The organism is Stenotrophomonas sp. CFBP 13724 (genome assembly GCF_014841975.1).
Lineage (GTDB): Bacteria > Pseudomonadota > Gammaproteobacteria > Xanthomonadales > Xanthomonadaceae > Stenotrophomonas > Stenotrophomonas lacuserhaii.
This window is the reverse complement of record NZ_JACYUW010000004.1, coordinates 115,344-173,014: the sequence shown is the minus strand read 5'-3', so window position 1 is coordinate 173,014 and position 57,671 is coordinate 115,344. Positions and strand designations below refer to the sequence as shown.

Below are 57,671 nucleotides of genomic sequence, written 5' to 3'. Positions count from 1 at the left end.
TCATGCACCAGCGCACGGGCAATCGCGGTCTTGGTGCGCTGGCCCTGCGAAAAGCCATCGGTCTGCCGGTCCAGGATGTCGCCCATGTCCAGCGCGCGCGACAGCGCTTCGGTGCGCTGGGCGATGGTGCCCGCGTCCAGTCCGTGCAGCTCGCCGAAGTAAGCGATGTTCTCGCGCGCGGTCAGCCGCTTGTAGACCCCGCGCGCGTCGGGCAGCACGCCCAGCCGGCGGCGCACGCCGGTGGCGTCGACGTTCGCGTCGATACCGTCCACGGTGACCCGGCCCTGGTCCGGGCTCATCAGCGTGTACAGCATGCGCAGGGTGGTGGTCTTGCCGGCGCCGTTCGGTCCAAGCAGCCCGGTGATGCGGCCATCCTCGGCACGGAAGCTGACGTCCTGCACCGCCTGGATGCGGCCGGTCTTGGTATTGAATGCCTTGTGCAGGCCCTCTGCGACGATCATGGTTCCCATCCGTTGAACGAGGTGAACGCCGGCACGTGGCTCAGCGAATCCAGGCAGCTGGCATCCACTGCCTTGGCGTCTGCGGTGTCGATGTACTGGCCCAGCACGCGCGACATGCAACCGGCGTTGATGCTGCCGTGGCCCTGCCCGCGGGCGACGATGTGGCGACCGTTGGGCAGGCCCTTCAGCACCTGCTCGGCGTAGCGCGGCGGGGTGACCGGATCCAGCTCGCCGGACAGCAGCAGCACCGGCAGATCGCTCTTGAACGGCGTGGCGGCGTCGGCGGCGGCCTTGTCATGTGGCCACACCGTGCAGGCGGAAAAGAACATCTGCGCCACGTTCGGACCCAGCAGGCGATCGCTCTGCGGAGCCGGCTGGAAGCGCGGTGCGTCCTCGCTGCAGATCACCGACCACTGCATGCCCCGGCTGATCTGCAGGTCCATCGCGCGCGAGGCGTTGCGGGTCAGCGCCGCGAGCGGACCGTAGCGCCCCTGTGCGGCTTCGTCGAGCACCACCGGCAGCAGCGAGGACAGTTCGGGAATATAGGAGAAGGCGAAGATCAGGCCGAGCACGCTGTCCGGCTTCAGAACGTCCTTACGGGCTTCGGCGGTGGCCGGGTCGCGGTAGTCGACCGTCACCGGCGCGGCGGCCAATGTGTCCAGCACGCTGCGCAGCTGGGTGCGGGTATTGACCGGAAAACGCTTGGCGCAGGCCGCGTCCTTGATGCACTGCGCGGACTGCAGGATGATCGCGTCCTCGAAGGTGTTGGCGAAGTCACCGCCGACCACCAGATCGTTTGGCACCACGCCGTCGATCACCATGCTGCGCACGTGCTGCGGATAGCGCGCGGCATAGCGCTGGGCCACGCGGGTTCCGTAGGAGCCGCCGACCAGGTTGAGCTGCCGGGCACCGAGTGCCTTGCGCACCGCGTCCAGGTCATCGATGGCCTGCGAGGTGGTGTAGAAACGCGGGTCCGCACGGCCTTCCAGCGACGTGGCGCACTGGGCGGCGTAGCCTTGGATGTACGCCTCGGTGGGATCGGCGTGCTCGTCCATAGGCAGTTCCTTGCCGTCCGCGCCGAGGCAGCTCAGCGGATTGGAGCCGCCGGTGCCGCGCTGGTCGATCAGGAAGATGTCGCGCTGCTTGCGCACCTGGCGCAGTGCGGTGCTGACCGGCAGCGCCACGTCGCTGGCTGCCTGGCCAGGACCACCGGCCAGGAAGAACACCGGATCCGGCAGGCCGGTGGCGGCCTTGTCCGCATCCAGCCAGGCGATGCGCAGGTCGATCTTCCGGCCCTCCGGCGCGGCGGGATTTTCCGGCACGCTGAAGGTGCCGCACAACGCTTCGACATTCGCTGCGGCGACCGCGCCGGTCAGCGTGCAGGGTGTGAACTCGATCTGCCCGTAGTGGCGCCCGCTGGCCGAACCTTCGGTTCCCGAGGGTGGCGCACTGCACGCAGCACACAGGACACTGGCCAACACCCCGGCCAGTTTCAGGTGGTTTCTGGACATCTTCCTTGCTTCCCCTTGCTGATGGTCATGCGACAAGGACGGGGCCCCGGCGCGGATGTGACCAAGTTACACCGAAGGGAGTCGGCGCCGCGATGGGCGGCGGCGGCGGAGGGATGTTCTGGCCGGCGTCGAGCAGGCTCGACACTACGGGGCCGGCCGGTGGGGGGGTCGTACAATGCCGTTCACGCCACACCGCAGGAACGCCGCCATCAGCCAGCCGATGTCCATCGACCGGATCAGCCTGACCACGCTGCGGTTGTTCGTGGCCGTGGCCGAGGAAGGCTCGCTGACCCGTGCGGCCGAACGCGAGGCGATCGCCACCTCTGCCGCCAGCCGTCGTCTGAATGACCTGGAGAGCGGACTGGATGTGGCGCTGTTCACCCGCAACTCGCGCGGCATGCAGCTGACCCTGGCCGGCGAGAGCCTGCTGCAGCATGCGCGGCGCATGCTGCTGGCAGCTTCCGCACTGTCATCGGAACTGCTGGAATACCGCCGCGGCATCCGCGGGCATATCCGCATGCTGGCCAACCTGTCGGCCATCGTGGCCTACCTGCCGGAGGAGCTGGAGCAGTTCTTCCTGACCCATCCAGACCTGCGCATCGAGCTGGAAGAACGCCCCACCGGCGGCGTGGTGCGCGGCATCCAGGAAGGCTGGGCGGAAATCGGCGTGTGTTCCGGCGATGGCGAACTGGGCGACCTGACCGCCGTGACCTTCCGCCGCGATCGGTTGGTGATGCTGATGCGGCCGGACCATCCGCTGGCCGGCAGCGGGCCGCTGGCGTTCGCCGATACGCTGCCCTTCGACCAGATCGCGCTGCATGCGGAGAGTTCGATCTTCACCCGTTCGCAGATGGCCGCGCGCGATGCCGGCCGGCCACTGCGACGGCGCATCCACGTGCCCGGTTTCGATGCCATCTGCCGCACCGTGCAGGCCGGGCTGGGCATCGGCGTGGTGCCCGAGCCGGTGTTCGCGCTGTTCGGCCGGGCCATGCACCTGCATGTGGAAGCGCTGACCGATGGCTGGGCCCAGCGCGAACTGAAACTGGTCTGGCGCGGTGACCGGCCGTTGTCCACCGCCGCCCAGCAGCTGGTCGAGCACCTTCGACCAAAGGCGTAGGCGTTCGCGTTTCGCGAACGGTTTTTCGTCAGAAAGGCATGGCGTCATCCGATGATTGCGACCTACCCTGCCGGTCTAGTCCTGGGAGGGTAGAAGATGGCCGGTCCATTGCACGGCATCCGCGTTGTTGAATTCGGAACACTGATCGCGGCGCCGTTTGCCGCGCGGCTGTTCGCCGAGTTCGGCGCCGAGGTGATCAAGATCGAGTCGCCCGAGGGCGGCGACCCGTTGCGCAAGTGGCGCAAACTGCATGGCGACACTTCACTGTGGTGGTCGCTGCAGGCGCGCAACAAGAAGTCGGTGGCATTGGACCTGAAGTCCGCCGAGGGCGCCGAGGCCGCGCGCCAACTGGCTGCCAGCGCCGATGTGGTGATCGAGAATTTCCGTCCCGGCGGCCTGGAAAAGCTCGGCCTGGGCTGGGACGTGCTGTCCGCGCTGAATCCGGACCTGATCATGGTGCGCATCTCCGGCTACGGCCAGGATGGCCCATACCGCGACCGCCCGGGCTTCGGAGCGATCGGCGAGGCGATGGGCGGAATCCGCTACACCACCGGTGATCCGAGCACGCCGCCGGCACGCGTGGGCATCAGCCTGGGCGACTCGCTGGCCTCGCTGCATGGGGTCATGGGCGCGCTGATGGCGCTGCTGCGGGTCAAGACCGGCCAGGGCGGCGGCCAGGTGGTGGACGTATCGCTGGTGGAAAGCGTGTTCAACCTGATGGAAAGCCTGGTGCCCGAGCACGCGATGTTCGGCACGGTGCGTGAACGCACCGGCGGTGCGCTGCCGGGGATCAGCCCATCCAACACCTATCCCACCGCCGATGGCAGCTTCGTGGTGATCGCCGGCAACAGCGATCCGATCTTCCGCCGCCTGATGCGCGCGATCGACCGCAACGACCTGGCCGACGATGCCGCGCTGGCGACCAATCCGGGCCGGGTGCTGCGCAATGCCGAGCTGGATGCGGCCATTACCCATTGGACCAGCGGGCTGCACATCGATGCAGTGCTGGCCGCGCTGGACGCGGCCGACGTGCCCGCCGGGCGCATCTACTCGGCTGCCGACATCGTCGCCGATCCGCACTACCGTGCACGCGGCATGCTGCTGGAAACCACCCTGCCCGATGGCCAGCCGATCACCCTGCCGGGCATCGTGCCGAAGCTGTCGGCCACACCGGGCCGGATGCACTGGACCGGCCCGGCACTCGGCGAACACACCGACCAGGTACTGGCCACCCTGGGCATGACCGCCGCCGCCATCGCAAGCGCCAGCGGCCGCACCGGAGAATCTGCATGAGCACTGTCCGTCCGTTGATCGTGCAGGAAGTCTGCCTGCGCGATGGCCTGCAGATCGAACCGGTGTTCGTGCCCACGGCCGACAAGATCCGCCTGGCCGATGCGTTCAGCGCACTCGGCTTTGCGCGCATCGAAGTCAGCAGTTTCGTCTCGCCCAAGGCAGTGCCGGCACTGGCCGATGCCGCCGAAGTATTCGCCGGCATGCAGCGCGTGCCCGGCACGGTGTACGTGGCATTGGTACCCAACCTGAAGGGCGCCGAGCGCGCGTTGGCCGCCGGTGCCGGTGAGCTCAACCTGGTGATGTCGGCCGGGCAGACCCACAACCTGGCCAACATGCGCATGACCACCGAGGAAAGCTTCGACGGCTTTGCGCGGATTGCCGCGCTGCCGCGTGGCGATGTGCTGCTCAACGGCAGCGTGGCGACCGCGTTCGGTTGCCCCTTCGAGGGCGAGCAACCGGTGGCCAAGGTGCTTGACCTGGTGCGCCGCTACCTGGACCTGGGCTGCACCGGGATCACCCTGGCTGACACCACCGGCATGGCCAATCCGCGCCAGGTTGCCGCGCTGGTGGAGCAGGCGTTGCCGCTGGTCGGCGCCGATGCGCTGACCCTGCATTTCCACAACACGCGCGGGCTGGGCCTGGCCAACGTGGTGGCTGCCTACGATGCCGGTGCACAGCGTTTCGATGCCGCGCTGGGGGGGCTCGGCGGGTGCCCGTTCGCGCCCGGTGCCTCGGGCAACATCTGCACCGAAGACCTGGTGGCGATGTGCGAGGAGATGGGCATCCCGACCGGGTTGGACCTGCCTGCGCTGATCGCCCTGTCGCGCGGGCTACCGGCGCTGGTCGGCCATGAGACCGCTGGCCAGGTGGCCAAGGCCGGCCGCGTGGCCGACCTGCATCCCGCACCGCCGGGGCTGCGCGCCGCGTAAGCCTTTCGTCCTTCATCGCGCAGGGCGACGCCCTGCGAAATCAACAACGCTTCATTCCTGGGAGGGAATCATGCACGAGTGGTTTGTGCTGGCGAACGCTCTGTTCGCCATTCTGTTGATCGTCCTGTTGATCATCTATTTCAAGGTCAACCCGATGATCGCGCTGATCGCCGGCCCGCTGTACCTGGGGCTGTCGTCCGGGCTCGGCTTCGGCCCCACCATCGAGGCCATCACCGATGGCTTCGGCGACCTGATGGGCAAGATCGGCCTGCTGATCGGTTTCGGCGTGATGATCGGCGCGTTCCTGCATCGCATGGGTGCCTTCCAGCAGGTCGTGCGCCTGCTGGTGCGCACCTTCAAGCCGACGCAGATGCCGTATGCGTTCGCCACCATCCTGACCTCCATCTTCCCGCCGATCTATACCGACGTGCTGCTGCTGATGTCCGCGCCGCTGGCCCGTGCCACGGCCAAGCGCATCGGCGGCGACGCACTGCCGAAGATGGCTGGCGCGGTGGGCGTGGGCATCTACCTGGCCCTGACCATGGTGGTGCCGGGCGTGGCCGCGCTGGCGCTGTCGGCGGTGCTGGACGTGGAGCTGGGCACGATGCTGCTGGTCGGCCTGGCGATCGCCGTCCCGACGGTGTTCCTGACCCTGTGGGGCTTCCACTTCCTGCTGCGTCGCGGCTTCTGGAATCCGGAAACCGACGAACTCCCCGACGACCAGGCCCCGGCGGTGGTCGCCGCCGAGGTCAGGGACGAGGACAACGCGGTGCCGCTGAAGCTGTCGCTGCTGCCGATCATTGTGCCGCTGCTGATGATCGCCACCGGCGCACTGGACCGCGCTTTGGACCTGGACATCCCGGCGCTGGCTGCGGTGGGCAACTCCACCTTCGCCCTGTTCTGCGGCCTGGTGCTGGCGTTCGTGATCGCCCGCTTCACCGTGCCCGCGCAGGACCGCACTGGCGCGGTGACCGATGCATTCAAGGAAAGCGGACAGATCCTGCTGCTGACCGGCGTGGCCGGTTCGCTGTCGGCGGTGGTCGCCACCACCGGCCTGGGTGACATCCTGTCCGGTTACTTCAGCGCCAACGCGGCCGCCCCGCTGCTGCTGGTGTGGGTGGTCGCGGCCATCCTGCACATCGCCATCGGTTCGGTGTCGGCCTCGGCGATCACCGCCGCCAGCATGCTGGCCCCGGCACTGCATTCGCTGGATGTGCCGCCGGTGCTGGTGGCCTTGGCCGCAGGGTCCGGTTCGCTGTTCCTGGTGCATGTCACCAGCAATACGTTCTGGCTGATGCAGACCACCTTCGGCATGACCCTGCGCGGCACGTTGAAGACGCTGAGCCTGCCGGTGTCGCTGGCCTCGGTGGTGTCGCTGCTGCTGATCCTGGTGGCCAGCGCGATCTTCTGATCGATCCTTTTTCCATCTGTGTACGGCGGAGGGGCCGGACCCATGAACATCACACGCAATGCAATGCTTTTCGCCTTCGGGCTGGCCAGTGCGCCTGCACTGGCCGCCGAAAGCGAAGGTTTCCTGGCCGGTGCCAGCGCAGACCTGACCGCGACCAACTTCTACTACAACCGTGATTTCCGCAGCGGCAGCGGCCAGGGCAAGCGCGAGGAATGGGCGCAGGGCTTCCTGCTGGATGCGCGCAGCGGCTACACGCCGGGCGTGGTCGGCTTCGGCATCGACGTGCTGGGCCTGGCGGATTTCAAGCTGGATGGACTGCAGTCGGAAGTGGGCACCGGCATCCTGCCCTACGACGAAGACGGCGCGCGTTCGGCGTTCGGCCGCATCGCGCTGACCGGCAAGGCCAAGGCCGGCCCGGCCGAGCTGCGCGTGGGCAGCCACATCGCATCCAACCTGCTGCTGAAATCCAACACCAGCCGCCTGCTGCCACAGACCTTCGAAGGCGCCTCGCTGGGCGCGGCGTGGGACAACGGCGTGGAGCTGGGCTATGCGCGCTACGATCGGTCCTGGTACCGCGATGGGACCGAGCGGGTGGACCTGACCCTCACCAACAAGGACCGTCGCTTCAGTGGCACACCGGATGCCGATGGCTTCGAACTGGTCACCGCGTCGTGGGCGCCGGATGATCGGTTCAAGCTGCACTACGAACACGGCGAACTGCACGACCTGTATCGCCAGCAGGTCGCCTCGGTGGCGTTCAAGCAGCCGCTGGCGCTGGGTAAATTGAGCACGGAAGTGCGCTATTACGTATCCGATGATGTGGGCCCTGCGCTGGCGGGGCGGGTCGACAACCGGGCGCTGAACGCGCTGGTGGCCTGGCAGCACGCCGGGCAGGAATTCGCGGTGATGTGGCAGGACATGAACGGTGATACCGCGATGCCGTTCGTTGGCGGCACCGACGGCAACGTCTTCAACTGGACCTTCATCAACGACTTCATGGAACGCGACGAGCGCAGCTGGCAGTTGCGTTACCAGCTGGACGGCAAGCAGATCAACCTGCCGGGCCTGAAGTTCTTGGTGCGCTACGTAAAGGGTGACAACGCCCGCCCGGCCACGTTCAGCGGCGAGGGCCGGCAGTGGCAGCGGGATGTTGAAATCGGCTACACCTTCCAGAGCGAGGCGTTGAAGCACTTGTCGGTTCGCTGGCGCAACGGCTTCTTCCGCTCCAACTACCAACGCGATGCCGAGGAGAACCGGGTGATGGTGGTGTATGACGTACCGCTGTGGGCGGGCCAGGGCTAGAAGCGCAAAGCCACAGCAACGGCACGGGCCTGCAGGGCTGTGTGTTGGCGGGGCGGGGTGGCTGTGCAGGACACGCCGTGAATCCATCCATGGAGGCTCGCTTTTCGCATCCATGCAAAAACACGGTCCTGCACAGCCACCCCGCCCCACCTTCGACAGGTCCATGTGGGCCATGGGACCTGCGGACATCGGTAGCGCCGACCCATGGTCGGCGAGCGCAGCGGGCCGCTGGCGGGAACATTCCGCCGACCATGGGTCGGCGCTACCAGGGCGCAGTGGCGTGTCGGGAGGAGGGAGCCCCTGAGTCAGGGGCGGCCGCGAAGCGGCGGGGTGTGGGTGCCAGTGAGATGGGGCCCGCGGTTTGCGCAGCAAAGCGTGGGAGCGACAGCGCGAATGCGATGGCGTGGACCCGCGCCATGGATGGCGCGAAACGAGGCCCGCATGGGCGCAGTTTTTGCCGTCCCCCGCACAGCCCCACCGCCCGGCCCACCCCCAGCTGCGGCTTCAAACAACAGCCACCCGCGAGGGGGTCCCACCCGTTCGACCAGCCTACTTGCTGGACACGTACTTCTCGCGCCGGATCTGCGGATTACCCAGACCCGCCAGCTTCAGCGCGTCCACGCAGGCATCCACCATGTCCGGGTTGCCGCATAGGTAAGCGATGTCCGTGGCGGCATCCGGCGCAAGATCAGCCAGGTGCTGCTGCACGTACCCATGGCGCACGTCCGGACCGGGATCCGCCGGCAGCTCGCGGGACAGGCACGGGATGTAGCGGAAGTTCGGCTGGGCCGCGGCAAACGCTTCGAAATCCTCGCTGTACAACAGCTCGGCCGGGCTCCGGGCGCCCTGCAGCAGCACCACCTGGAGCCCACGCTCGGCCATGGCGGTGGCCAGCAGGGGCAGCATCGAGCGATACGGGGTGACCCCGGTGCCGGTGGCGATCAGCAGGTAGCGGCCATTCTGGTCACCCGACTGCAGGCAGAACCGGCCATACGGCCCGCTGGCGCTCAGCTGGCCACCGATGTCCAGGCCTTCGAACAGCGCCGTGGCGGCACCGCCGGGGACGAAACTGACCGCGATATCCACCGCCTCGCCTGGCCCCAGCGCGTGGTCGTGGAGGGTCGCCAGCGAGTAGCTGCGCTTGGTTTGCGTGCCATCGGCGTACTGGAAATGGACCTGGATGAACTGGCCGGGCTGGAAATCCAGCGGCTGGCCGTCATCGCGGAGGAACTGGTAATGGCCTACGGTCGGCGCCAGCATGCGGCGGTCGACCAGCTTCATGGGAAATTGGACTGGCACGGCAGTGGGAACAGTGTGTAGCCGGGGCAAGCCCGTGGGGGGATCTATAATAGCCCTCCCTGCACTCCTCCATGCGCCACCCGCAGGCGCAAAGGCTTTCCGCTTGGCTTCCCTGAACAACAGTGCGCCCGCCCTGCGCGTGCGCGACCTGCGCAAGACCTACGACAACGGCACCGTTGCCCTGAAGGGCGTCTCGCTGGAAGTCGCCCCGGGCGATTTCTTCGCCCTGCTGGGCCCCAACGGCGCCGGCAAGTCGACCCTGATCGGCATCGTCAGCTCACTGGTGAACCTCAGTGAGGGCCAGGTGGAGGTGTTCGGCACCGACCTGGTGGGTGAACGCAGCGCCTCCATGCGGCTGATCGGCCTGGTGCCGCAGGAGATCAACTTCAACCTGTTCGAGAAACCCTTCGACATCCTGGTCAACTACGCCGGCTTCTACGGCGTGGACCGCGCCGAGGCGGAAAAGCGGGCCGAGGAAGAGCTCAAGCGCGCCCATCTGTGGGAGAAGGCGCAGGTGATGAGCCGCACCCTGTCCGGCGGCATGAAGCGCCGGCTGATGATCGCCCGGGCGATGATGACCCGGCCGCGCCTGCTGATCCTGGATGAACCGACCGCCGGCGTGGATATCGAGATCCGCCGCGACATGTGGCGGGTGCTGAAGGAGATCAACACCGCCGGCACCACCATCATCCTCACCACGCATTACCTGGAAGAGGCCGAGCACCTGTGCCGCAACCTGGCCATCATCAACCATGGCCAGATCGTCACCCAGGGGCCGATGCGCGAGCTGCTGGCCAAGCTTGACGTGGAGGGCTTCCTGTTCGACATCGACGGCAGCCTGCCGGCCGAGCTGCCACAGATCGAAGGCGCCACGCTGATCGCCATCGACGGGCACACGCTGGACGTGGACATGCCGCGCGCGATGGACCTCAACCGTGTATTCGCCGCACTCAACGCCTCGGGTATCCGCGTGCGTTCGATGCGGACCAAGAGCAACCGCCTGGAGGAGCTGTTCGTGCGCCTCACCGGCAACCCGGAGAACGTGGCATGAGCAGCACCCCGACCCCCGTCCTGACCGATGGCCAGCGCAACCGCATCGCACTGGCGACCGTGGTGCGCCGCGAAGTGGCGCGCATCCTGCGCATCTGGGGCCAGACCCTGGTGCCGCCGGCGATCACCATGACCCTGTACTTCCTGATCTTCGGCGGGCTGATCGGCTCGCGCGTGGGCGAGATGGGCGGCTACAGCTACATGCAGTTCATCGTGCCGGGCCTGGTGATGATGAGCGTGATCCAGAACAGCTACGGCAACATCAGCTCCTCGTTCTTCGGCGCCAAGTTCGGCCGCCACGTGGAAGAACTGCTGGTCAGCCCTATGCCGAACTGGGTGATCCTGTGGGGCTACGTGGCCGGCGCGGTGCTGCGCGGCCTGATGGTCGGCGTGATCGTGCTGATCATCGCCATGTTCTTCACCCCGGTGCGCATCCCGCACCCGCTGGTGACGCTGACCACCGTGCTGCTGGGCGCGACGATCTTCTCGCTGGCCGGCTTCATCAACGCGGTCTACGCGAAGAAGTTCGATGACGTGGCGATCGTGCCGACCTTCATCCTGACCCCGCTGACCTACCTGGGCGGCGTGTTCTATTCGGTGAAGCTGCTGCCGGGCTGGGCCGAAGCGGCAACCCACGCCAACCCGATCTTCTACATGGTCAACGCCTTCCGCTACGGTCTGCTCGGCACCAGCGACGTGCCGTTGTGGGTGGCTTACGCGCTGATGCTGGGCTTCGTGGTGGCGCTCACCTTCGTGGCACTGTGGCTGCTGCGCCGTGGCGTCGGTCTGCGCAGCTGAGGGAGGACGCCGGGCCTGCGTTCCGGCACCCCGCCTCACAATCAACTGCAACTGCGGCTGCGGCTGCGGGCCGGGCGGGGGGCAGGGAATTGCGGGGGACGCCGTAAACCCATCCGTGGGGGCTTGGTCGCCGCATCCATGCGGCTCACACCCCCGCAATCCCCTGCCCCCCACCCCCCGACACACCCCGGTGGCCACGAGATAGCAGAGCAAGAACGCCTTGGCTGGACTTGGCTTGGCTTGGCTTGGTCAAGGCTTGGCTTGAGCTTGGCGGGAACACGCGCGGACTGTCCGTGGGTCGTGCGGGTGGGGGGTGCGGGGCCTTGAGCGGCAGGAGCCGCGAAGAGCTACATGGACGTACTTGCGCGTGCCCCGCACCCCCACCCGCACGACCCAGCCCGATACCAGCACAACCAACCCGACACGCGCGAAACAGGCACAATCTCCACAGCGATTACTGACAACGTGGTGAGACGGCAATGCGCATCCTGATCCTCGGCGCCGGCGGTACCGGTGGCTACTTCGGCGGACGCCTGGCCCAGGCCGGGGTGGACGTGACCTTCCTGGTTCGCCCGGCACGCGCGGACCAGCTGCAGCGCGATGGGCTGGTCATCCGCAGTCCGCTCGGTGATGCCACCTTCCCGGTGCAGCATGTCACTGCGGATGCGCTGCCGGCGCTGGTCGCCGGGCACCCCTTCGACCTGGTGGTACTGAGCTGCAAGGCCTATGACCTGGACAGTTCGATCGAGGCCATCGCGCCGGCGGTCGGACCGCGCACCAGCGTACTGCCGATCCTCAACGGGCTGCACCACTACGCTGCGCTGGATGCACGCTTCGGCCGCGATGCGGTGATGGGCGGACTGTGCTTCATCAGCGCGGCCAAGGATGCCGATGGCGCGGTGCTGCACCTGGCCAAGCCGGCCAGACTGACCTTCGGCGAGCGCGATGACGTCGGCCTCAGCGCCCGTGTGCTGGCCTTCGCTGCCGCCTGCGTGCAGGGCGGCGTGGACCACCTCGCCAGCGAAGACATCCGCCAGGAACAGTGGATCAAGTACACCTTCCTGACCGCACTGGCGGCCGCTACCTGCCTGCGCCGTGCCGACATCGGCACGATCATGGGCAGCGAGGGCGGCGAGGACTTCCTGCGCGCGCTGTACGCCGAATGCGTGGCCGTCGCCGAGGCATCCGGCGAGCCGATACCGGCCAGCGCACAGGAAACCGCGCTGGCCGCATTGACCCAGCCGGGCTCCGCGCTGAAAGCCTCCATGCTGCGTGACCTGGAAGCGGGGCAGCAGGTCGAAGCGGACCACATCGTCGGTGACATGCTGGCGCGTGCGCGCGGCTTCGGCCAGGACGCTCCGCTGCTGTCACAGGCCTTCGATTCCCTGCAGGCTTACCAGGCGCAGCGCGCGGGCTGAACGAGGTGGCAGACCTTCCGAAGACCGTGTTGGTCCTCGGGCTTGGCTACAGTGGCCAGGCCGTGGCACGCTGCCTGCTCGCGCAGCGCGTGGAGGTGGCCGGCACCGTGCGTGATCCAGCCGCGCACCGTGGCGATGCCCTGCTCCGCCACAGCCTTGCCGCCGATCATCCGCTCGACCCGCCGCTGCTGGACATGCTGGCGCGTGCCGAAGCCGTGCTGTGCACGATCCCGCCGGATGCCGACGGCGATCCGGCGCTGCGCCTGCTGCGCGGCGCACTGGCCCGCAGCAGGTCACTGCGGTGGGTCGGGTATCTGTCCTCCACGGCGGTCTACGCGAGCCGTGATGGCGGCTGGATCGACGAGGCCTCGCTGGCCGACGGCAGCACGCCCTCGGCGCTGCAGCGGCTTGACGCCGAACGGCAGTGGCAGGCGCTTGCCAGCGAACGTGGCATTGACTCGGCCGTGTTCCGGCTGCCGGGTCTGTACGGGCGCGGTCGCAACGCGCTGGTCCAGTTGGCTGCCGGACGTGCACGCCACGTGGTGCGCCCCGGGCTGGTCTTCAACCGGCTGCATGTGGAGGATCTGGCCGGCGTGGTGATGGCGGCCCTGCAGCATCCACGGCCTGCCGCACGGTATCTGCCGGCCGATGACGAACCGGCCCCGCCGCAGGAGGTGCTGGCCTATGCCGCGCAGCTGGGCGGGTATGCGCTGCCCGCGCGGCAGCAGTGGGACGATCCGGCGGTCAGCCCGTCGCTGCGACGGTTCTACGAGGGCAACAAGCGCATCGACAGCCGCGGCACGCGCGCGATGCTGCAGTGGCAGCCGCGCTTTCCGAGCTACCGCGAGGGGCTGCAGGATGCGTGGGAGCAGGGGGATGGCAGGCGCTAGCGCCGCGCAGGAAGCGACGACCAACGGTCGTCACCCACCACGGCCAACCGTCGTTGGTCAGCCCGGCAGGCGGAAGAAGGCGCGCGCAGCCGCCGTGGTATTGGCCGCCGCGACGTCGGTCGCTTCACCGCGGTCGCGGGCCAGCTCTTCCACGATATGCGCCAGATGCATCGGCTCGTTGCGGCGGTCCTTGGGCATCGGCTTCAGCGAGCGCGGCAGCAGGTACGGCGCATCCGTTTCAATCATCAGGCGGTTGGCCGGGATGTGCTTGACCAGCTCGCGCAGGTGCGCGCCGCGGCGCTCGTCGCACAGCCATCCGGTGATGCCGATGTACCAGTCCTGGTCCAGGTAATCGAACATTTCCTGGCGTTCACCGGTAAAGCAATGCACCACCGCCGCGCCGATGCGGCCCTCGAAATTTTTCATCTGCGCCATGAAATCGGCATGCGCATCGCGCTGATGCAGGAACAGCGGCTTGCGCGCACCGTCGGCCGCAGTGACTTCAGAAGCGAGCTGCAGCTGCCGCTCGAACGCACGGTGCTGCGCCGGACGCGGGGAGAAGTCGCGGAAATAATCCAGCCCGCACTCGCCCACCGCCACCACTTCCGGCTGTGCATGCAGCGCGCGCATTTCCGCATCGCATTCGTCGGTGTATTCCGCCGCATGGTGCGGGTGCACGCCGGCGGTGGCATACAGGAAGCCGGGATGCTGGCGCGCCAGCTGCAGTGCCAACGGTGAATGTTCGCGGCTGGCGCCGGTGATCACCATCTGCGCCACGCCGGCCTCGCGCGCACGCGCCAGCACGGCATCGCGGTCGCGGTCGAAGGAGTCGTGGGTGAGGTTGGCGCCGATATCGATCAGTTGCATGGTCATCGCAGTGGGGAACGCCGGCTCATTGTACCTGCCGGCCCCATGGGCCCTTATCCTTGTGCGATGAGTACCCCGCACTTCCCGATTTCCGCGCTGCTGCCGCAGGTCCAGGACAGCCTCGACCTGCACCCGCGGCTGGTCCTGGAAGCCCCGCCTGGCGCCGGCAAGACCACCCAGGTGCCGCTGGCGCTGCTGCACGCGCGGTGGCTGGACGGGCATAAGATCATCGTGCTGGAACCGCGCCGGGTCGCCGCGCGCAGTGCCGCCCAGTTCATGGCACGGCAGCTGGGCGAGGAAGTCGGCCAAACCGTCGGCTACCGCATCCGCTTCGAAAACAAGGTGTCCGCGCGCACCCGCGTGGAAGTGGTCACCGAGGGCATCCTGACCCGCATGCTGCAGGACGATCCGATGCTCGAGGGCATCGGTGCGATCGTGTTCGATGAGTTCCACGAGCGGCATCTCAGCGGCGATCTCGGTCTGGCGCTGGCGCTGGACGTGCAGGCGCAGCTGCGCGACGACCTGCGCCTGGTGGTGATGTCGGCCACGCTGGACGGCGAGCGACTGGCGCGCTTCCTTGATGCGCCGCGCCTGTCCAGCGAGGGCCGCAGTTTCCCGGTGGAGATCTCGCACTTCCCCGCCCGCCGCGACGAAGCCCTCGAGCTGCAGGTGCGCCGCGCGGTGCAGCAGGCGCTGGCCACCCATCCCGGTGACGTGCTGGTGTTCCTGCCCGGACAACGCGAAATCCAGCGCGTGCTGGCCGGCCTGCAGGACACCGTGGACGCAGCCACCGAGGTGCTGCCGCTGCATGGCGAACTCCCCGTGGAACAGCAGGGCCGGGTGCTGCAGCCGGCGGCCGATGGACGCCGCCGCGTGGTGCTGGCCACCAACGTAGCCGAATCATCGGTCACCCTGCCCGGCGTGCGCGTGGTGATCGACAGCGGGCTGGCGCGTGAGCCGCAGTACGACCCCAACAGTGGCTTCACGCGGCTGGACGTGGTGAGCGTGGCCCAGGCATCGGCCGACCAGCGCGCCGGGCGTGCCGGCCGCGTGGCAGCAGGCTGGGCGTGGCGCCTGTGGCCGCAATCGCAGCGGCTCGAACCGCAACGCCGGGCGGAAATCGAACAGGTTGAACTGACCGGGCTGGCCCTGGAACTGGCGGCATGGGGCAGCAGTGACCTGCGCTTCGTTGACGCGCCACCGGCCGGGCCGCTGGCCGCCGCGCGCGAGCTGCTGCAGCGGTTGGGTGCGTTGTCGCCCTCCCATGCGATCACCGCACAGGGCCGCCGGATGCTGGCGATCGGCACCCATCCCCGGCTTGCGGCAATGCTGCTCGCCGCAGGCACCGGCGCCGAGCAGGCGCTGGCGGCCGATATCGCCGCTTTGCTGGAGGCGCGCGACCCACTGCGCCAGGGCGGCGACGCACTGGCACCCCGCTGGCGCGCACTGGCCGCATTCCGCAATGGCCGGGCACCGCATGAGGCNGCGCCGCCGTCGAGCATTGAAGCGCACCAGGTGGGTGACCTGCTGGCGCATGCGTTCCCGGACCGCATCGCCTTCTGCCATCCGAACGATCCGCTGCGCTATCTGCTGGCCAATGGCCGCAGCGCGCGCCTGCACGAGTTGAGCGACCTGCGCGGCGAGCCGTGGCTGGTGGCCAGCGAACTGCGCTTCGAAGCACGCGATGGGCTGTTGCTGCGCGCCTCGCCGGTGGATGAGCAGTACCTGCGCCGCGTATTCGCTCCGCGTTTCGTCAGCGAAGACATCGTGCGCTGGGACGACGAGCGCCGGGCGCTGGTGGCGCTGCGCGAAAGCCGCTTCGAGCGCATCGTCCTCGACAGCCGCTCGGCCGGACGCGTCGATCCAGCGCATGCGGCTGCGGCCCTGACCGAGGCGGTGGCCGAACTCGGCCTGCAGGCCCTGCCATGGACCGAGGGCCTGCGGCAATGGCAGGCGCGGGTGGAAGCGCTGCGCCGCTGGATGCCGGAGCTCGGCTTGCCGGATGTCAGCGACGCGGCCCTGCTGGCCACGCGCACCGCGTGGCTGCAGCCTGCCTTCACCGGCAGGACGCGGCTGGATGCGCTGGACGAAGCCAGCTTCGGCGAGGCACTGAAGACCCCGTTGGAATGGTCGCAGCGGCAGCTGCTGGACCGCCATGCACCCACCCGCATCAGCGTGCCATCCGGGCTGGAGCGCACGATCAGCTACGCACTGGACAGCGAAACCGGCGAGCCGCTTCCGCCGGTGCTGGCGGTGAAGCTGCAGGAACTGTTCGGGCTGGCGGACACGCCGCGCATTGCCGACAACCGTGTCGCACTTACCCTGCATCTGCTCTCGCCCGGCGGTCGCCCGCTGCAGGTCACCCAGGACCTGCGCAATTTCTGGGCGAATACGTATGCCGAGGTAAAAAAGGAAATGAAGGGCCGTTATCCCCGCCATCCCTGGCCAGATGATCCATGGACGGCCACCGCGACCCACCGCGCCAAGCCGCGCGGGACCTAGGCAGGGTCTCTTTGCCAAGCCTATCCTGAACGGCTGCGGTAGAGTCACGCCGCGCGCCTGCTTGCCTGACATGCCGTTTACAGCGACCGCGCGACACTGGACTTCGACCCGAGGCAAAGGACCCCACATGAGCAGACTGACCGTAATCACCGATCGTGCACTGGAACGCGCGCTGGACCTGGCCCATAGCGCCGGCGATGGAATCAAGCACGCTGGCGGCAACCTGGGCGGCAGCCTGCGCCACTTCGGCCCCACCGCCGCCGACTGGCTGAAAACCGGCGCCGCACTGGGCGCGGTCAAGACCGGCGGCCGGATCGCGACCAAGGCCGCGCGCCGCAACCCGGCGGTGACCATCGCCGCTGCTGCCGTTGGCGTGGGCCTGCTGGGCTATGCGCTGTATCGCAAGCAGCAGAAGAAGAAGCTTGCTGGTGGTCATGTCGTCAACGGACAGGCACAGCGCGTCGCGGCGCGCGATCGTCGTGCCAGCACGATCCAGGACGAACACAGCGATATCGGCAGCGACGCCTGAGTGGCGTAACGCGGGCTGATGTCCCGCAGCTGTCCTGGCCGGTTCGGCGGGCATTGAAGGGCGTGGCGGATGCCACGCCCTTCGTCGTTGGCACGCTGGAGATGTCGCGGTTGCCAATTGAGCTGGGCGCTGTGCGGCCTGCATGTTCGGCTGGCCATCCGCCGACGCGCAGGAGTCCCGATGTTTTCCGCCAGCAGCACCAACGCCATCCCATCCCATGCGCCGGCAGTTCACGGCCCACCGCCCAGCCCCCCAGGCCACGCCCCGCTTTCCCTCCGCCCGCATTCGGTGGGGAATCCGCCGGTGGCCGAATTCGATCTGCGCCTGCTAGCTTCGCCCAGCCCGCCAGCGCCTTTACGGCCATTGGGTCCTGCGCTGACTGCGGCCGATCTCGCCCTGGCGGCAGCAAAGGACCGCCGTTACGTCGGCATGGTGGCTGACATCTTCGCATCGCAGGTGGCGCAGGTAGATGCCACCTACGCCTTCGATGCACTGCGGCTGGAAATATTCGGCCGCTGGGTACTGTCCAATCAGACGGCGCTGGCAGTCTGCATCGGACCGGATGACAACGCCCTGCTTGCCGGGTGCCGGGTGCTTGCCTGGCTGCCGGGCGTGGGAGAAAGCGCACGCCAGTGTGCCCAGTCTTACGTTTTCATCCTGCACCACATGGCCGCCCAGCTGCCCGGCGACCCTGCCGGCCTGCACGTGGAATCCATCGCGCAGGCGCTCGCCGGCCGCACACCCGCACCCGCCCTTATTCCGCTTGCCGCCACTGCCCCGGCTGGAGCCCGCCCAGCTGATACGGGCCGATCGATGCGCGTACCAGCCGCAGCGTCGGCAGGCCTACGGCTGCCGTCATTCTCCTCACCTGGCGGTTTCGCCCTTCGCGCAATGTCACGGCCAGCCACGCATCGGGCACCGTCTTGCGGAAACGGACCGGCGGATCACGCACCCACAGGGCAGGCGGGTCGATCTGCTCGATTCCGGCAGGCAGGGTGGGCCCGTCGTTGAGCAGCACGCCACGGCGCAGCTGATCAAGCCTTTCCGGCGTCGGTTCGCCCTCCACCTGCACCCAGTAGGTTTTGTCCGCTTTGTGCCGTGGATCGGTCAGCCGGTGCGCCAGGCCACCGTCATCGGTGAGCAGCAGCAGCCCCTCGCTGTCATGGTCCAGCCGCCCCGCCGCATAGACCTGCGGCGGGAGGCCGAAACCGGACAGCGTGGGACGGGGCGGCACGCTGCGGTCGGTGAACTGGCACAGCACGTTGAACGGCTTGTTGAACAGGATCAAGGACATGGTTGAAAGCGGGTCCGGCCTCAGCGCGCCGCCTTGATGAAGCGCAGCGTCATCCGGTCACTCTCACCGATCGCCTTGTACTTCGCCGCATCGGCCGCGTCGTGGTTGTTGGACGGCGGCAGCGTCCACACGCCGTTGGGGTGATCCTTGGTATCGCGCGGGTTGGCGTTGATCTCGCTGCTGCCTTCCAGCGTGAAACCTGCCGCTTCGGCCATCGCGATGACCTGCTGCTGGCCGACATAGCCGGACCCGTCGTCGTCGCCGACATCGGCCTTGGCGCGATGTTCGACCACGCCCAGCACGCCGCCCGGCTTCAGCACGTCGTAAAAGCCCTTGAACATGCCCGGCGCCTGGCCGGACTTGCGCCAGTTGTGCACATTGCGGAAAGTCAGCACCACATCGGCCGAAGCGGGCTTGCCGAACACCGGCGCGGCCGGGTCGTAGGCCACTTCGGCGGCCTTGTCGAACTGTGCGGGCGAGGCGGCGAACTTCTTCTGCAGGCCATCGCGGCTGCGCTGCTGGTAATCGCGGCCACGCCCTTCCGGCACGGACGCCGGATCCACCACCGCGGCAATGTAGTGGCCCTGCTGGCGCACCAGCGGTGCCAGGATTTCCGAATACCAGCCATTGCCGGGAGTGATCTCGATGACCGTGCTGGTCGGGGTCAGCTTGAAGAACGAGAGCGTCTGTGCCGGATGACGGAAGCCGTCGCGGGTGACATTGGCCGGGTCGCGGTTTGCGGACTTGACCGCCGCCTCGATCGCCGGGCTGACCTGTACCTGCGACGCCGCGCTGGCGGCCACCGGCGAGCGGGCATACAGCGGCGATGCGGACAGCGCCGCTGCCACGGCGAGGCAACAGGCAGACACAGTGAGCAGGTTCTTCATGGCGGGCTCCCTTGGATGGTGGGCGCAGACTAGCAGCCCGCACCGCTTCGGTGTTCACAAAGCGTTAGCGCCGCGCGGCGCTCCGGAACACAGTTTTGCGGCCGGTGCCGCAGCAGCGTCATCTCCCTCCCCTTATGCTGCTGGCATGGCTATCCAAGGAGACTCCGCATGACGGCAACCCGCGAACTCGGCCGTTCGGGCCTGCAGGTGCATCCCATCGCCTTCGGTGGCAACGTGTTCGGCTGGAGTGCGGATGAAAAGGCAACATTCGCGCTGCTGGATGCCTTCGTCGATGCGGGCTTCAACCTGGTCGATACCGCCGACGCCTATTCGGCGTGGGTCCCGGGCAACCAGGGCGGTGAATCGGAGACCCTGATCGGCAGATGGTTCGCACGTAGCGGCAAACGCGACAAGGTGGTCCTGGCCACCAAGGTGGCGAAGTGGTCGGAACAGCCCGGCCTGTCGGCAGACAACATCACCGCAGCGGTGGAAGGCTCGTTGCGTCGCCTGCAGACCGACGTCATCGACCTCTACCAGGCGCATGAGGATGACGAATCCACGCCGCTGGAAACGACGCTGGGGGCCTTCGCGCGGCTGGTCGAACAGGGCAAGGTCCGCGCCATCGGGGCCTCCAATTACAGTGCCGAGCGGCTGGCTGACGCGCTGAAAATATCGGCCGACTACCGGCTGCCGCGGTATGAAACGCTGCAGCCGGAATACAACCTCTACGACCGTTCCGGTTATGAGGCCGGCCTGGAGGCCTTGGTGCAGCGAGAGCAGCTTGGCGTGATCAGCTATTACTCGCTGGCCAGTGGTTTCCTGAGCGGGAAGTACCGCCGCAGCGAGGACGCGGTTAGGAGCCCCGCACGGGGCCAGGCCGTGGTGGCGAAGTACCTCAACCCGCGCGGCCACCGCATCCTCGAGGCACTGGATGACATTGCCGGCAAGCATGCCGCGACCGCGTCCCAGGTTGCGCTGGCCTGGCTGGTCGCGCGTCCTTCGATCACCGCGCCGATCGTCAGCGCCACCAGCGTCGAGCAGCTGCGCGAGATTCTGGCAGCGGCGACGTTGGCGCTGTCGGCGCAGGACATTGCCGAGCTGGACGAAGCCAGCGCCTAGCCGCACTGCCTGCACCCGCACGACGGGCTGTCCTCAATGGGATTGCTGCACGAAGCCATTGCCGTACAACAGCCACGTCAGCTCTTCCGGCGTATAGGGCATCCCGGGCTGCATGCCATTGCTGCGTGCGAACAGCAGCGCAGCCGGGGGGTTGTCAGCTGCAAGCAGCCAACGGAAAGGAGCGGGGCCTTGTCGGCTCAGCAACAGCACGCCGGATGCGGCTTCGTGGTCAACGTACTGGATGCGGTCACCGTGGAGGCGGAAGGTGGACGGCACCGGATGCTCGATTACGTCGACGTCCTGTCCCAGCGGCAATCCTGCCGGCTGCTCGGCGGGCAGATCCACCGACTGCCCGGTCGCGCCATCGCTGCGGTACACCTGGAAGCCGCTGCCGGACCGGTGCGCCGCGGCATCGCGACGTACTTCGCTGAGTCCATGTGCCCGCAGCACAACGCCCACTTCCTTCAGCGTACAGGGCTGGCCCGGCTGCAATCCCAGCGCGCGCAGGAATTCACGGCCGACGCCGCGCTGGGCGTTGAGCCTGACAACGCCTGGATCAGCAGTGGAGGGCGTGAATACCAGCGTATGCAGCAGCCCCTCCGCATCCACTGCGATGATCATGGCGTCCACCACACTGAAGCAGTTCCGCAACAAGCGATGGCCAGCAGCCGGGCGGCCGAACGTTATCGGTTCGAAGAACTGCGACCTGCGCTGCAGACGTGTCTTGCCGCTGCAGGGGCTGGCGCTCGCCATCGCTTCCTTGCGGACGAACAGACTCAATGACGCCGGCAGCCCGACAGGGACCGCGTCGCCTCCCGCATCCATCGCCGTCAGCGCATCCGCATCCGGATGGAAGCGCAAGCCGGAGACCCGCTCGATGCCGATCACCAGGTTCGCCAGGCTGTCGTCCTGCAAGGTGAAACCGGAGCCGGGGTCGTGGATGAGCAACCCCTGGGGACCTTGCTCGATTTCAAGCAGTCCAGCGTGGACGGGGGGCATGGCTTGCGCGCAAGCGCGGACGACGTAGGCCAGGAACAACCTTCGGAGACCGTCCAGCTGGATATGCTCGAGAAGTCGGAAGGTGTCCGGTTCAAGCAGCTGCGCCACGCTAGGCCGATGTCGCTGCAAGGCGTGGTCGGGCACCACCGAGATACTGGCCACCACATGGATTTCGTCGTCGCCCAGGACGACCGGAGCCTGCGGCGCCTGCCTGTCCAATTGGCCGAGCCCGCTGTATTTCCTGATTTCGGCCTGGCGCAGCGGGTTCGCATAGCGCTCGCGGATCGGCAACCCGACGATCCAGTCGTCCTGGCGTGCTACGGGATCGGTAGCTGTGTCGAACTGGGACTCGAAGAGAGGACGCGCCCGGTAGTGGACGCAGAACCGCGGCGTGGGCACGTCGAATCGTGCCTTCTTCACCTGCCTGGCTGCCTCGCCGACATGATGGAAACGAACGCAGGACGGAAACACGCGTGCGGTGGGCATGGGCGATACATGCAGCACGGTGCCGCCGTGCGATGCGCGCCCCACCTTGGCCGTTCCTGGCGACGGCGACGGCGACGGCGGCGACGGCGGCCTGAGGGAGGCCTGGCCGCCGAAGAGCGGAGCAGTGGGTGGTTTTTCGGCCTTAGCCGGCATCACCGCGAACAACACCTCCTTGTTCGCATCGCCTGCAGCCGCGCCGCCCGCGCTGCTGCTTGCAGCAGCCGAGGCCGAGGCCGAAGCCGACCCCGCCGCCGCACCGGATTCGGCACCGCCACCGCTGCCACCCGCGGCGGCCCCTACACCGGCTACAACGCCCTTCGCCGGGCGGGCGCGCTGGACAGGTGAGGCAGGCTTGGCCAACGTGGGCCGGCGCGCCCCTTTCCCTGACACGGGCTTGGGCGGCGGCGGCTTCCCGGGTGGCCCGGCCTTGCCCTTGCCTGACTTGGCGAGGGCACCGGGAAGCAGCCAGCTACCGCTCATCGGCAGGCGCAGCTGCGCCTCGTCATCCCGACCCTTCCACGTCCCCAACCGGCTGCAATGGATTGGTCGCAGGACCGCAGGCTGCGGCACCGCCGCCAACGCGCGATCGCCGGTGGTTGTAGGGACAGCGGCGTGCTGCAGACCACCTGCGATGTTGAGCACGGCACGCAACTGGCGCAACCGATGCAGCAGCGCTCGACCGGCGGCCGAACCCACCGCTTCCACCGGCCGTTGCCGGGCCAGCTCGTACAGCACCGCGCAACATGCCACCCCGATGACCAGATCCTGGTACCCGCGGACGCTGCCAAGGCCGGATGGAACCACGCCCTGGAGCGCCTCGCCCACGGCGTGGCGCAGCGCGGCCGGCAGCACTGCACCAAGCGGCAGTCCCTGCAGGGCACACAGCAGGTTGCCACGCGCCGCATCGGACAGGGCGCAGAAACACTGCCATGTGGTCCACGGAAAGGAGAGCCCCGGCGATACCTGCTCAGCCACCGCCAGCAGCCGCGAGAAACCGATCGCACCCCCCCAGCCGATCATCTCGCAGCATGCGCCATCGATGAGCGCGCCGGCTTCACGGACGAGAGGCCGCCTGCGCCCCGCCCCAGGCTCGCAAGGCGACGGCAGCGGCCGGTTACGCACGAGCGGACGCAGGTTTCCGGGCAGCAACGGCGACACGAAGTCGACCAGGATGCGGGCCACGTTCAAGGAACCGGGCGTGCCGCACGCAGTGGACGTTGGGTCGGACGCCGGCACGGCCGCAGGAATCATGTCCTGTCGGCCCCGTTGCCACCAAAGGCGGCTGCGGCTGCGGAAAAGCGATGGAGAGGCGTCATCGTGGCAAGGGAGAGGCTGCTGCCTTGCACGCAATGGCAGCGGCGGGCGGGTGGGACGAGGCGTGGAAGAACCTGACTTTAGTGTGCGGAGGCGGTTCTACGCGCACTTTCGAATATCTTGCATGGCGAGCCCATACGCTGCGCATCGTTCCAATGTTGGCCAATAGTGGGAATCACACAGATTTCACGTCGTTGAATGGAACGATAACCGTGACGTGCTTCGCACTTAAGCATTGAAGGACGCACCCGATAAGGAAGTCTCCCCTTCCCGGAACCATGCGCTCATGCGGAACGCCTCGCCCGCTTCTCCCCCACCTGCTCGTGGCATCCAGTTCAAACTCATCGGCGCCACCTCGCTCGGCGTGCTGTTGCTGGTGGCCAGCGCCTTGGCCGGCCTGGCGTCGGCCTGGTTCGACCTGGGTGCGGCGATGCCGGCGTCCTATGCGGTCAGCCGCGATGCCGAACAGCTGCAACGGGAGTTCCGCCTGCAGGTGCAGGAGTGGAAGAACCTGCTGCTGCGGGGCGCCGATGATGCGCTGCGCGAAAAGCACGCAGCCGCCTTGACCGAAGAGGGACGCAAGGTAGCGGAACTGGCGGCCAGGGTCGGCCGTGCCGAGGATGGCCGGACGCGTGAGCTGGTCGCGGCGTTCATGGCTGACCAGGCCGCGCTGCAGCGTGACTACCAGGCTGCGCTGCAGGCCTACATCGCATCGGGTTACGACCCGACCGCCGGTGATGCCCCGGTGCGCGGCCGCGACCGGCCGCTGGCACAGGCGCTGGATGGCCTGGCCGCGCATACCGCGCAGGTCGCGGATGCGGCCATCGCGCGCCGCTCAAGCCACGCACGCGAACTGCTGGTGACCAGTGCCGTGGTGACGGTCATCACCGCCGTGCTGCTGTTGCTTGCGCTGTCATGGTGGCTGCGCCGCGCTGTCGTGCGGCCGGTCGTGGCGGTGGAAGCCGCTGCGCGCGCCGTGGCCGCCGGCGACCTGGAGTACCGCGTACAGGTGCAGGGGCGCGATGAGATCGGCCGCCTGGCCGCGACCATGCAGGACGTGCAGGGCACGCTGCGCGGTGTGCTGGCAGCGCAGGCAGAGATGGCCCGCACCCACGAAGCGGGTCAGATCAGCCATCGCATGGACGCCGCCGCATTCCCCGGCGCCTACGGCCGTATGGTGGCCGACTGCAATGCCTTGGTCGCAGCGCACATCCAGGTGAAGATGCGTGCCATCGCCGTCATGGGCCGTTACGCAGTCGGTGATCTTTCCGAAGACATGGACCGCCTGCCGGGCGAGAAGCGCGTCATCACCGATGCACTGGATGCCGCCAAGGCCAACCTTGGTGCGATCAACGCAGAGATCAAGCAGCTTGCAGCTGCTGCGGCTGCTGGTGATTTCAGTCGTCGCGGCGACGTGGCACGCTTCCGGTTCGACTTCGCTGACATGGTAGGGGGCCTCAACCTGTTGATGCAGGTCACCGACGGCAACCTGGCACAAGTGTCGAGCATGCTGCGCGCGATCGCCGATGGCGACCTGCGTGCGCGCATGGACGGTGAATTCCATGGCGTGTTCGCGCGTATCGCCGGCGACGCCAATACCACGGCGGCGCAACTGGCGACGATCGTCGCCGAGATCCAGCAGGTGGCTGGTGGCGTCCGCGAAGCCGCAATGGAGATCGCCAGCGGCAACAGTGACCTGTCCCAGCGCACCGAACAACAGGCCGCCAACCTGGAAGAAACCGCGGCGTCGATGGAAGAGCTGACCTCGACCGTACGCCAGAACGCCGAACATGCGCGCACCGCCGACGGGCTGGCGCACAGCGCCGCCGCCGTGGCGTCGCAGGGCGGCGAGGTGGTGGGCCAGGTCGTGGCGACGATGAGCGGCATCGAGGCCTCGTCGCGGCGCATCGCCGACATCATCACGGTGATCGACGGCATCGCCTTCCAGACCAACATCCTGGCCTTGAACGCGGCCGTGGAGGCCGCGCGCGCCGGCGACCAGGGCCGCGGCTTCGCCGTGGTGGCCAGCGAAGTGCGCACGCTCGCACAGCGTTCGGCGGCGGCTGCAAAAGAGATCAAGGGGCTGATCGATGAATCGGTGGAGAAGGTGGCCGATGGCTCCGCGCTGGTACGCCAGGCGGGCAGCACGATGGGCGAGATCGTTGCCTCGGTGCAGCGCGTGACCGACATCATGGCCGAGATATCCGCCGCTTCGCAGGAACAGAGCGCAGGCATCGAACAGGTCAACCAGACCGTAGTGCAGATGGACGGCGCGACCCAGCAGAATGCCGCGCTGGTGGAAGAAGCCTCTGCTGCCGCGCGCAGCATGGAACAGCAGGCCGCGCGCCTGGTCGAGTCGGTGGGCGTGTTCACCCTGGCCTGAAGGCCGGCCCGGTGGTGGGTGACGAGCGCTGCTTTTGGTGGGTGACGACCGGTGGTCGTCACGATCCGGCCTACACCACGAACGGCTCGCGCTGCATGCGGTCGGCCAACACATCCACGAACGACCGCACGCGCGCCGACACGGCCGTGTTGCGGTAGTACACCGCGTGGATCGGCTGGTAGACATCCAGCGTCTGCGCGACCAGCACCGGCACCAGCGCACCGCTGGCGCGGTCGGCGTGGGTCAGGAAATCCGACAGGCAGGTGATGCCCACCCCTTCCACTGCCAGCCGGCGCAGGGTTTCGCCGCTGGACGCCGCGATGTCCGGGTGTATCCGCAGCTGCCCGTCGTCGTCGCCGGGCAGCGGCCAGCGGTTAAGCGATTCGGGCTCATTGAAGCTCAGCAGCGTGTGCGCGGACAAGGCGGCCACGCCGTCCGGCGTACCGTGCTGGCGCAGGTAGTCCGGGCTGGCCACCAGCTGCAGGCGGCAGCGGCCCAGCAGGCGTGCATGCAGGGTGGAATCGGCCAGCGGACCGATGCGGATGGCCAGGTCGGTGCGCCGCTCCAGCAGGTCGATGTAGCGCTCGGAGCTGTTCACTTCCAGCGCCACCTCCGGGAACTGCTGGCGATAGCGCGCCACCAGCGGGGTGATCACATGCAGCACGAACGGCATCGCCGCATCCACGCGCAGGCGACCAGCCGGGCGTTGACGCCGCAGCGCCATCTGCTCTTCCGCCGTCTCCACCGCCTCCACGATCTGCCGCGCCTGGCGGACGAACGCCTCGCCTTCGGCGGTCAGGTGCAGGCGGCGGGTGGTGCGGGTCAGCAGCGTGGTACCGAGCTTTTCCTCGAGCCGGCCCAGGGCCCGGCTGACCCCTGAGGGGGTCTGGCCCAGCTGTTCGGCCGCCGCGCTGATGGTGCCGCTGTCGATGACGGCCAGCAGCGCCTGCATTTCGTCCAGGGTGATTTTCATGGCTGCATTATTGACCACCAGGCAAGAGTGATTGGCGTGAAAGCTGGTTTTTCAGCAAAGGTCAGCGGCGCAGACTGCGCTCCTTCCTTTCCTGCCGGACCCTGTCATGACCCGTGGCATTCCCCTCGCCCTGTTGGCGCTGACCCTCGGTGCCTTCGCCATCGGCACCACCGAGTTCGTCATCGTCGGGCTGCTTCCCACCATCGCCGCCGACCTGCAGGTCAGCCTACCCTCCGCTGGCCTGCTGGTCTCCCTGTACGCCCTTGGCGTGGCGGTGGGCGCACCGGTGCTGACCGCGCTGACCGGACGCGTGCCGCGCAAGACCCTGCTGGTGGCGCTGATGCTGGTGTTCACCATCGGCAACCTGGTCGCCTTCCTGGCCCCTGGCTACAACGCGCTGATCGTCGCACGGATCCTGACCGGCCTGGCCCATGGCGTGTTCTTCTCCATTGGTTCGATCATCGCCACCTCGGTGGTGCCGAAGGAAAAGGCCGCCAGCGCGATCGCCATCATGTTCACCGGCCTGACCGTCGCGCTGGTGACCGGCGTGCCGCTGGGCACCTTCATCGGCCAGCACCTGGGCTGGCGCGCAACCTTCCTGGCGGTGTCCGGGCTGGGCGTGGTGGCGCTGCTGGGCAGCCTGGCCTTCGTACCGCGCAACCTGGCGCAGAGCGCGCCGGCCACCTTCCGCCAGCAGCTCGGCGTGCTGGCGCAGCCGCGGCTGTTGATGGTGTATGCGATGACCGCGCTGGGCTACGGCGGCACCTTCCTGTCCTTCACCTACCTTGCGCCGATCCTGCAGGAGGTCACCGGTTTGTCCGCCAATGCGGTCAGCGGCGTGCTGCTGGTATATGGCATCTCGGTGGCGTTCGGCAACGTGTGGGGCGGCCGCCTGGCCGACCGGCTCGGGCCGATCCCCGCACTGAAGCGGATCTTCGCGCTGCTGGCGCTGGTGCTGCTGGTGCTGACCTTTACCGCCTACAACACCTGGCTGGTGCTGCTGACGGTGCTGGCGCTGGGCGCGGTGGCCTTCGGCAACGTACCCGGCCTGCAGGTCTATGTGGTCAAGCAGGCGCAGCGCCATGCGCCGCAGGCAACGGATGTGGCATCGGGACTGAACATCGCCGCGTTCAACATCGGCATCGCCCTCGGCGCCTCGCTGGGTGGGCTGGTGGTCGAACACATCGGCCTGATGCACACCCCATGGCTGGGCGCGCTGGTGGTGGTGGGTGCCTTCGCCCTTACCGCGCTGAGTGGCCGGCTGGACCGCCGCGATGGCATCGACGACCGCGCCGAAGGCATCAGCGTGGCGGCGCATTGATGCCTCCGCTGGCGCACGGGGTCGCCACGCCGCGTTGCCCGCATGCATACGTTCCCTGCCCTACCCTCTGTCCGTCCCCCACTGGAGTATCCCCATGACCGTTCCTGCTTTTGGCCTTGGTACGTTCCGCCTGAAAGACCAGGCGGTGATCGATTCGGTACGCAACGCGCTCGACGTCGGCTACCGCGCCATCGATACCGCGCAGATCTACGGCAACGAAGCCGAGGTCGGCCGGGCGATCGCCGAATCCGGCGTGCCACGCGATGACATCTACCTGACCACCAAGATCTGGATCAGCGAATTCAAGCACGATGCGCTGCTGGCCAGCCTGCACGCCAGCCTGGAGAAACTGCGCACCGACCGCGTCGAGCTGACCCTGATCCACTGGCCGTCGCCGGATGATGCGGTGCCGATGGAGGAGTACCTGTCGGCCCTGGCCGAGGCCAAGGCGCAGGGTCTTACGCGCGAGATCGGCATCTCCAACTTCACCATCGCCCAGACCCGCCGCGCGATCGGCATCCTGGGCGCGACTGAAATCGCCACCAACCAGGTGGAGATCCATCCGTACCTGCAGAACCGCCTGCTGGTGCCGTTCCTGCAGGAACAGGGCATCCACATCACCGCGTACATGAGCCTGGCCTACGGCGAGGTGATCAAGGATCCGGTGATCCAGGCGATCGCCGGCCGCCACCAAGCCACTCCGGCGCAGGTCGCGCTGGCCTGGGCACTGCAGCAGGGCTTGGCGGTCATTCCCTCTTCCACCCGGCGCGAGAACCTGGCCAGCAACCTGGAAGCGGCCCGCCTGCGCCTGACCGACGAAGACCTCGCCCAGATCGCCACGCTCGATCGCGGCCATCGACTGGCCAACCCGGACGGCATCGCCCCCGCCTGGGATTGACGGACCCGGGGTAGCGCCGAGCCATGCTCGGCGGAGTGCCGCTGCAGGATCAATCCCTCAACAACCATCCGCGCATCGCCGCACTGACCTCTGCCGGCTTTTCCATCGGTGACAGGTGCCCGCAGTCGGGCACCACCACCAGCATGGCGTGCGGCGCCAGCGCCTGCATCTCCTGGCTTATCGGCAGCGGCGTGATGCGATCGTTCTCACCGCAGACGATCAGCATCGGGTCGCGGTAGGCCGCAAGCACCGTATGGCCATCCTCGCGGTCCAGTCCACTTTGCCGCAGGAACACCTCGGCGCCGAGCCGTGCGGTCATCTCGCGAACGCGCTGTACCAGTTCGTGATCGTCCAACCGCGAGGCATCGATGTAGCTGCGCATCAGCGTGTCGCCGAAGCCATGGAACCGGCCGGGCAGTCGGACGCTGGCGATCTGCATGGCACGCTGTGCGGCACGCTGCGGCGAATCGGCGTGGATGGAGGTATCAATCAGGGCCAGCCGCAGCACACGCTGCGGTGCGCTGCGCAGGATCTGCTGGGCCACGAAGCCGCCCAGTGAAAACCCGGCCAGCGCGAAGCGCGGCGGCGCCTGCGCCAGCACGGCATCGGCCACCGCCTGCATCGTGTCGCCAGCGGTAAGGTCACCAACGGTCGGATCGGCGATATCGGCCAGGTCGGCCAGTTGGTCGCGCCACAACTCGGCATCGTTGAGCAGGCCGGGAAGCAGCAGCAGGGGAATGCGTTCTTTCATGCTGCCATTGTAAGAGGGCGACAGGTAGCGCCGAGCCATGCCCGGCGAGCGCAGCGGCAGGGCTCAAGCCTGACGGCCAGCGGCCGTCACTACCAAGCGCGGCGGGATCATTCCAGCAGCTGCGCGGCCACCTGCTGCACCGGCAGGCTCACCATCATCACCGTCGAATCATCCGGATCCAACCGGGTGCTGAAGCCCAGGCTCTGGCACATCGCGATCATCGTGCTGTTCTCGCGCAGTACCTGCCCTTCCACCACGTCCAGCCCCAGCCATTTCGCGTACTCGATCATGATCGTCATCAGCCGCCAGCCGATGCCGTGGCCCTTCAGGTCCGAACGGATCAGGATGCCGTACTCGCCGCGATGGTAGTCGGCGTCTGCATGCAGGCGGACGGCACCGAGCATGTCACCGCTGCGCGGATCGATCGCCACCAGCGCGATGGAGCGCGCGTAGTCCAGCTGGGTCAGGCGGGCAATGAACTCGTGGCTGAAATGCTTGACCGACTGGAAGAAGCGCAGGCGCAGGTCTTCATCGCTGACGCGGGCGAAGAACGCGCGGAACAGCGCGTCGTCTTCCGGCCGCACCGGCCGAACGAAGGCGTTGCTGCCATCGGACAGCTGCAACGTACGCTCCCACTCCTTCGGATATGGAAATACCGCGAAACGCGGGTGGCCACGGCCTTTGTGCAGGATGCGCGAGGGCGCGATGGCGACCCGCGCATCCAGCGCCAGGATGCCGTCCCGATCGGCCAACAGCGGATTGATGTCCAGCGTACGTACTTCGGGAATGTCGGCCGCCAGCTGCGCCAGCTTGACCAGCACCAGGGCGACGGCGCGCTCATCGGCGGCCGGGAAATCGCTGTACGGCTTGAGGATGCGCGAGACCCGGGTGCGGCCGATCAGCTCGTGCGCCAACCGCAGGTCCAGCGGTGGCAATGCCAGCGCCTTGTCGTTGATCACTTCCACTGCGGTGCCGCCACGGCCGAACACGATCACCGGGCCGAACGTCGCGTCATCGGCGATACCGGCGATCAACTCGCGCGACTTCGGCCGCACGATGGTCGGCTGCACCAGCAGGCCATCGATGCGCGCATCGGGGCGCAGTTCGCGCGCACGCGCCAGGATCCTGGTGGCCGCTGCCTGTACCGCTGCCAGCGTGGACAGGTTGAGGCGCACGCCGTCCACTTCGGATTTGTGCGGGATGTCCGGCGAGAGGATCTTCAGCGCCACGCTGGCGCCCTGTTCCAGCAGCGGCTGGGCCAGGTCCATCGCTTCATGCGCGTCGCGGGCATGCAGCACCGGCGCCGAAGGAATGCCGTACGCCTTCAGCAGCGCATGCGTGGCCAGCGGGTCCAGCCAACGCTGGCCGGCCGCCAGGGCCGTGTCGACGATCGCGCGCGCGGCACCTGCATCGACCACGAAATCCTGTGGCAGGCTGGGCGGGGTCTCCATCAGTGCGCTCTGCGCATCGCGGTAGCGGACCAGGTGCTGGAAGCCACGCACTGCTTCGGCTTCGGTGGGGTAGGTCGGCACGCGCGCGGCGTTGAGGGTTGCCGTTGCGCGCTCGTCGTTGCCCAGCCACACCGCGAACACCGGCTTGTCACGCTGGTGCCGCGGACGCAGGCCCAGGGTGCGGGTGAGCGCCTGCGCCGCATCTGCGGAGGAGGTGAAAGCGGTCGGCACGTTGACCACCAGCAGCGCGTCGTTTTCGTTGTCAGCCAGCAGCGCTTCGATGGCGGCGGCATAGCGCTCGCCATCGGCGTCCACCACGATGTCCACCGGATTGGAACGTGACCAGCCCTGCGGCAACACCGCATCGAGCTGCTGCACGGTGCTCTCCGACAGCGTGGCGAGGGTGCCGCGCAGCGCCGCCAGCTGGTCCACCGCCAGCCGCCCGACGCCGCCGCCGTTGCTGAGGATGGCCAGCCGACGGCCGGGAAACGAGCCCAGCCGTCCCAGTGTTTCGGCAGCGGTGAACAGCTCGTCCAGCGCGCTCACGCGCAGCAGGCCGGCGCGGTTGAACGCCGCACCGTAGACATCATCGGCGCGCGCCAGCGCCTGCACGTGGGTATCGTTGCCCGGCATGATGCGCTCGGCCCGGCCGGACTTGACCACCATCACCGGCTTTGAGCGCGCGGCGGCACGTGCGGCCGACATGAACTTGCGCGCATCCTTGATCTGTTCCACGTACAACAGGATGGCGCGCGTGCGGTAGTCGGTGGCGAAGTAGTCCAGCAGATCGCCGAAGTCCACGTCCATCGTGTCGCCCAGCGACACCACCGCCGAGAAGCCCACCGAACGCGCGACGCCCCATTCCACCAGCGCGGCGGCGATCGCGCTGGACTCGGAAATCAGCGCCAGGTCGCCTGCCTGGGGAACGTGGGCGGCGATGCTGGCGTTCAAACGCGCATGCGGTGCGATGACGCCCAGGCAATGCGGCCCGAGGATGCGCAGGCCCTTGCCGCGGGCACTGGCTTCCACCTGCGCGGCCAGCGAGCCGGGCCCCTCGCCAAGGTGCGCGGTGAGGATGATCGCCGCCGCCACGCCCAGCGCGGCGGCATCGGCGATCACCTGCGGCACGATGCTGGCCGGGGCGGTCACCACCACCAGCTCCGGTACCCAGTCCAGGTCCTTGAGCCGCTTGATGGTGCGGGTGCCATCGATCTCCGCGTGGCGCGGATTGACCCAGGCGACCTTGCCGGCGAATCCCGCCCCGCGCAGGTTGCGCATCACCGCCCGACCGGCCGAGCGATCACGCGGACTGCCGCCGATCACGGCGACCGACTGCGGGCGGAACACGGACTGCAGGTTGTAAGTGCTCATGCCGCTAGTAGAGCAAAAAAGGGGTTACAGCAGGGTGCCGTGGAGGATGCTGGCGGCGATGCTGAAGTAGATCACCAGGCCGGTCACATCGACCAGAGTGGCCACGAATGGGGCCGAGGCACTGGCCGGGTCGAAGCCGAGGCGCTTGAGCGCGAACGGCAGCATCGATCCGGACAGCGACCCGAAGGTGACGATGCCGACCAGTGCTGCCGCCACGGTGAGCGCCAGCAGCAGCCAGTGTTCGCCGTAATCGTGCAGGCCGCCCAGCTGCCAGATGACGATGCGGGTCATCGCCAGGCTGCCCAGGATCGTGCCCAGCACGATGCCGGTCGGCAGTTCGCGCAGGGCGACCCTCCACCAGTCACGCAGCCGCAGTTCGCGCAGCGCCAGGCTGCGGATCAGCAACGAGGTGGCCTGCGAACCGGAGTTGCCGCCGGAGCTCATGATCAGCGGGATGAACAGGGTCAGCACCACCGCGCGCGCCAGCTCATCTTCGTAATGCTGCATCGCACTGGCAGTCAGCATCTCACCGAGGAACAGCACGCTCAGCCAGCCACCGCGCTTGCGCAGCATTTCCAGGAAGCCGATCTGCATGTAGGGCTTTTCCAGCGCTTCCATGCCGCCGAACTTGTGCGCGTCTTCGGTGGATTCCTCGATCAACGCGTCCAGGATGTCATCCACGGTGACGATGCCGAGCATTTGCATGCCGGCATCCACCACCGGGATCGCCAGCAGGTCGTGGCGGCGGATCAGCTGCGCCACTTCTTCCTGGTCCATCGCCACGTCCACCGTCACCGGTGCGTTGACCTGCGCCACGTCCAGGATCGATGCGTCAGGCAGGCCGGTGATCAGCCGGCGCATGGTCACCACCTGGCGCAACTGGCGGCTGGTCGGGTCGAGCACGTAGATGGCATAGACGGTCTCGCGCGTGCGCTCCACTTCGCGGATGTGCTGCAGGGTCTGGCCCACCGTCCAGTTGGCCGGCACGCTGACGAACTCAGTGGTCATCAGGGCGCCGGCCGTATCCGGCGGGTAGCTGAGCAGGGTCTGGATGACCTGGCGCGCCTCGGCGCCGATCAGCGGCACCAGCCGCGCGCGCTCGTCCTGGTCCAGTTCGTGGACGATGTCGGTGGCGCGGTCGTCGGCCATCAGCCCCAGCAGCGCGGCCGCCCGGGCCGGCGGCAAGGCCGCCACCAGCGCGCCGGCACGCTGCAGTTCGGGCGCTTCAAGCAGCTTAACCGCACGCGGCAGCGGCAGTGCGGCAAGCAGGTCGACCGCCGCGGCGATGGGCAGGGTGTTGAGGTATTCCACCGCGTCGGCGGTGTTGAAGTTAGCCAGCGGTGCGGCCGTGGTGGCGGCGTCGGTGGCGGGACGCAGCATCTGCTTCTGGTTCATCGTGGTTCGCCTTTCGTCGTTGCAGCTGCAACGCCAACGCAGGCGAACCGTCCCTGTCAGGCGGTCGCCGTCGCTGGCGTCGAACGAGGTCGACTTCTACTGTCGCTGGACATGGGGGTTGGATTCCGGAAGGGTGGTGCCAGCGGGCGGGCCGCGGCGGGGGGCAGGATGAACCCGTGGGCAGCATGGGTCAACCCCGGTGTGGCGGCCGGGTTTGGCGTGGCTCAGCTGCACCACCGTGCGGGCGGCGGCGGGCGGCGCATAATGTCGCGCAAGGGCCGGCCGTCATTCGGCGTGCCCTTCCTCCTGCGGCCATGACCTCGACTTCCCATGCATAGCGGCGTGCTCGAACTTGCCCTGGTCCTGCTGCTTGCGGCCGTCATCGCGGTGCCGGTGTTTCGCCGGCTGGGCTTCGGCGCAGTGCTTGGTTACCTGGCCGCCGGCGTGGTGCTGGGGCCGGATGGGCTGGGCTTCGTGCAGGATACGGACCGGATCCTGGGCGCGGCCGAAATCGGCGTGGTGATGCTGCTGTTCGTGATCGGGCTGGAGCTGTCGCCATCGCGGTTGAAGGTGATGCGGCGTTCGGTGTTCGGTGCCGGGGCGCTGCAGGTGGCGACCTGCGCGCTGGTGCTGGGCGGCCTGTTGATGCTGGATCATTTCCACTGGAAGAGCGCGCTGGTGGTCGGTGTGGCGCTGGCGCTGTCCTCCACCGCGGTGGGCCTGCAGCTGCTGTCCGAACACAAGGCGCTCAACAGCGATCATGGCCGGCTGGCGTTCGCGATACTGCTGTTCCAGGACCTGATCGCCATCCCGCTGCTGGCCGCCATTCCACTGCTGGGGGGTGCGCGCAACCAGACCCTGCACTGGCAGGACGTGGCGGTGGCCGTCGGCGCACTGGCGGTGGTGATCCTGTGTGGCCGGCCGCTGCTGCGCCGCGTGTTCGGCATGGTCGCGCGCACGCGCAGCCCGGAAATGTTCACCGCCACCGCCCTGCTGGTGGTGCTGGGCACCGCCTGGTTTCTGCAGGAGGCCGGCCTGAGCCCCAGCCTGGGCGCGTTCCTGGCCGGTGTGCTGTTGTCCGATTCGGAGTTCCGGCATGAACTGGAAGCGCAGATCGAACCCTTCAAGGGCTTGTTCCTCGGCCTGTTCTTCATCGCCGTGGGCATGGGCATCGACCTGGACCGCATCGCCGCCGAACCGGGCATGATCGCCGCCGGCGTGGGCGTGCTGCTGGTGGTGAAGTTCGGCCTGTTGTATGCGATTGGACGGCTGGCCCGGCTCGGCGCGCGCCAGGCACTGATGCTGGGCAGCGTGCTGTGGCTGGGCGGTGAGTTCGCCTTCGTGGTGTTCAACGAAGCCCAACGTGCGCTGCTGCTGGGCAGTGCCAACCATGACCGGCTGGTGGCCATCGTCGGCCTGTCGATGGGGCTGACTCCACTGCTGTTGATTGCACTGCTGCGGCTGATCGGCCGCGAGACCGTGGCCAAGCCCGACGCCGCGCCGGCCGATGAGGTGAACCCGGACCAGCGTCCGAAGGTGCTGATCGCCGGGATGGGGCGCTTCGGCCAGGTGGTGGCGCGACTGCTGACCGCGCAGAAAGTGCCGTTCGTCGCGCTGGAGGTCAATCCGGATACCGTGGCCGACCTGCGCCGCTTCGGCAACCAGCTGTACTACGGCGATCCGACCCGGCCGGAGATGCTGCGCGCGGCCGGCGGGGCGGAGATCGCGGTGTTCGTGGTGACCATGGATGATCCGGAAACCAACCTGCGCGCGACGCGGATGATCCGGCGGTTGTATCCGGACGCGCGGGTGCTGGCGCGGGCACGCAACCGCCAGCATGCGTGGCGGCTGATGGACATGGGGGCCGAGCCGTTCCGCGAGGTGTTCGGCACCAGCCTGGAACTCAGCGAACAGGTGCTGAAGCTGCTGGGGGTGTCCGAGGAGACGGCCCGTCGGCATGTGCAGCGGTTCCGCGAACATGATGAGAAGCTGCTGCGCGATCAATACCTGGTGTATGACGACGAGGCGGCGGTGATCCAGACCTCGCGCGATGCACGCAATGACCTGATGCACCTGTTTGAAGCGGATGCGGGAAGCGGAAAGGACGCGCCGCCGGAGCGGTAGCCGAAGAGCGTGACGACCAACGGTCGTCACCCACCGGGGCCGTCACTACCGCAGATTCATTCGCGCAGGAACCGCGCCATCGAGGACACGCCGGGCACGCGTGGCTGGAACTCGGCGGCCACGTCGATGAAGCCGCGCATCACGGCGATTTCGCGGGGGCTGCGGTTGAGCGTGTCGCGTGCCTCTGGATCGGCACCGGCACGCAGCAGGCGCTGCACGAGCAGCGGCAGTCCGTGCAACGCTGCCAGGTGCAGCGGGCCGAAGCCGCGCGGATCACGCACCTCCAGCGAAACGTCTTCATCCAACAGACGTTCAACACCGGCCAGTACCACCTGTTCGTCGCAGGCGGTCCCCGGTTCGGCACGCGCGCCGAGCAGCAGCAGCAACGGCGTCACCTCGCCGGCAGCCGCCTTGTCCGGCTCCGCGCCGGCCAGCAGCAGGGTATCCAGCAGCGCCAGCAGGCGCGAGCGGTCACGAGCGGAGAACCCGTACAGCGCAGCGCAATGCAGCGCGGCCAGCTGCTGCGCGTCGCTCGCATGGACGTCGGCACTGGCGCTCAACAGCCGCGCCACGATATCCGGAAGGCCCAGCGCCGAGGCCAGCATCAGCACCGTGACCCCGCCGGGCAGGCGGTGTTCCAGCTGTGCACCGGCATCCAACAACGCGGACACGATATCCATCTGGCGCATGCTGACTGCCGCCGACAGCGGCGTAGCGCCACTGGCCGAGGCATGCTGCGGATCGGCATTGCGCGCCAGCAGCAGGTCCACCACCGCAAGGTGCCCACCACCGGCCGCACGCAGCAGGGCGGTGCAGCCCTGCGCGTCGACGCTGTCCACGGCGAAGCCAAGATCGATCAGCCGGCGCACGGCATCCACGTCACCGGCCGTGGCCGCAGCGGCCAGGTCGGATTCGCGCAGTGTCCGTCGTGGCAACGACCAGACGCGCCAGTCCAGCCAATCCGCCAGGTCACGACGGCCGCTGGACAGCGCCACACCCAGCGGCGTCTGTCCATCAGCCGCACGCGCTTCCGGCGAGGCGCCGTGGCGCACCAGCAGCTTGAGCGCGGCTTCGCGTCCCAGCGCAGTGGCCAGGTGCAGGGCGGTCATGCCATGGCTGTCGCGTGCCTCGCGATCCACGCCCAGGCCCAGCAGCGACTGCTGCAGGCGCAGCCAGCCCAAGCGCACGGCCAAGGCCAGCGGCGGATCGCCGGCGGGCGATGCAGCGAACGGGTCCGCGCCGCGCTCCAGCAGTTCCAGCGCGAGCTGCTCCAGCCCGCGACTGGCCTGGTCATGCTGCGCGCAGGCGGCGAGGAACCGCGCCAGACCACCACTGCCGGCAGGCGAAACGCCCTGCTCCAGCATCACCTGCAGCGCCGGCACCGCATCCACGCCGCGTGCCAGCAGCGCGAACATCGGCGTATCAGTGCAGGCATCCAGTACGTCGTGCGACGCGCCCTGCTGCAGCAGCCAACCGATGGCGCGCGGCTCCAGCGCCAGTTCCGGTTCGTGCAACAGGCTGCCCAGTTCTTCGGCACGGCACAGGCGCGCCATCGATTCCATCCCGTCCAGGTTGCCAAAGCGCAGCGATTCGCGCAGCAGCTCGAGCGGTGGCCGGTCCGGCAACAGCGACGTCGCCACGTCGCTGCCTTCGCTGGCCGCCACCAGACCGTCGCTGACTGCGGCGGGCAACGGGTAGGCAGGATCCAGCATGGCCACGATGGCCCAGCGCCCGGCTTCGGCCGCGCTGTCCACCGCGCGCCGCGCCAACGGATCGTCCAGGTCGGCAACCAGCCCCAGCTCCAGCAGCCGCTTCACCACCAACGGCGGCACATCGGTCGCCATGGCGGCCAGCAGCAGGGCGTTGCGGCCGTCGGCATCGACCGCCGCTACATCGGGGTTGTGGCGCAGGAGGTGCTCGATGACCGCCGCGCGCCCACCGGCGGCGGCCTCCAGCAGCGGGGTCCGGCCGAGCGCATCGCGCGCTTCCAGGTTGGCACCGGCGGCAAGCAGGGCGTCCAGGATCGCGGTGTGCCCGGCCAGGGCGGCTTCGTGCAGCGCACTGCGGCGCTGGCGATCACGCGCATCGGCACGCGCCTTGTGCTTCAGCAGCAGCTGCACGCCGGCCGGATCATCATCTTCGGTTGCCGCGGCGGCCAACAGCACCGGAATGCCTTCGGCCGGTTCGGTACGGGCGCCGCGCTCCAGCAGGAACCGCGCCAGGCGCCAGTTGCCGACCTGGCAGGCCACCGCCAGCGGCGACCAACCTTCGTTGTTGAGCGCGTCGATTTCGGCGGCGGCATCGCGCAGCAGCGCGGCGACGCCGGGGTCGGAACTGCGCGCTGCGTGGTGCAGCGGCGTATTGCCGTCGGCATCAGTGGCACGCGAATCGGCACCGTTGGCGAGCAGGGTCATCACCGCTTCCGGGCGCCCATGCCAGCTGTCACGGGTGGCCGCCAGCAGCGGCGTCATGCCCTTGTGCGGGGCGTTCACATCCACGCCGCGCGCGATCAGTTCGCGCAGCAGGCGCAGGTCCGGCAGCACCGCGGCGAGCACGGGCAGGTTGCGCTGGTCGCGCCACTGCGGATCCGGCGTGGCGTGCGGGTCGGCACCGGCCTGCAACAGCTGCAGCGCGCGGTCGATCCGGCCGTGGCGCGCCGCTTCGTACAGTGCCGGCGCCAGCGCGTCGGCCGGCATGGCTTCAAGTGCGACCGGTGCCGGATCGGCGTCGGACTGCTCGCGCGCCTGCCAGGCACTGCGCAGCTCCTGCATGCCGTGGGCCGGCGCGGGATGCGTGGTGCCCGCCGGGGCGACCCGCTGCAGCAGCAGGTGCAGCAGCGGCGACAGCAGCACGGTGGCGCCCACCGCTGGCCAACGCAGGCCTGCCGGCAGCAGCTCCGGCCAGGCCGGCATCACCACCAGCGCGCACAGCGCCAGCACCAGCGCGGCGACGGCCAGTCCACGCCAGGCGCCAAGTTCGCGCCCGGCCAGCCCCGCGGCGTGGCGCTGCAGCCCACCGGCCAGGCGTTCCACATCGCTCCACAGCGGCCATGTGCGCCATACCGCCAGCAAGCCGACGCCCAGCAATACCGCCAGGCCCAGCGCCGCGGCCAGGCTGCCGCTTTCGCGCAGGGCGGCAAGCGGCCAGGCCATCAGCAGCGCAAGCACCGCTGGACCGGCCAGCCACAAGGCCAGCAGCGCAGGCAGTTCTTCGCGCACCACCTGCGGCAGCGGACGCAGGACACGGCTTCGACGCAGCCAGGACATGCCCAGCGCGAAGGCCGGCTGCGCCAGCGCGGCCAGCAGCGCACCGGGCAGGCCGCCGATCGCCGAAGCCGCAGCGAGCAGCGCGCCCAGGGCCAGTGCGGCAGGCACCATGCGCGGCTGCGGCTCAGTCATTGTGGCGCGGCATCATGCTGGTGATGCTCGGGGGCACCTGCAGGTAGAACCCGCGGCTGGCCAGCTCGCCGCGCACCTGCGCGGCATCCGCACGCGCCAGCTGCCGGCCCTCGGTCAGGTCAACTTCCAGCACCAGCTGCAGCCGGCCCAGGGATTCGGCCAACGGCCCGGGCAGCACGCCGAAGCCATCCCGTTCGGCGAGGTAGACGTAGGTATCGTCTTTGCGTTGGCTCTTGTAGACGTAGGCTTGCATGCTTTCAGGTTTACCCTTTAAGGCATGATTGTGTCGGAAACCCGTCACCGGCGGAAGGCGTCAGGCCAGGCAAAGCCTCGCCACGCGTTGTTTCCCGACACGAAGTTCATCAATGTCAGGACGCGGTTCAGTCTTCCGCCAGCGGATGACGGGCAAACACGAGCGAAGTGTTGATCCCGCCGAAGGCGAAATTGTTGCTCATCACATGGTCGACCTGCAGCATGCGTCCTTGTCCGCGGACATGGTCCAACGGAGCGCAGCGCGGGTCCACCTGGTCCAGGTTCAAGGTGGGGGCGAACCAGCCCGCGCGCATCATCTCAATGCTCAGCCAGGCTTCGAACGCGCCGCAGGCACCCAGCATGTGGCCGACGTAGCCCTTCAGCGAGCTGATCGGCACGCCGGCCCCGAACACTGCGGCCGTGGCCTGGCTTTCAGCGATGTCGCCATGGTCGGTGGCCGTGCCATGGGCGTTGATGTAACCGATCTGCGACGGCGCCAGACCGGCGTCTTCCAGCGCCAGCTGCATGGCGCGCGCCATGGTCGGGCTGCTCGGCTGGGTCACGTGCTGGCCGTCGCTGTTGCTGCCGTAGCCGCGTACTTCGGCCAGGATCGGCGCTCCGCGCTCCAGCGCATGCTGGCGCTCTTCCAGCACCAGGGTGCAGGCACCTTCACCCAGCACCAGGCCATCGCGGCCGGCATCGAACGGGCGCGGCGTGGTCTGCGGCGCGTCATTGCGCACGCTGGTGGCATACAGGGTGTCGAACACGGCGGCCGCCGTGGCGTCCAGCTGCTCGGCGCCACCGGCCAGCATCACCGTCTGCCGGCCGGCGCGGATCGTTTCGTAGGCTTCGCCGATGCCCTGGCTGCCGGACGTGCACGCGCTGGAGGTCGTGTGGATGCGCCCGCTCAGTCCGAAGAACACCCCGATGTTCACCGGTGCGGTATGGCTCATCATCTTCAGGTAGGTGGTGGCGGTGATGCCGGCGGTGGTGAAGCTGTTGAGCATGCGGCCGAACTCACTGATCGCCTCGTGGCTGCCTGCGGACGACCCATAGGACACCCCGGTGCGTCCGCCGTGCAGCACCGGATGGTCGAGCAGGCCGGCCTGCTGCAGCGCCAGTTCGCTGGCGCGCACGGCCATCAGCGCCACCCGCCCCATCGAACGGGTGGTCTTGCGGTTGTAGTGCGCAGGCAGCTCGAAGGCTTCGGCGGGCGCGGCCAGCCGGGTGTTCAGCCCTTCGTAGACATCCCATTCCGGCATCGCGCGCACGGCGTTGCGCAACGAACGCAGGCGCGCGTGGATGCTCGGCCAGTCCTGGCCCAGCGGGCTGATCGCCGCTGCACCGGTCACCACCACGCGGCGTCCTTCGCGCTGCATCAGGCCAGGCCTCCGTTGACCGATATCACTTGGCGGGTGATGTAACCGGCATCGGCCGACAGCAGGAACGATACCGCCGCGGCCACTTCATCCGGCGTGCCGACACGGCCGGCGGGAACCAGCTTGAGCGCGTGCTCGACCACCGCAGCGTCCAGCATCTCGGTATCGACCAGCCCGGGGGCTACGCAGTTGACGGTGATCCGGCGACTGGCCAGTTCCAGCGCCAGCGCCTTGGTGGCGCCGATGATGCCGGCCTTGGCGGCGCTGTAGTTGACCTGGCCGCGGTTGCCGATCAGCCCGGACACGGAGGCCAGGGTGACGATGCGCCCCGGCTGGCGGCGCCGCACCATCGGCATCACCAGCGGGTGCAGCACGTTGTAGAACCCATCCAGGTTGGTATGCAGCACCTGGTCCCAGTCCGCTTCGCTGAGCGCCGGGAAGGCGCCGTCGCGGGCGATGCCGGCATTGCACACCACGCCGTAATACGCGCCATGGGCGGCCACGTCCGCTTCCAGCGCGGTGCGCGCGGCGGCGCGGTCACTGATGTCGAAGGCGAGTACGCGCGACTGCCGGCCCATCGCGATGATCTCCGCGACCACGGCCTGCGCTTCGGCGATGCGGCTTCGGCAATGCACCACCACGTCGAAGCCGTCGCGGGCCGCGCGCAGGGCGATCGCACGGCCGATGCCGCGGCTTGCACCGGTCACCAGCACGGCAAGATTGGCTGTCATGCGTTTCCACTCTCCAGGTAAGCCTGCGCATCGGCCGGTTCGAACACCGATACGTTGGCGTCGACCCATGTCTCGGTGCCCGCACTGATACGGCACGCGAACATCCCCAGGCCATTGTCACCCATCAGCTCGCGCCGCGCGTGGACCACCAGCGCGGTACCCGCCGGGAACACGGAAACCTGGCTGCTGTAGCGGCGACTGCCAAGCAGGAAACCGATCTGCGGCGGGCGCCCGTCACGCCGCGCACGGCAGCCCGCCCACGCCGCGATGGCCTGCGCCATGTACTCGATGCCGATCCACGCAGGCACGCCGCCTGCCTGGTTGAACAGGCCCGAGGCCGGCACCACCAGCGCCACCTCGATGCTGTCCTCGTCCCAGCGCAGCACCTGGTCCAGCAGCAGGGCGCTGCCACGGTGCGGCACCACGTTTTCGATCGGATGGATCCTCATGCGCCGGGCGTCCGCTGCAGGGCCAGCACGGCATTGCTGCCACCAAAGGCGAACGAGCTGCTGAGGACGCGCTGCAGGGAGGCGACCGCCAACGTGCCCGGGGCCACCAGGGCCAGCGCGGGCAGCTCTGGATCAGGCTGGCCATCCCACCAGTGCGGCGGCAGGCGGCCTGCCGGATTTTCGGCGAGCGCGATCCAGCACAGCGCCGCTTCGATCGCCCCGGACGCGCCCAGTGCGTGGCCGGTCAACGGCTTGGTGGAACTGGCCGCCACCTGCCCGCCCAGCACGGCATGCACCGCACGCGATTCCATCGCATCGTTGTGGCGGGTGGCCGTGCCATGCAGGTTGATGTAGTCCACGTCCGTCGGTGCCCAGCCGGCGCGCTGCAGCGCCTCGCGCATGGCGGCGATGGCACCGGCACCACTCGGTTCAGGGGCGGACATGTGGTGGGCGTCCGAGCTTTCGCCCCAGCCGGCGAGCTGTACCGGGCCCGGCTCGCGGGTCAGCAGGAACAGCGCGGCCCCTTCGCCGATGTTGATGCCCGCCCGCGTTGCCGAGAACGGCAGGCAGCGGGTGGTGGAGATCGATTCCAGCGCATTGAAACCGGCCACGGTGAAGCGGCACAGCGAATCGGCACCGCCGGCGATCACCGCGTCCACGATGCCGGCGCGCAGCAGGCGCGCCGCCGAAGCCATCGCCTTGGCACCTGAAGAGCAGGCAGTGGACAGCGTCCACGCCGGTCCCGTTGCACCGCTGCGATGGCGTACGAATGCCGCCGCGCTGCCCATTTCCTGCTGGCCATAGGCGAAGCTGTCCGGCCAGCGACCGCTCTCCTCGCGCGCACGCAGGGCCGGCTCGGTTTCACCGATGCCGGAGGTGCTGGTGCCGATCACCACCGCGACCCGCCCGGCACCGTAACGCTCGATGGCGGACTGTACGGCGGGGGCGATCTGTTCCAGCGCAAGGTCCAGCAAGGCATTGTTGCGGCCCCGCAGCGCGGTGGGCAGCGCGGACAGATCCGGCAGCGTGGCGTGCACCCGACCCAGCGCCAGGGTGCGTCCGGGCAGCACGTCGTCGCAGTCGCTCAGCCCACCGGGGTGGTCGGCGAACAGGCCGGCGGCGACCGGCGCGCGGCCGGCGCCGAGCGCGCAGACGATGCCCATGTCGTTGAGGAAAATGGGCGCGCTCACGGGGCTTCCTCGCCGGTGGGCACCGAACGGATGGTCAGCGAATAGCCTTCGATGCGGTTGTCCAGCTGCAGGCTGCCATCGTCGTTGCGCTGCAGCCGCAGAGCCTCGACCCCGCCACGCTGCAGCCGGCGCACGCGGCCATCGTCGACCACCTGCCATCCGTCGGTCAGCACCGCGGCAATCGCCGTGGTCGGCCACAGCGCGAACTGCAGATCGTCCAGCACGCGGTCGGCACGTACCTGCCTGGGCAACCAGGCAGCGCGCTGCTCCTGCAGGTTCCGGCCATCCCACTGCACGCGGAAGCCGGTCTGGCCCATTGCCTGCACCAGCAGCTGCACCTGGTCGGCATCGGCTTCAAGCAGCGCATCCAGGTCGCGTTCGGCGCGACCGAAGCGGAAATGCAGCTGCTGCTGCAAAGCGAGCGTTCCCTGCAGGCTGGCCGGTGACAGGCGCAGCGGCGGTAGCGCCGCATCGGTCCGCGCCGGCCGGCCGGCACAGGCGGCAAGTAGCAAGGTGAGCAGGATCACGGGCAGGAGACGGCTCATGTCACGGGTTCCTGTCGTTGAAGGGGGCGCGGGGCGGAACAGCGGCGACAGCAGCCATACCAGCCCGATGCCGAGCAGCAGGGTCATGCCGAAGGCCCGCAGCGCCGGCGTATCGGACAGGCCGAGCAGGCCGAACGAGAGCCAGGTACTGGCCGCACCCACGCACACTGCGACCCAAGCGCTGGGGTCGCCGCGGTGTTCCAGCAGGAAGATGCCGTAGTCGATGCCCATGCCCAGCAGCAGCATGAGCGCCAGCACGTTGAACAACTGCAACGGATAGCCAAGCAGGGCCAGCACCGCGAGGGTCAGGCTGCCGGCCAGCAGGGTCGGCACAATCACCCGCCAGGCGTCGCGGCGGTAGCGCCACCACAACGCGGCGAACACCAGCGCGACACCTGCCAGCAGCATGCCGCTCATCAACTTGCGGTAATGCCCCAGCAGGCGCGAGAAATCGGCGGTGCGGTCGACCCAGCGCACGCCGGGCAGACCGGCGCCGGCCTGGTCGAGGTCGGCCAACGCACGTGGCTGTGACAGGTCATCGACCAGCACCACGCTGGCCACGCCCTCGCCCAGTGCACCGATCCACAACGGACGGAACGGTGCCGAGGCCGGCGAAGCGAGGAAGGCCTGCAGGTCGATCGGGGTGCTGGCGAATGCCGGTCGCTGCAGCACCTCGCCACTGACCGCGCCGACCGCCTGCAGCACGGCCGACTCGGCCTGCGCGGCCAGCCGGGCATCGGCATCCTGCTGCGCCGGAGACGGCAACCAGTCACTCAGCGCGCGGTGGCTGCCGATGCGGCCCTCGCCCTCCAGTGCGCGAAGCCGCGCGGTCAAGGCTTCTTCGCGCTGCAGCAGCTGGCCGGCATCAGCGCCCTGCACCAGGAAGAACTGCGCCGGGCTGGGCATGCCCAGCAGGCGCGAAATGCGGATCTGCTGTTCCATCAGCGCCGGTGGCGAAGACTGCAGGCTGCGCAGGTCGTCGTCCACGTGCAGGAACAGCATGCCGCCTGCGGAGAACAGCAGCAGGGCCGCGATCACACCGCCCAGCGACCGACCACGCAGCCGCGGCCAACGCTGCAGCGTGTTGCCCAGCCAGTGCGAGAAGCGGGTCTGTCGCACCGTTCCACCATCCAGCCACGGGAACCACAGGATCACGGTGACGAACGCGGCTGCCAGCCCAACCACCGAGAACAGTGCCATCTGGCGCAGCCCGGGGAACGGGGTGATGGCCAGCGCCAGATAGGCCAGGGCGCTTGTCAGAAGCGCCAGCCACAGCCCGGGCAGCAGATGGCGCAGCAGGGACCAGCGACTCTGCCGCGGCGCTGACTGGCGCGAGGCGAACCAGTGGATGCCGTAGTCCTCTGCCACGCCCACCAGCGAGGCACCGAACACCAGCGTCAACAGATGCACCTTGCCGAACACCAGCACGGTCACGGCCAACGCCACGCCACAGCCGACCAGCAGCGACATCGCCACCAGCAGGATCGGGCGCAGCGAACGGAATGCCAGCCACACCAGCAGCAGCACCGCGGCCAACGAGCCCCAGCCAATCGTGTTGATCTCGCGGTTGGCCTGCACTGCAGCGGCTTCGGCATGCAGCGGCACGCCTGCCTGCAGGATCTCCACCCCCGGTGTGGCGTTCGTCGCGGCCTGCCCCGCGCGTTCCAGCAGCGCGCCGATGTGCGGCTCGCCATCGAGCTTGAAGGCCGAATCGCGGGTATCGAAGCGCAGCACCGCCCACTGCTTTCCTTCCGCCTGCAGCAGGCCGTCTTCGCCCAGCCGCAACCCCGCCGCCTTCGCCTGCTGCTGCCACCATGCCGGCCACAGGCCCAGCGGATCCTGCAGCCAGGCGGTCAGCCGTGGTCCGCCCATGGGGCCGTACAACTGGGCCAACGCCTGTTGCGCCAACGTATCCGGCGCGGTGTGCTGCAGGGTGTCGCGCTGTGCGGGGGTCAACAGGCGGTCACGGTACGGCGCGTAGAACGTACGTGCCTCATCGAACCATCCGTCGAGTGCAGCGGCCGGTTGCAGCAGCGCGGCATCGGCATCGCCTGCCATCGCATCGGCGAAGGCCGCCTGCGCGCGCAGCGTGGCGGCTGGATCCGTGCTACCCAACAGCACCACCACGTCACGCGAGTTCGCATCGGCGATGCGCCGGGTCACATCGGACAGCAGCCGGTCCTGCGCATCCTGTGGCAGCAGCGCGAGGATATCGGTATCGATCGGCGCATGCTGCCGCCACTGCAGGGCCTGCTGCACGCCCAGCCCCAGCAACACCAGCAGCCAGACAAGGGCCAGCCAGCGCCAGCCGCGATGGGGGATATCAGCCAACGGTCCGCGATCAGTCAAGACGTGCCGCCTCGTCCGCCGCCAGCGTGGCCGGTGCCTCGGTGAGGGCGCTGAAGGTGAGGCGGGTGCGGTCCTTGCTGGCCTCCACGATGTCGACCTGGCGGACGTAGCGGTCACCCCGCAGCTGCAGGGCGCTGAACGCCTTGGCCAGCATCGGCGACCTGGGTGTCAGCGACAGGGTCCAGCCCTTCGCATCGCGTTGCGCATCCACCGTGAACTGGCCGGACAGCGCCTGCACGTCGCCGCTCATCAGCGCGAACAGGATCGCGTTGACCGAGCGCATGGCAGGCTGTTCGCGTGCATCCAGTTCGACCCGGGTACTGCCGTCGGGCTGTCGGCTGAGGATGCGCTCGGCAGTGATCACCATCTCCGACGGGAACGGTTTCAGCGTGGTCCAGATCACCCCGCGCTCGCGCGCCACCACGAAGCGGCCCTGCGAACGCAGCGGGTTGCGGAAGCCGGCGACCTGCTTTTCCTGGCTGAACTCGCCGCGCAGCACCGCCGGCCGTGCGACTTCGCGGGCGATCGCCTGCACGGCGTCGTCGGCGGCGCCGGCCACGAACGAAACGAAAAGCAAGCCGGACAGTGCCAGCAGGCGCAGGAAATGACGGGACTTCATGGCGCGGGAACTCCGAGTTTCTGCCACAGGATCGGCGGGCACAGGTACTGCATTTCACCGCTGGCGGCATCAACGGCCACCTGCACAGTGTGCGCACGGGTCAGCCGCTCACCGCTGCCGGCGTCGAAGATTTCGTAGCTGATCTTCAAACGGTTCTCCCATTCGACGATGCGCGCCACCACCCGCACCTGCTGCTGGAAACGCAGCGGGCGCACGTACTTGACCCGTGCATCCACCACCGGCCACAGATAGCCCGATTCCTGCATCTGCGGATAGTCGTAGCCGTAACGCTGCAGCAGCGCGCAGCGCGCGATCTCGAAGTACTTGAAATAGTTTCCATGCCAGACCACCTGCATCGGGTCGCAGTCGTGGAAGGCGGGCGACAGGGTGATCTCTTCGACCCACTCATGCATCGGGGTACAGCTCCCACTGACGGCTGCGGATGTCCTGCAGAAGCTGGCGCAGCTCGCCATCCAGCGCGCGGTCTTCTTCGATCAGTGCGATGCGCTGGCCGAGGTCGTCGTGCATCGCGGCAAGTTCACCCTGCAGCTGCGCCTGCAGGCCGACCCGCTGGCGCAGGGCCACGGCCTGGCGTGCGGCGATCAGCATGCCGGCGACCACCTGTTCGGTAAGCTCGATCACCCGCAGGCAGTCACGCGCGGCGATGGTGCCCATGCTGACCTTGTCCTGGTTGTGGCATTCGGTGGACCGCGAGAACACCGAGGCCGGCAGCGTGTTCTTCAGCGCCTCGGCGGTCCACGCCGAAACGCTGATCTGCAGCGCCTTCAGGCCGTGGTTGATGGCTGCACGCGGACCGGTCGCAGCGGACAGGTTGGCCGGCAGGCCGTGGCTGTAGCGCGCATCCACCAGCAGCGCCAGCTGGCGATCCAACAGGTCGGCCAGGTTGGCCACGGTATTCTTCAGCGTGTCCATCGCCAGCGCGATATGCCCGCCGTAGAAGTGCCCGCCGTGCAGGACGCGTTCTTCGTCCGGGTCGATGAGCGGGTTGTCGTTGGCGCTGTTGAGCTCGGTCTCGATCAACTGGCGCAGGAACGGCAAGGTGTCTTCCAGTACCCCGATGACATGCGGGGCGCAGCGCAGCGAGTAACGATCCTGCAGGCGCTGTTCGTTGCGCGGCGGGCGATCGCTGTGCAGGTCGGCACGCAGCCGCGCGGCGATGCGCGCCTGGCCCGGGTGCGGCTTGGCCGCGAACAGCGTTTCGTCGAAATGGTGCGCGTTGCCATCGCTGGCCAGCACGTTGAAGGCGGTCAGGCGCGTGGCCAGGCGGCACAGGTAATCCGCGCGCTGCCAGGCCAGGCAGGCCAGGCCGGTCATCACCGCCGTGCCATTCATCAGCGCCAGGCCTTCCTTCGGCCGCAGCCGCAACGGCTGCATGCCTACCCGCGGCAGCACCTCGGCGGCGGACTGCACACTGCCTTCGAACAGCACCTCGCGCTCACCGCACAGCACCGCCGCCACATAGGACAGCGGGGTCAGGTCGCCGCTTGCACCGACCGAGCCCTCCGCCGGGATGCGCGGCAGCACGTCATGCTGCAGCAGGGTGGCGAGGCCTTCGAGCAGCGCCACGCTGGTGCCGGACATGCCCTGCGACAACGAGGCCAGCCGCGCCGCCAGCACCGCGCGCGTTTCCTGTGCATCGAGGAAACGACCCAGCCCGCAGCCATGGTAGGTGTACAGATGGTGCGGCAGTTCGGCTACCAGCGAAGGCGGGATCACCGTGGTGCAGGAATCCCCGTAACCGGTGGTCACCCCGTAGACCACGCCGTCTTCGCGCAGCAGGCGGTCAAGGAAATCCGCGCCGCGCTGGATGCGGGCGCGGAACGCCGGCGCATCGTCAAGCACGGCCAGCGCGCGGCGGTCGGACAGCGCGACGACATCTTCGATGCTCAGCGGACCGGCGCCGAAGCGGCAGGGGGGAAGCGGGTCATTCGGCATCGGCGGCCTGGTCCCAGAACGGAAAGAAGTTGAACCAGTCCAGCGGCGATTGAGTCACCTGCTGTTCCAGCCATGCGGCATAGCGTTGCGCGCAGTCCTGCAGGGCGCCCTCGCGGGCACCGCGTGGCAGCACGATGCGTTCGTCGAACAGATCGAAGCGGACCCGGTAACCGTCGCCCTGATGCAGGCAGGACAGCGTGTACACCGGGCAGGCCAGCGCGGCGGCGAGCACATAGCCGCCCACCGGGAACGGCGCGCGATGGCCGAGGAAACCGGCATGCACCACGCGTTCGCTGTGCACCGGCACGCGGTCGCCGACGATCGCCACGAAGCCGCCAACGGCAACCCGCTGGCCGAGCGTCATCGCCATCGCCGGCCCTACCTCGGTCACCTGCACCAGCTCCACCGACGCCAGCGGATCCAGCCGTGCCAGCAGGCTGTTGAAGCGCTGCGCGTGCTTGGTGTGGACCAGCACGGTGAGATGCAGGCCCGGGACTTTTTCAGCCAGCACCTGGCACAGCTCCAGGCAGCCGACATGTGCGGTCAGGAACACCCCGCCCTGCGCGCGACCAATGCGCTGCAACGCCTCGTTGTCGTGCAGCTGCAGGCGCTGCGGCGGGTAGCGCCGTCCCAGCGCCAGCAGCTTGTCCAGCATGGTGTCACCGAACAGCGCGAAGTGACGCAGGCTGTCCAGCCAGTTCGGCGCGCGCCCCAGTGCCCCGCTGTGCGCCTGCAACCGCTGCAGGTACTGCAGCGAGGCGCGGCGCGCCAGGCCGTTGGCCAGCCAGTGGCAGGCCACCGCCGGCCAGGCGCACACCCGGTACGGCCAGCGCCCGAACCAGCGGTGGATCCAGCACAGGACCAGTACGCCGCGTACCGACGTGCGCTCGCCGATGTCCGCCCAGTGCGGCGCGGCAGGGCCGGGACGGGCGGCCATCAGGGCAGCCCCCGCAGGCGCCGCCGCAGCAATCGAGGAGCTCGCCGCAGCATTCCCCCGAACAGCCGCGCGTGCATGCCGCTGATGCGCAGGTTGTCGCGCCACACATCGAAGTGCGAGACGCCGTCCTTCGGGTACGTGACCGGCGTGGCGAGGTGATGCACCGGCACCTCGCGCCAGTACAGACGCACCAGGATCTCGGTGTCGAAATCCATTCGCCGGCCGATGGTTTCCTCGGCCATCACCTGCAGCACCGGTGCCAACGGATAGACCCGGAAGCCGCACATCGAGTCGCGCAGGTGCAGCGACAGGGTGTTGATCCAGACCCACACATGGGTGCCATAGCGGCCGTAGAGGCGGATCTTCGGCACGGTTTCATCGTAGGCCGGGATACCGCAGATGACCGCATCCGGACACTCGCGCGACAGCGCGGCGAAACGGCCCAGCTCGGTGGTGTCATGCTGGCCATCGGCGTCGATCTGCAGCACGTGGGTGTAGCCCAGGCGCGCGGCTTCGCTGAAGCCGGCCAGCATCGCCCCGCCCTTGCCCTGGTTGTGTTGCAGCCGCAGCAGGCCGACGCCCGGCTGCCGTGCCAGCACGGCCAGCACGGCCGCGCAGTCCGCATGCGATCCGTCATCCACCAGCAGGCACGGCAGTCCCGCAGCGCGGATTCCGGCCACCACCTCGGCGATGGCGTGCTCATGGTCATAGACCGGTACCACGACCAGCAGGGCGTACTCGGCGGCGGGAACCAGGGAATCAATCGGCATCGGCGAACAGTACTTTGCCACTGGCGTGGATGCCGTGATCGGAGCTGAACCGAAATCCCAGCACGCCGCGCGCCGCGTCCCAGTCCAGCTGCAGCATGAGCACGTCGTGCGGGCGCGCAACGTAGTGGAACTTCAGCGCATCCATGCGCAGGAAGCGGGGTGGCAGGTCGAATGCCTCGCGGCCCAGGCGGATCGCCCAGTCCAGCTGGGCCACGCCCGGCAGCACGGCGACTTCGGGGAAATGACCCTCGAAGGCGCCCAGGTCGGGCTCCAGTACAAGCTGCACCCGTGCCGTGGCGGCATCGCGCGCAAGCCACTGCGGTGACGGAAGCGTTTTCTGGAACAGCGCCTGCAGCAGTGCCTGGGTCGGTTTGCCTTGTGCATTGACGGGCAGTGCGGCAACCAGCCGCCAGCGCCGCGGCCGGGTCACCGCGTCATGGCCCTGCGCCAGCAGTGCGGTGAGACGGCCGATGAAAGCACGCCGCTCGGCATCACCGGCCTGCGCCAGCGCAGGGTCGCTCGGCACGATCACCGCGGCCAGCTGCTCGCGCGTACCCGGCAGCACCAGCACCTGCGCTTCGGCCACGCCCGCATCGCGGCACAGGGCCTGTTCCAGCGCGCCCAGCGAAACCCGGCGCTCTTCGATCTTGACGATGCGGTCGGCCCGCCCGAGCAGGCGGAAGCCGCCGCCAGCACTGGCTTCGGCACGGTCTTCGCTGCGCCACCAGCCGCCCTGCGCAAGATGGGCCGATGCCACCGCCAGCTGGCCGTCGTCGATGCGCCACTGCACGCCGGGCAACGGCTGCCACGCGGGGGCATCATCCGCGCAAACGCGCCAGGCGATGCCACCGGTTTCGCTGCTGCCGAACACTTCGATCGGCGCGATGCCCAGCACCTCGCGCACGTCCGCGGCGGCCTGTGCCGGCAGCGGCCCGCCGGAGGAAAACACCGCGCGCAACTGGCCGCGCGCGGCGGCCCAGTCCAACTGCGGCGGCAGTCGTTTCAGGTGCGCCGGGGTGGCTACCAGCACACTGGGTGCGGCGCCCAGCGCGGCTACCAGGTCTTCATGGAAGAAACGTCGTGGCTGGATCGCCCGGCCCGCTGCCAGCGGCCACAGCACGCGGAACAGCAGGCCGTAGATGTGCTGGTGGGAGACCGTTCCCTGCACCTGCGCACCGGCCAGCAGCGCACCGAAGGCCTGCTGCAGTGCCTCGACTTCGCTGCCCAGCTGGTCCAGGCGTTTTTCGATCGCGGCCGGCTGGCCGGTGCTGCCGGAGGTGAACACCACCAGCCGGCAGGCGTGTGGATCCAGCACGACGCCGGTGGGGGGAATGTCAGTGGGCGGTGCCGCGTGCAGCGGCTGCCAGCACGCATCGACATCGCCGACGAAGCCGTCCACATGCGGTCGCAGCGCCTGCAGCGTACCGGGCAGGTCGTCGCCCGGCAGGTGGACCCGCTTGCCGGCCGCCCACGCCCCCAGCAACGCGGCGGCGAAGGCCAGGCTGTCGTTGAAGTAGAGCGCCCAGTCACGCCCTTCGGCGGCCGCGAACGCAGCCTGCCAGCGGCGTGCCCGTGCCAGCAGCCCGGCGTGGTCCAGCACTGCGCCGTCGAGCGCGCCGACCGTGCGGCCAGGCCGTGCGGACTGCAGCAGCAGGTGCAGCGGGATCCACTCAGACATGGCCATGCGCTGCCTTCACCCGGCGCCGCACGGTCCATTCCCCGGCATGCAGCAGGCCCATCAGCAGATAGGCCAGCAGGCCGTTGTACAGCGCCCACGTAGCATCTGAGGCCCACAGCGCAGTGGCCAGCGCCAGGCTGCCATTGAGCACGAAGAAGCCACACCAGACCTGGGTGACCCGGCGCGTGTAGACGATGGCGAACGGCGGCAACTGTGGATCCTGCAGGCGTGCGAAGCGCTCGACCACGGTCGGGGGATGGCGCAGGCTGACCAGGAAGAACACCAGCAGCACCGCATTGACCAGCGCCGGATACAGTTTCAGCGGCAGCGCTTCATTGCCCAGCAGGGCCACCACGGCCAACACGCCGGTGCCGGCCGCCGACCACATCCACAGCCGTTCGCGCGTGCCCAGCGCGCGCAGCAGCGCCACCGCGAACAACAGCAGCGACAGCCAGCGCGGCTCGAACCGGCCCATCGCCAGGTACATCAGCGGCGGATAGGCCAGCGACAGCAGCACCAAAGCCAGCCTGCGCGGATGGGACACGAGGGAGGTCCGGCGCGCGCGGTCAGGCAGCGGCCGGGTCGGGCAGCAGCCCATGCACCACATCGACCACGTCCTGCACGGTGCGCACCGTCTTGAAGGCATCCGGCTGCAGGTTGCGGCCCAGCAGCGGCTTCAACTGCACGATCAGGTCCACCGCATCGATGCTGTCGATGTCCAGGTCGGCATGCAGCCGCGCGCCAGGCACGATCAGGGCCGGATCGATCTCGAAGCTGGTCGTCAGCAGGCGGGCGATGTGGTCGAACAGGTCGGTCTTGGTCATGGCGTTGAGGTCACTCACGCGCGGCTGCCGGCGACGAAGGCCGCCAGCGCCTGCACGCTGCCGAAATGGCGGCGGGTTTCTTCCGAATCCGCGGACAGGCTCACGCCGTATTGCTTCTGCAGGGCCAGGCCCAGCTCCAGTGCATCGATTGAATCCAGGCCTAGGCCTTCGCCGAACAAGGGCGCGGTCGCATCGATTTCGGCGGCGGAAATGTCTTCCAGCGACAACGCCGAAATGATCAGCTCCTTGATCTCGTGCTCAAGTTCCTGCACGGGGCAGCTCTCCACAGGGTTGGAAGTATCGGGTGAGATGGTCGGTGACGCGCCGCGCGGCCAGGGCTTCCCCTCCTGCCGCTGCGTCTTCGTCGATGAACGTGCCGATCGGAATGTCCTCACCGACCTCCAGCGAAACGTGGAAGCGTCGCGGGGGCACACGATACCATTTCCGCCCCTTTTCCAGCGTCGGCGGAGTGCAGCGTATCCGTACCGGGGTGATGTCCCGCCGGCCGCGCACGGCGATGTTGGCCGCGCCGCGGCGCAGTTTCAGCGGCTGGCCGGGCTCGCTGCGGGTGCCCTCGGGAAAGATCACCAGGCAGCCTCCGCCGCGTACCGTGGCGATGCCCGCTTCCACCAGCGCCGGCCCGTCATCGTTGACGATGTAGCCGGCGGCCCGGACGGTGGCGCGCATGAATGGATTGCGGGCCACCGCGCGTTTGACCACGCAGTCCGCATCCGGCAGCAGCGCGACCAGCAGCACCACGTCGATCAGGGTCGGATGATTGGCCAGCACCAGCAGGCCTTCGCGCTGCAGCCGTGCCGCGCCGCTGACCGAAACCGTGAGCACGCCGAGGCGGCGCATGATCGCCACCTGCAGGGCGAATCCCCGTTGGACGCCCCGTCGCGCGAGCCGGCGGCGGCACGCGGGGTCGCGCACCAGAACCAGCATCAACGGCGCCACGACTACCCCGGCAACCAGCCCGCCCAGCCCGAACGCCGCAAAGCTCAGGCCGGTGGCCAACACCCGCCAGGCCCGGTCCAGGCCGCGCAGCAGCGCCTCAGCGGACACGCTTCCAGGTCCAGCACTGGCCGTCGATCGCCCGTTCGCAGGACGGCTGCGCGGACAGCAGGAAACGCTGCAGGTCCAGCGCATGCGGCAGCAGCCCGGGCAGATCATCGGCCTGCCCGGTGGCCTGCCAGCCCAGCTGCAGGCGCATGCCCGGAGCATCGGGGCGCCGGACGCGCCAGCACCAGGCGTGGAACGGAGCCGGCTCATCGATGAACTCCGCATACAGTGCCGGCAACGGCGGGTCGTAGACCACGATGCGGACTTCCTCGGCGCCATCGGCGAGCAGCCCGGCCGCTTCCAGGCAGGCCGCTTCGGCCGTGGCCTTGCCCGCCGCCAGTGCCAGGTTGTTGCCGCGGTGGCCGCGGGTGATGGAGTACAGCGCGCCGATCGCGTTGTGCACCGACAGGCCGAAGGTGGTGGGTGAAAGCGCTTGTTCGGCCACCAGCGCGGCCAGCAGCTCCATCGAACGGGCGACATCGCCATGGCGGCTGGCGAACACCAGTGGCACGCGGCTGTCCGCCCCCTCGCCGGCTTCGCACCAGCAGGCGGCCTGGATCGCCATGCGGCCCAGCCGCTCGATCCGGCGACGCTGCATGGCCGGTACTTCCGGCAGCCCGGGCGTGTCCTCGCCTTCGGGCAGCCAAGGTGCCTGCGCCCAGTCCTGCCAGGCGCTGCGGGTGGCCAGCCCGGGCGCCCAGGCGGCCCAGTCAACAACGGAAAACTCGATCATTGCGGAACAACTGCTGCGGTTGCGCGGAGCGCCGCACGCTAGCACGGCCGGGGCGGAGAGCGTGACGACCAACGTCCAAACCCACCACGACAACGGTCGTCACTCATCGCGCCTAGTGATAGCCGGCGTCGGCTTCCACCTTGCCGCGGAATACCCGGTACGACCACGCCGTGTAACCCAGGATCACCGGCAGCAGCACCACCAGGCCGACCAGGCTGAAGCCCAGCGACGACGCCGGCGCCGCTGCGTCCCACAGGGTCATGGTAGGTGGCAGGAGGTAGGGCCACATGCCCAGCACCAGCCCGGCGAAGCCGAGCACGAACAGGCCCAGGCTGAGCAGGAACGGCGGCAGATCGCGCTTGGGATGCAGCGCGCTGCGCCACAGCGCGGCGGCCACCGCCAGGGTCAGGATCGGCACCGGCGACAGCCACCAGAAATTGCCGTCGGAGAACCAGCGCTGCATCAGGTGCGACTGCAGGAACGGCAGCCAGCTGCTGACCAGCCCCATCGCCACGATCACCGCCACCACCAGCGGCCGGGTCAACTGCCGGGCCAGCACCTGCACCGGGCCGGTGGTCTTGAGGATCAACCAGGTGCTGCCGAGCAAGGCGTAGCCGGCCACCAGCGAGGCACCGGTCAGCATCGCGAACGGGCTGAACCAGCCGAGCGCACCGCCGGTATAGACCCCGTCGACGATCGGCAGGCCCTGCACCAGCGCACCCAGGATGATTCCCTGGGCGAAGGTGGCCAGCAGCGAACCCAGCCCGAACGCCACGCTCCACAGCCGCTTGGAGCGATGCGCCTTGAAGCGGAATTCGAAGGCCACGCCGCGGAACACCAGCGCCATCACCAGCAGCAGCACCGGCAGGTACAGCGCCGACAGCAGCGCGGCGTACGCCTTCGGGAAGGCCGCCAGCAGGCCCGCACCGCCCAGCACCAGCCAGGTTTCGTTGCCGTCCCAGATCGGCGCGGCGGTGTTCATCATCTGGTCCAGTTCTTCTTCGCTGTGGGCGAACGGGGCCAAGATGCCGATCCCCAGCACGAAACCGTCCAGCACCACGTACATCAGCACGCCGAAGCCGATCACCGCGAACCACGCCACCGGCAGCCAGGTCATCAGGTCCATGTCAGCGCTCCTCCAGGGGTTCATCCGCGCCGGACAATGGACGCGCCGGGGTGTGGTGGCCGCCATCCAGCGAGGGGCCGTCTTCATGCGGCCTGGGGCCCTGCCGCAGGATCTTCACCAGATACCAGATGCCCCAGCCGAACACGAAGGCATAGCCGACCACGTAGACGCCCAGCGACAGCGCGGTCATCCATGCGCTCTGCGGCCCGACCGCATCGGCGGTGCGCAGCAGGCCGTACACCACCCACGGCTGGCGCCCCATTTCGGTCACGAACCAGCCCGACACCAGCGCGATGAAGCCACTGGGCAACATCCAGTTCCAGCCACGCAGCAACCAGCCCGACTGCAGCAGCCTGCCACGCCACAGGGCGATGACCGACACCAGCGCCAGCAGCAGCATCAGCGTGCCCAGCCCGACCATGATCCGGAAGGCGAAGAAGACGGGGGTGACCGGCGGCCGCTCGCTGGCCGGCACGGAGGTCAGCGGCGCGATGGTTCCCTCGCGTGAATGGGTCAGGATGAGGCTGCCGAGCGTGGGGATGGCGACCTCGAAATCATTGCGTTCCTGTTCCTCGTTGGGCAGCGCGAACACCACCAGCGGCACCCCCTCCCCTGGCGCGGTGTCATGCCAGTGCGCCTCCACCGCCGCGATCTTCATCGGCTGGTGCTTGAGGGTGTTCAGGCCGTGCATGTCGCCGACGAAGATCTGCGCGGGCACGGTGATCGCGGCGAAGATCACGGCGGCGGTCAGCATGCGGCGGCCCGCTTCCACGTGCACGCCGCGGCGCAGGTAGTACGCGCCGATGCCGCCGATCACGAAGCAGGTGGTGATGAACGAGCCCAGCGCCATGTGGGTCAGGCGATACGGGAAAGACGGGTTGAACACCACCTTCCACCAGTCGACCGGATGCACGATGCCGTTGACCATTTCATAGCCGGCGGGGGTATGCAGCCAGCTGTTGGAGGCCAGGATCCAGAAGGTGGACACCAGCGTGCCCAGGGCCACCATGCAGGTGGACAGGAAGTGCAGCCGCGGCGACACCCGGCCCCAGCCGAACATCATCACGCCGAGGAAACTGGCCTCCAGGAAGAAGGCGGTCAGTACTTCATAGGTGAGCAGCGGGCCGATCACCGACCCGGCCACCTGGATCAGGCGCGGCCAGTTGGTGCCGAACTGGAAGGCCATGACGATACCGCTGACCACGCCCATGCCGAAGGACACGGCGAAGATCTTCTGCCAGAAGAAGAACAGCTCGCGCCAGATCGGGTTGCGGGTACGCAGCCAGCGCCATTCCACGAACGCCAGCCAGCTGGCCGTGCCGATGGTGAAGGCGGGGAACAGCACGTGGAAACTGACCACGAAGCCGAACTGGAAACGGGACAACAGCAATGCGTCCAAGGGGACGACCTCCTGCCGGGCGCGGGTGGGGATACCGGACCAGTCTGGGTGGATTTGCGTGAAGAAGGGATGCGACCGGGTGACGCGCTGCTTCACTTTGTCGCGGGGTGCCAGCAACATCAAAAGCGTGC

At 68.4% G+C, this 57,671-nt stretch carries 47 protein-coding genes and 2 pseudogenes (1 of these 49 only partly in view); 17 read left to right on the top strand and 32 right to left on the bottom strand.

Annotated elements, in window-relative coordinates:
- Together IFT63_RS15845 and IFT63_RS15840 are read right to left on the bottom strand one after the other, a co-directional pair.
- Positions 1–461, bottom strand: partial view of an ATP-binding cassette domain-containing protein gene (locus IFT63_RS15845; protein WP_042613193.1) — the 5' portion only. It extends 286 nt beyond the left edge of the window; the window shows 461 of its 747 coding nt (coding positions 1–461); its start codon is at positions 459–461; the stop codon falls past the left edge of the window.
- Positions 458–1,972 (bottom strand): alpha/beta fold hydrolase, encoded by a 1,515-nt coding sequence (locus IFT63_RS15840; RefSeq protein ID WP_192085052.1) that lies wholly within the window; start codon positions 1,970–1,972, stop codon positions 458–460. The genes IFT63_RS15845 and IFT63_RS15840 overlap by 4 nt, the downstream gene beginning before the upstream one ends.
- 175 nt (positions 1,973–2,147) lie before the next feature.
- On the opposite strand from IFT63_RS15840, the gene IFT63_RS15835 reads away from it, so the two are divergent.
- The 5 genes from IFT63_RS15835 (at position 2,148) to IFT63_RS15815 (ending at position 8,024) form a co-directional block, all read left to right on the top strand.
- Positions 2,148–3,089 carry a LysR substrate-binding domain-containing protein gene (locus tag IFT63_RS15835; RefSeq protein WP_197974430.1) on the top strand — a complete coding sequence of 314 codons (942 nt, stop codon included), beginning with the start codon at positions 2,148–2,150 and terminating at the stop codon, positions 3,087–3,089.
- Positions 3,090–3,185: 96 nt separating this feature from the next.
- Positions 3,186–4,382, top strand: coding sequence for a CaiB/BaiF CoA-transferase family protein (locus tag IFT63_RS15830; RefSeq protein ID WP_192085051.1), 1,197 nt, complete (start codon positions 3,186–3,188; stop codon positions 4,380–4,382).
- A complete protein-coding gene (locus tag IFT63_RS15825; RefSeq protein WP_192085050.1) occupies positions 4,379–5,311 on the top strand; it encodes a hydroxymethylglutaryl-CoA lyase in 933 nt (310 codons plus the stop codon). Before IFT63_RS15830 ends, IFT63_RS15825 begins: the two co-directional genes overlap by 4 nt.
- A 70-nt stretch (positions 5,312–5,381) precedes the next feature.
- Positions 5,382–6,722, top strand: a complete 1,341-nt coding sequence (locus IFT63_RS15820) for an SLC13 family permease (protein WP_192085049.1) — start codon at positions 5,382–5,384, stop codon at positions 6,720–6,722.
- A 42-nt stretch (positions 6,723–6,764) separates the two neighbouring features.
- Positions 6,765–8,024 (top strand): OprD family outer membrane porin, encoded by a 1,260-nt coding sequence (locus IFT63_RS15815; protein WP_192085048.1) that lies wholly within the window; start codon positions 6,765–6,767, stop codon positions 8,022–8,024.
- Positions 8,025–8,573: 549 nt separating this feature from the next.
- Here the strand turns inward: IFT63_RS15815 and IFT63_RS15810 are convergent.
- Positions 8,574–9,323 carry an FAD-binding oxidoreductase gene (locus tag IFT63_RS15810; protein ID WP_192085047.1) on the bottom strand — a complete coding sequence of 250 codons (750 nt, stop codon included), beginning with the start codon at positions 9,321–9,323 and terminating at the stop codon, positions 8,574–8,576.
- 103 nt (positions 9,324–9,426) lie between these two features.
- Here IFT63_RS15810 and IFT63_RS15805 point away from each other — a divergent pair, with 103 nt between their 5' ends.
- The 4 genes from IFT63_RS15805 to IFT63_RS15790 all read left to right on the top strand — a co-directional run bounded on the left by IFT63_RS15805 (position 9,427) and on the right by IFT63_RS15790 (position 13,479).
- Positions 9,427–10,374 carry an ABC transporter ATP-binding protein gene (locus IFT63_RS15805; RefSeq protein ID WP_042612434.1) on the top strand — a complete coding sequence of 316 codons (948 nt, stop codon included), beginning with the start codon at positions 9,427–9,429 and terminating at the stop codon, positions 10,372–10,374.
- A complete protein-coding gene (locus IFT63_RS15800) occupies positions 10,371–11,171 on the top strand; it encodes an ABC transporter permease (protein WP_042612435.1) in 801 nt (266 codons plus the stop codon). Before IFT63_RS15805 ends, IFT63_RS15800 begins: the two co-directional genes overlap by 4 nt.
- 479 nt (positions 11,172–11,650) lie before the next feature.
- On the top strand, positions 11,651–12,589 hold the full coding sequence (gene panE / locus IFT63_RS15795; RefSeq protein ID WP_192085046.1) for a 2-dehydropantoate 2-reductase: 939 nt from the start codon (positions 11,651–11,653) through the stop codon (positions 12,587–12,589).
- A 5-nt stretch (positions 12,590–12,594) separates the two neighbouring features.
- Positions 12,595–13,479 carry an epimerase gene (locus IFT63_RS15790; protein ID WP_342450506.1) on the top strand — a complete coding sequence of 295 codons (885 nt, stop codon included), beginning with the start codon at positions 12,595–12,597 and terminating at the stop codon, positions 13,477–13,479.
- A 57-nt stretch (positions 13,480–13,536) separates the two neighbouring features.
- Here IFT63_RS15790 and IFT63_RS15785 read toward each other — a convergent pair whose 3' ends face one another.
- Complete coding sequence (locus IFT63_RS15785; protein WP_192085045.1) at positions 13,537–14,346, bottom strand: TatD family hydrolase; 810 nt, start codon at positions 14,344–14,346, stop codon at positions 13,537–13,539.
- A 66-nt stretch (positions 14,347–14,412) separates the two neighbouring features.
- Between IFT63_RS15785 and hrpB the strand changes: the two are divergent.
- From hrpB to IFT63_RS15775, 3 genes and pseudogenes are all read left to right on the top strand, one after another.
- A pseudogene (gene hrpB / locus IFT63_RS17625) lies at positions 14,413–15,830 on the top strand (ATP-dependent helicase HrpB); the annotation flags it as partial.
- A 1-nt stretch (position 15,831) separates the two neighbouring features.
- The coding region (locus IFT63_RS17620) for an ATP-dependent helicase C-terminal domain-containing protein (protein WP_274602617.1) at positions 15,832–16,848 on the top strand (1,017 nt) is incomplete at its 5' end.
- Positions 16,849–16,975: 127 nt separating this feature from the next.
- The gene (locus tag IFT63_RS15775) at positions 16,976–17,377 is read left to right on the top strand and encodes a hypothetical protein (protein ID WP_101099390.1); all 402 of its coding nucleotides are present in this window, start codon (positions 16,976–16,978) and stop codon (positions 17,375–17,377) included.
- Between the two features lie 754 nt (positions 17,378–18,131).
- Here the strand turns inward: IFT63_RS15775 and IFT63_RS15770 are convergent.
- Entirely contained in the window at positions 18,132–18,671 is a 540-nt protein-coding gene (locus IFT63_RS15770) for a pseudouridine synthase (protein ID WP_042612442.1), read from the bottom strand.
- A 20-nt stretch (positions 18,672–18,691) separates the two neighbouring features.
- Positions 18,692–19,558 carry a class I SAM-dependent methyltransferase gene (locus IFT63_RS15765; protein WP_192085043.1) on the bottom strand — a complete coding sequence of 289 codons (867 nt, stop codon included), beginning with the start codon at positions 19,556–19,558 and terminating at the stop codon, positions 18,692–18,694.
- Positions 19,559–19,726: 168 nt separating this feature from the next.
- Between IFT63_RS15765 and IFT63_RS15760 the strand changes: the two genes are divergently transcribed.
- Positions 19,727–20,677 carry an aldo/keto reductase gene (locus IFT63_RS15760; RefSeq protein WP_192085042.1) on the top strand — a complete coding sequence of 317 codons (951 nt, stop codon included), beginning with the start codon at positions 19,727–19,729 and terminating at the stop codon, positions 20,675–20,677.
- 33 nt (positions 20,678–20,710) lie between these two features.
- Here IFT63_RS15760 and IFT63_RS15755 read toward each other — a convergent pair whose 3' ends face one another.
- A complete protein-coding gene (locus IFT63_RS15755) occupies positions 20,711–23,344 on the bottom strand; it encodes a hypothetical protein (protein WP_192085041.1) in 2,634 nt (877 codons plus the stop codon).
- Positions 23,345–23,762: 418 nt separating this feature from the next.
- Here IFT63_RS15755 and IFT63_RS15750 point away from each other — a divergent pair, with 418 nt between their 5' ends.
- The gene (locus tag IFT63_RS15750; protein ID WP_192085040.1) at positions 23,763–25,859 is read left to right on the top strand and encodes a methyl-accepting chemotaxis protein; all 2,097 of its coding nucleotides are present in this window, start codon (positions 23,763–23,765) and stop codon (positions 25,857–25,859) included.
- 70 nt (positions 25,860–25,929) lie between these two features.
- Here the strand turns inward: IFT63_RS15750 and IFT63_RS15745 are convergent, their stop codons facing one another.
- Positions 25,930–26,832 (bottom strand): LysR substrate-binding domain-containing protein, encoded by a 903-nt coding sequence (locus tag IFT63_RS15745; RefSeq protein WP_042612447.1) that lies wholly within the window; start codon positions 26,830–26,832, stop codon positions 25,930–25,932.
- Positions 26,833–26,938: 106 nt separating this feature from the next.
- On the opposite strand from IFT63_RS15745, the gene IFT63_RS15740 reads away from it, so the two are divergent.
- Positions 26,939–28,153 carry an MFS transporter gene (locus tag IFT63_RS15740; protein ID WP_192085039.1) on the top strand — a complete coding sequence of 405 codons (1,215 nt, stop codon included), beginning with the start codon at positions 26,939–26,941 and terminating at the stop codon, positions 28,151–28,153.
- Positions 28,154–28,247: 94 nt separating this feature from the next.
- Positions 28,248–29,051 carry a 2,5-didehydrogluconate reductase DkgB gene (gene dkgB, locus IFT63_RS15735; RefSeq protein WP_192085038.1) on the top strand — a complete coding sequence of 268 codons (804 nt, stop codon included), beginning with the start codon at positions 28,248–28,250 and terminating at the stop codon, positions 29,049–29,051.
- A 49-nt stretch (positions 29,052–29,100) separates the two neighbouring features.
- Here dkgB and IFT63_RS15730 read toward each other — a convergent pair whose 3' ends face one another.
- The 3 genes from IFT63_RS15730 to mgtE all read right to left on the bottom strand — a co-directional run bounded on the left by IFT63_RS15730 (position 29,101) and on the right by mgtE (position 34,019).
- Positions 29,101–29,802, bottom strand: coding sequence for an alpha/beta fold hydrolase (locus IFT63_RS15730; protein WP_192085037.1), 702 nt, complete (start codon positions 29,800–29,802; stop codon positions 29,101–29,103).
- Between the two features lie 107 nt (positions 29,803–29,909).
- On the bottom strand, positions 29,910–32,624 hold the full coding sequence (locus IFT63_RS15725; RefSeq protein ID WP_042612450.1) for a bifunctional acetate--CoA ligase family protein/GNAT family N-acetyltransferase: 2,715 nt from the start codon (positions 32,622–32,624) through the stop codon (positions 29,910–29,912).
- Positions 32,625–32,648: 24 nt separating this feature from the next.
- Positions 32,649–34,019, bottom strand: a complete 1,371-nt coding sequence (gene mgtE / locus IFT63_RS15720; RefSeq protein WP_192085036.1) for a magnesium transporter — start codon at positions 34,017–34,019, stop codon at positions 32,649–32,651.
- Between the two features lie 330 nt (positions 34,020–34,349).
- Here mgtE and IFT63_RS15715 point away from each other — a divergent pair, with 330 nt between their 5' ends.
- Entirely contained in the window at positions 34,350–36,143 is a 1,794-nt protein-coding gene (locus tag IFT63_RS15715) for a monovalent cation:proton antiporter-2 (CPA2) family protein (protein ID WP_042612452.1), read from the top strand.
- A gap of 56 nt (positions 36,144–36,199) precedes the next feature.
- On the opposite strand, the gene IFT63_RS15710 is transcribed toward IFT63_RS15715, so the two are convergent.
- The 21 genes and pseudogenes from IFT63_RS15710 to IFT63_RS15615 form a co-directional block, all read right to left on the bottom strand.
- Positions 36,200–39,541, bottom strand: coding sequence for an ankyrin repeat domain-containing protein (locus IFT63_RS15710; protein WP_042612453.1), 3,342 nt, complete (start codon positions 39,539–39,541; stop codon positions 36,200–36,202).
- Positions 39,534–39,794: a YcgL domain-containing protein gene (locus IFT63_RS15705; protein ID WP_042612454.1), complete on the bottom strand. Its 261-nt coding sequence runs from the start codon at positions 39,792–39,794 to the stop codon at positions 39,534–39,536. Before IFT63_RS15705 ends, IFT63_RS15710 begins: the two co-directional genes overlap by 8 nt.
- A gap of 127 nt (positions 39,795–39,921) precedes the next feature.
- A complete protein-coding gene (locus IFT63_RS15700) occupies positions 39,922–41,172 on the bottom strand; it encodes a beta-ketoacyl-ACP synthase (RefSeq protein ID WP_042612455.1) in 1,251 nt (416 codons plus the stop codon).
- Complete coding sequence (locus tag IFT63_RS15695) at positions 41,172–41,903, bottom strand: 3-ketoacyl-ACP reductase FabG2 (protein ID WP_042612456.1); 732 nt, start codon at positions 41,901–41,903, stop codon at positions 41,172–41,174. The genes IFT63_RS15700 and IFT63_RS15695 overlap by 1 nt, the downstream gene beginning before the upstream one ends.
- On the bottom strand, positions 41,900–42,352 hold the full coding sequence (locus IFT63_RS17615; protein WP_042612457.1) for a hotdog family protein: 453 nt from the start codon (positions 42,350–42,352) through the stop codon (positions 41,900–41,902). Before IFT63_RS17615 ends, IFT63_RS15695 begins: the two co-directional genes overlap by 4 nt.
- Positions 42,349–43,542, bottom strand: coding sequence for a beta-ketoacyl-ACP synthase (locus IFT63_RS15685; RefSeq protein WP_192085035.1), 1,194 nt, complete (start codon positions 43,540–43,542; stop codon positions 42,349–42,351). Before IFT63_RS15685 ends, IFT63_RS17615 begins: the two co-directional genes overlap by 4 nt.
- Positions 43,539–44,087: a DUF3261 domain-containing protein gene (locus tag IFT63_RS17725; protein ID WP_042612459.1), complete on the bottom strand. Its 549-nt coding sequence runs from the start codon at positions 44,085–44,087 to the stop codon at positions 43,539–43,541. The genes IFT63_RS15685 and IFT63_RS17725 overlap by 4 nt, the downstream gene beginning before the upstream one ends.
- Before the next feature lie 30 nt (positions 44,088–44,117).
- Positions 44,118–46,436, bottom strand: a pseudogene (locus IFT63_RS15680) (hypothetical protein); the annotation flags it as partial.
- Positions 46,429–47,055 (bottom strand): outer membrane lipoprotein carrier protein LolA, encoded by a 627-nt coding sequence (locus tag IFT63_RS15675; protein ID WP_042612461.1) that lies wholly within the window; start codon positions 47,053–47,055, stop codon positions 46,429–46,431. The gene IFT63_RS15675 and the pseudogene IFT63_RS15680, both read right to left, overlap by 8 nt.
- On the bottom strand, positions 47,052–47,468 hold the full coding sequence (locus tag IFT63_RS15670) for an acyl-CoA thioesterase (protein ID WP_042612462.1): 417 nt from the start codon (positions 47,466–47,468) through the stop codon (positions 47,052–47,054). The genes IFT63_RS15675 and IFT63_RS15670 overlap by 4 nt, the downstream gene beginning before the upstream one ends.
- Positions 47,461–49,011 (bottom strand): aromatic amino acid ammonia-lyase, encoded by a 1,551-nt coding sequence (locus IFT63_RS15665; RefSeq protein ID WP_192085033.1) that lies wholly within the window; start codon positions 49,009–49,011, stop codon positions 47,461–47,463. Before IFT63_RS15665 ends, IFT63_RS15670 begins: the two co-directional genes overlap by 8 nt.
- Positions 49,001–49,948, bottom strand: a complete 948-nt coding sequence (locus IFT63_RS15660; RefSeq protein WP_192085032.1) for an acyltransferase — start codon at positions 49,946–49,948, stop codon at positions 49,001–49,003. The genes IFT63_RS15665 and IFT63_RS15660 overlap by 11 nt, the downstream gene beginning before the upstream one ends.
- Complete coding sequence (locus tag IFT63_RS15655; RefSeq protein ID WP_042612465.1) at positions 49,948–50,718, bottom strand: glycosyltransferase family 2 protein; 771 nt, start codon at positions 50,716–50,718, stop codon at positions 49,948–49,950. Before IFT63_RS15655 ends, IFT63_RS15660 begins: the two co-directional genes overlap by 1 nt.
- Entirely contained in the window at positions 50,708–52,396 is a 1,689-nt protein-coding gene (locus IFT63_RS15650; protein WP_192085031.1) for an AMP-binding protein, read from the bottom strand. Before IFT63_RS15650 ends, IFT63_RS15655 begins: the two co-directional genes overlap by 11 nt.
- Positions 52,389–52,940: a hypothetical protein gene (locus tag IFT63_RS15645; RefSeq protein ID WP_342450505.1), complete on the bottom strand. Its 552-nt coding sequence runs from the start codon at positions 52,938–52,940 to the stop codon at positions 52,389–52,391. Before IFT63_RS15645 ends, IFT63_RS15650 begins: the two co-directional genes overlap by 8 nt.
- Positions 52,941–52,962: 22 nt before the next feature.
- Positions 52,963–53,238 carry an acyl carrier protein gene (locus IFT63_RS15640; RefSeq protein ID WP_235305984.1) on the bottom strand — a complete coding sequence of 92 codons (276 nt, stop codon included), beginning with the start codon at positions 53,236–53,238 and terminating at the stop codon, positions 52,963–52,965.
- Positions 53,235–53,492 (bottom strand): phosphopantetheine-binding protein, encoded by a 258-nt coding sequence (locus IFT63_RS15635; protein WP_042612466.1) that lies wholly within the window; start codon positions 53,490–53,492, stop codon positions 53,235–53,237. The genes IFT63_RS15640 and IFT63_RS15635 overlap by 4 nt, the downstream gene beginning before the upstream one ends.
- Positions 53,479–54,285, bottom strand: coding sequence for a lysophospholipid acyltransferase family protein (locus IFT63_RS15630; RefSeq protein WP_342450504.1), 807 nt, complete (start codon positions 54,283–54,285; stop codon positions 53,479–53,481). The genes IFT63_RS15635 and IFT63_RS15630 overlap by 14 nt, the downstream gene beginning before the upstream one ends.
- Positions 54,275–55,015, bottom strand: coding sequence for a beta-ketoacyl synthase chain length factor (locus IFT63_RS15625; RefSeq protein WP_192085029.1), 741 nt, complete (start codon positions 55,013–55,015; stop codon positions 54,275–54,277). Before IFT63_RS15625 ends, IFT63_RS15630 begins: the two co-directional genes overlap by 11 nt.
- Positions 55,016–55,127: 112 nt before the next feature.
- Positions 55,128–56,141, bottom strand: a complete 1,014-nt coding sequence (cydB, locus tag IFT63_RS15620; RefSeq protein WP_192085028.1) for a cytochrome d ubiquinol oxidase subunit II — start codon at positions 56,139–56,141, stop codon at positions 55,128–55,130.
- A gap of 1 nt (position 56,142) precedes the next feature.
- The gene (locus IFT63_RS15615; protein WP_192085027.1) at positions 56,143–57,540 is read right to left on the bottom strand and encodes a cytochrome ubiquinol oxidase subunit I; all 1,398 of its coding nucleotides are present in this window, start codon (positions 57,538–57,540) and stop codon (positions 56,143–56,145) included.
- Positions 57,541–57,671 lie beyond the last annotated feature (131 nt).

Coding starts and splice junctions, on each gene's coding strand:
- IFT63_RS15710 (WP_042612453.1), bottom strand. CDS start 39,541: ATGACTGAGCCGCAGCCGCGCATGGTGCCTGCCGCACTGGCCCTGGGC.
- IFT63_RS15820 (WP_192085049.1), top strand. CDS start 5,382: ATGCACGAGTGGTTTGTGCTGGCGAACGCTCTGTTCGCCATTCTGTTG.
- IFT63_RS15740 (WP_192085039.1), top strand. CDS start 26,939: ATGACCCGTGGCATTCCCCTCGCCCTGTTGGCGCTGACCCTCGGTGCC.
- IFT63_RS15785 (WP_192085045.1), bottom strand. CDS start 14,346: ATGCAACTGATCGATATCGGCGCCAACCTCACCCACGACTCCTTCGAC.
- cydB (WP_192085028.1), bottom strand. CDS start 56,141: ATGGACCTGATGACCTGGCTGCCGGTGGCGTGGTTCGCGGTGATCGGC.
- dkgB (WP_192085038.1), top strand. CDS start 28,248: ATGACCGTTCCTGCTTTTGGCCTTGGTACGTTCCGCCTGAAAGACCAG.
- IFT63_RS15825 (WP_192085050.1), top strand. CDS start 4,379: ATGAGCACTGTCCGTCCGTTGATCGTGCAGGAAGTCTGCCTGCGCGAT.
- IFT63_RS15655 (WP_042612465.1), bottom strand. CDS start 50,718: ATGCCGATTGATTCCCTGGTTCCCGCCGCCGAGTACGCCCTGCTGGTC.
- IFT63_RS15750 (WP_192085040.1), top strand. CDS start 23,763: ATGCGGAACGCCTCGCCCGCTTCTCCCCCACCTGCTCGTGGCATCCAG.
- IFT63_RS15665 (WP_192085033.1), bottom strand. CDS start 49,011: ATGCCGAATGACCCGCTTCCCCCCTGCCGCTTCGGCGCCGGTCCGCTG.
- IFT63_RS15745 (WP_042612447.1), bottom strand. CDS start 26,832: ATGAAAATCACCCTGGACGAAATGCAGGCGCTGCTGGCCGTCATCGAC.
- IFT63_RS15705 (WP_042612454.1), bottom strand. CDS start 39,794: ATGCAAGCCTACGTCTACAAGAGCCAACGCAAAGACGATACCTACGTC.
- IFT63_RS15675 (WP_042612461.1), bottom strand. CDS start 47,055: ATGAAGTCCCGTCATTTCCTGCGCCTGCTGGCACTGTCCGGCTTGCTT.
- IFT63_RS15715 (WP_042612452.1), top strand. CDS start 34,350: ATGCATAGCGGCGTGCTCGAACTTGCCCTGGTCCTGCTGCTTGCGGCC.
- IFT63_RS17725 (WP_042612459.1), bottom strand. CDS start 44,087: ATGAGCCGTCTCCTGCCCGTGATCCTGCTCACCTTGCTACTTGCCGCC.
- IFT63_RS15625 (WP_192085029.1), bottom strand. CDS start 55,015: ATGATCGAGTTTTCCGTTGTTGACTGGGCCGCCTGGGCGCCCGGGCTG.
- IFT63_RS15815 (WP_192085048.1), top strand. CDS start 6,765: ATGAACATCACACGCAATGCAATGCTTTTCGCCTTCGGGCTGGCCAGT.
- IFT63_RS15650 (WP_192085031.1), bottom strand. CDS start 52,396: ATGTCTGAGTGGATCCCGCTGCACCTGCTGCTGCAGTCCGCACGGCCT.
- IFT63_RS15770 (WP_042612442.1), bottom strand. CDS start 18,671: ATGTCCTTGATCCTGTTCAACAAGCCGTTCAACGTGCTGTGCCAGTTC.
- IFT63_RS15725 (WP_042612450.1), bottom strand. CDS start 32,624: ATGAGCACTTACAACCTGCAGTCCGTGTTCCGCCCGCAGTCGGTCGCC.
- IFT63_RS15840 (WP_192085052.1), bottom strand. CDS start 1,972: ATGTCCAGAAACCACCTGAAACTGGCCGGGGTGTTGGCCAGTGTCCTG.
- IFT63_RS15765 (WP_192085043.1), bottom strand. CDS start 19,558: ATGAAGAACCTGCTCACTGTGTCTGCCTGTTGCCTCGCCGTGGCAGCG.
- IFT63_RS15670 (WP_042612462.1), bottom strand. CDS start 47,468: ATGCATGAGTGGGTCGAAGAGATCACCCTGTCGCCCGCCTTCCACGAC.
- IFT63_RS15700 (WP_042612455.1), bottom strand. CDS start 41,172: ATGCAGCGCGAAGGACGCCGCGTGGTGGTGACCGGTGCAGCGGCGATC.
- mgtE (WP_192085036.1), bottom strand. CDS start 34,019: ATGAACCAGAAGCAGATGCTGCGTCCCGCCACCGACGCCGCCACCACG.
- IFT63_RS15730 (WP_192085037.1), bottom strand. CDS start 29,802: ATGAAAGAACGCATTCCCCTGCTGCTGCTTCCCGGCCTGCTCAACGAT.
- IFT63_RS15760 (WP_192085042.1), top strand. CDS start 19,727: ATGACGGCAACCCGCGAACTCGGCCGTTCGGGCCTGCAGGTGCATCCC.
- IFT63_RS15775 (WP_101099390.1), top strand. CDS start 16,976: ATGAGCAGACTGACCGTAATCACCGATCGTGCACTGGAACGCGCGCTG.
- IFT63_RS15800 (WP_042612435.1), top strand. CDS start 10,371: ATGAGCAGCACCCCGACCCCCGTCCTGACCGATGGCCAGCGCAACCGC.
- IFT63_RS15695 (WP_042612456.1), bottom strand. CDS start 41,903: ATGACAGCCAATCTTGCCGTGCTGGTGACCGGTGCAAGCCGCGGCATC.
- IFT63_RS15830 (WP_192085051.1), top strand. CDS start 3,186: ATGGCCGGTCCATTGCACGGCATCCGCGTTGTTGAATTCGGAACACTG.
- IFT63_RS17615 (WP_042612457.1), bottom strand. CDS start 42,352: ATGAGGATCCATCCGATCGAAAACGTGGTGCCGCACCGTGGCAGCGCC.
- IFT63_RS15835 (WP_197974430.1), top strand. CDS start 2,148: ATGCCGTTCACGCCACACCGCAGGAACGCCGCCATCAGCCAGCCGATG.
- panE (WP_192085046.1), top strand. CDS start 11,651: ATGCGCATCCTGATCCTCGGCGCCGGCGGTACCGGTGGCTACTTCGGC.
- IFT63_RS15660 (WP_192085032.1), bottom strand. CDS start 49,948: ATGGCCGCCCGTCCCGGCCCTGCCGCGCCGCACTGGGCGGACATCGGC.